Origin of the sequence: Mammaliicoccus stepanovicii (assembly GCF_002902525.1) — a bacterium.
In the GTDB taxonomy this organism is placed as follows: Bacteria; Bacillota; Bacilli; order Staphylococcales; family Staphylococcaceae; genus Mammaliicoccus; species Mammaliicoccus stepanovicii.
On the sequence record NZ_PPQZ01000017.1, the window covers coordinates 1 to 44,584 of the forward strand.

Annotated in this window: 47 protein-coding genes, 1 tRNA gene, 1 other RNA gene, 1 pseudogene and 1 riboswitch; of the genes and pseudogenes, 20 read left to right on the forward strand and 30 right to left on the reverse strand. The window is 33.3% G+C overall.

Features of this window, described 5'->3' with window-relative positions; genetic code table 11:
* Positions 1 to 279: 279 nt before the first annotated feature.
* The 9 genes from CD111_RS03435 to treP form a co-directional block, all read right to left on the reverse strand.
* Positions 280 to 1,128, reverse strand: a complete 849-nt coding sequence (locus CD111_RS03435; protein ID WP_095089880.1) for a patatin-like phospholipase family protein — start codon at positions 1,126 to 1,128, stop codon at positions 280 to 282.
* Positions 1,129 to 1,277: 149 nt separating this feature from the next.
* On the reverse strand, positions 1,278 to 1,874 hold the full coding sequence (recR, locus tag CD111_RS03440; protein ID WP_095090186.1) for a recombination mediator RecR: 597 nt from the start codon (positions 1,872 to 1,874) through the stop codon (positions 1,278 to 1,280).
* 2 nt (positions 1,875 to 1,876) lie between these two features.
* Positions 1,877 to 2,197 (reverse strand): YbaB/EbfC family nucleoid-associated protein, encoded by a 321-nt coding sequence (locus CD111_RS03445; RefSeq protein ID WP_095089881.1) that lies wholly within the window; start codon positions 2,195 to 2,197, stop codon positions 1,877 to 1,879.
* A 91-nt stretch (positions 2,198 to 2,288) separates the two neighbouring features.
* Positions 2,289 to 3,980, reverse strand: a complete 1,692-nt coding sequence (dnaX, locus tag CD111_RS03450; protein WP_095089882.1) for a DNA polymerase III subunit gamma/tau — start codon at positions 3,978 to 3,980, stop codon at positions 2,289 to 2,291.
* Between the two features lie 72 nt (positions 3,981 to 4,052).
* Positions 4,053 to 4,586, reverse strand: a complete 534-nt coding sequence (locus CD111_RS03455; RefSeq protein ID WP_095089884.1) for a GNAT family N-acetyltransferase — start codon at positions 4,584 to 4,586, stop codon at positions 4,053 to 4,055.
* Between the two features lie 93 nt (positions 4,587 to 4,679).
* Positions 4,680 to 4,948: signal recognition particle sRNA large type (ffs, locus tag CD111_RS03460), an RNA gene on the reverse strand.
* A gap of 55 nt (positions 4,949 to 5,003) precedes the next feature.
* Entirely contained in the window at positions 5,004 to 5,732 is a 729-nt protein-coding gene (gene treR, locus CD111_RS03465) for a trehalose operon repressor (protein ID WP_095089885.1), read from the reverse strand.
* 29 nt (positions 5,733 to 5,761) lie between these two features.
* Positions 5,762 to 7,405 (reverse strand): alpha,alpha-phosphotrehalase, encoded by a 1,644-nt coding sequence (locus CD111_RS03470; protein WP_095089887.1) that lies wholly within the window; start codon positions 7,403 to 7,405, stop codon positions 5,762 to 5,764.
* A 22-nt stretch (positions 7,406 to 7,427) separates the two neighbouring features.
* The gene (gene treP / locus CD111_RS03475) at positions 7,428 to 8,864 is read right to left on the reverse strand and encodes a PTS system trehalose-specific EIIBC component (protein ID WP_095089889.1); all 1,437 of its coding nucleotides are present in this window, start codon (positions 8,862 to 8,864) and stop codon (positions 7,428 to 7,430) included.
* Between the two features lie 118 nt (positions 8,865 to 8,982).
* On the opposite strand from treP, the gene CD111_RS03480 reads away from it, so the two are divergent.
* The gene (locus CD111_RS03480) at positions 8,983 to 9,729 is read left to right on the forward strand and encodes a serine hydrolase (RefSeq protein WP_095089891.1); all 747 of its coding nucleotides are present in this window, start codon (positions 8,983 to 8,985) and stop codon (positions 9,727 to 9,729) included.
* Here CD111_RS03480 and CD111_RS03485 read toward each other — a convergent pair.
* From CD111_RS03485 to gltB, 6 genes are all read right to left on the reverse strand, one after another.
* Entirely contained in the window at positions 9,718 to 10,629 is a 912-nt protein-coding gene (locus CD111_RS03485) for a C40 family peptidase (RefSeq protein WP_095089893.1), read from the reverse strand. The genes CD111_RS03480 and CD111_RS03485 overlap by 12 nt on opposite strands.
* Positions 10,626 to 11,726, reverse strand: a complete 1,101-nt coding sequence (locus tag CD111_RS03490; RefSeq protein ID WP_095089894.1) for a dipeptide epimerase — start codon at positions 11,724 to 11,726, stop codon at positions 10,626 to 10,628. The genes CD111_RS03485 and CD111_RS03490 overlap by 4 nt, the downstream gene beginning before the upstream one ends.
* A gap of 13 nt (positions 11,727 to 11,739) precedes the next feature.
* A complete protein-coding gene (locus tag CD111_RS03495; protein ID WP_095089895.1) occupies positions 11,740 to 12,663 on the reverse strand; it encodes a S66 peptidase family protein in 924 nt (307 codons plus the stop codon).
* A gap of 224 nt (positions 12,664 to 12,887) precedes the next feature.
* A tRNA-Ser gene (locus tag CD111_RS03500) sits at positions 12,888 to 12,980 on the reverse strand.
* Between the two features lie 60 nt (positions 12,981 to 13,040).
* The gene (locus CD111_RS03505; RefSeq protein ID WP_095089896.1) at positions 13,041 to 14,498 is read right to left on the reverse strand and encodes a glutamate synthase subunit beta; all 1,458 of its coding nucleotides are present in this window, start codon (positions 14,496 to 14,498) and stop codon (positions 13,041 to 13,043) included.
* A gap of 15 nt (positions 14,499 to 14,513) precedes the next feature.
* On the reverse strand, positions 14,514 to 19,007 hold the full coding sequence (gltB, locus tag CD111_RS03510; protein WP_095089898.1) for a glutamate synthase large subunit: 4,494 nt from the start codon (positions 19,005 to 19,007) through the stop codon (positions 14,514 to 14,516).
* Between the two features lie 142 nt (positions 19,008 to 19,149).
* Between gltB and gltC the strand changes: the two genes are divergently transcribed.
* The 4 genes from gltC (at position 19,150) to CD111_RS03530 (ending at position 22,629) form a co-directional block, all read left to right on the forward strand.
* Positions 19,150 to 20,037: a glutamate biosynthesis transcriptional regulator GltC gene (gene gltC, locus CD111_RS03515; RefSeq protein ID WP_095089899.1), complete on the forward strand. Its 888-nt coding sequence runs from the start codon at positions 19,150 to 19,152 to the stop codon at positions 20,035 to 20,037.
* A 16-nt stretch (positions 20,038 to 20,053) separates the two neighbouring features.
* A complete protein-coding gene (locus CD111_RS03520) occupies positions 20,054 to 20,665 on the forward strand; it encodes a DNA-3-methyladenine glycosylase (RefSeq protein ID WP_095089900.1) in 612 nt (203 codons plus the stop codon).
* A 69-nt stretch (positions 20,666 to 20,734) separates the two neighbouring features.
* Positions 20,735 to 21,853: a YibE/F family protein gene (locus tag CD111_RS03525; protein WP_095089901.1), complete on the forward strand. Its 1,119-nt coding sequence runs from the start codon at positions 20,735 to 20,737 to the stop codon at positions 21,851 to 21,853.
* Positions 21,850 to 22,629 (forward strand): YibE/F family protein, encoded by a 780-nt coding sequence (locus tag CD111_RS03530; protein WP_095089903.1) that lies wholly within the window; start codon positions 21,850 to 21,852, stop codon positions 22,627 to 22,629. Before CD111_RS03525 ends, CD111_RS03530 begins: the two co-directional genes overlap by 4 nt.
* A gap of 54 nt (positions 22,630 to 22,683) precedes the next feature.
* Here CD111_RS03530 and CD111_RS03535 read toward each other — a convergent pair whose 3' ends face one another.
* The 4 genes from CD111_RS03535 to rocD form a co-directional block, all read right to left on the reverse strand.
* On the reverse strand, positions 22,684 to 23,613 hold the full coding sequence (locus CD111_RS03535; protein ID WP_095089907.1) for a VOC family protein: 930 nt from the start codon (positions 23,611 to 23,613) through the stop codon (positions 22,684 to 22,686).
* 116 nt (positions 23,614 to 23,729) lie between these two features.
* The gene (locus CD111_RS03540) at positions 23,730 to 24,221 is read right to left on the reverse strand and encodes a hypothetical protein (protein WP_095089910.1); all 492 of its coding nucleotides are present in this window, start codon (positions 24,219 to 24,221) and stop codon (positions 23,730 to 23,732) included.
* A 156-nt stretch (positions 24,222 to 24,377) separates the two neighbouring features.
* Entirely contained in the window at positions 24,378 to 25,448 is a 1,071-nt protein-coding gene (locus CD111_RS03545; protein ID WP_095089912.1) for an NAD/NADP-dependent octopine/nopaline dehydrogenase family protein, read from the reverse strand.
* 100 nt (positions 25,449 to 25,548) lie between these two features.
* Positions 25,549 to 26,742, reverse strand: coding sequence for an ornithine--oxo-acid transaminase (rocD, locus tag CD111_RS03550; protein ID WP_095089914.1), 1,194 nt, complete (start codon positions 26,740 to 26,742; stop codon positions 25,549 to 25,551).
* A gap of 141 nt (positions 26,743 to 26,883) precedes the next feature.
* On the opposite strand from rocD, the gene CD111_RS03555 reads away from it, so the two are divergent.
* Entirely contained in the window at positions 26,884 to 27,336 is a 453-nt protein-coding gene (locus CD111_RS03555; RefSeq protein WP_095089916.1) for a GNAT family N-acetyltransferase, read from the forward strand.
* A gap of 16 nt (positions 27,337 to 27,352) precedes the next feature.
* Here the strand turns inward: CD111_RS03555 and CD111_RS03560 are convergent, their stop codons facing one another.
* The gene (locus CD111_RS03560) at positions 27,353 to 27,667 is read right to left on the reverse strand and encodes a DMT family transporter (protein WP_095089918.1); all 315 of its coding nucleotides are present in this window, start codon (positions 27,665 to 27,667) and stop codon (positions 27,353 to 27,355) included.
* Positions 27,667 to 27,990, reverse strand: coding sequence for a DMT family transporter (locus CD111_RS03565; protein ID WP_095089920.1), 324 nt, complete (start codon positions 27,988 to 27,990; stop codon positions 27,667 to 27,669). The genes CD111_RS03560 and CD111_RS03565 overlap by 1 nt, the downstream gene beginning before the upstream one ends.
* A gap of 45 nt (positions 27,991 to 28,035) precedes the next feature.
* Positions 28,036 to 28,135, reverse strand: a riboswitch (guanidine-I (ykkC/yxkD leader).
* Positions 28,136 to 28,273: 138 nt separating this feature from the next.
* Here CD111_RS03565 and CD111_RS03570 point away from each other — a divergent pair.
* Positions 28,274 to 28,609 (forward strand): helix-turn-helix domain-containing protein, encoded by a 336-nt coding sequence (locus CD111_RS03570; protein WP_095089922.1) that lies wholly within the window; start codon positions 28,274 to 28,276, stop codon positions 28,607 to 28,609.
* Between the two features lie 65 nt (positions 28,610 to 28,674).
* On the opposite strand, the gene CD111_RS03575 is transcribed toward CD111_RS03570, so the two are convergent.
* Genes CD111_RS03575 through CD111_RS03585 form a run of 3 tightly spaced genes read right to left on the reverse strand, consistent with a single transcriptional unit; the run spans position 28,675 to position 30,339 of the window.
* Positions 28,675 to 29,466, reverse strand: coding sequence for a DUF4097 family beta strand repeat-containing protein (locus CD111_RS03575; RefSeq protein ID WP_095089924.1), 792 nt, complete (start codon positions 29,464 to 29,466; stop codon positions 28,675 to 28,677).
* Positions 29,463 to 30,023, reverse strand: a complete 561-nt coding sequence (locus tag CD111_RS03580; protein ID WP_095089926.1) for an HAAS signaling domain-containing protein — start codon at positions 30,021 to 30,023, stop codon at positions 29,463 to 29,465. Before CD111_RS03580 ends, CD111_RS03575 begins: the two co-directional genes overlap by 4 nt.
* On the reverse strand, positions 30,016 to 30,339 hold the full coding sequence (locus CD111_RS03585) for a PadR family transcriptional regulator (protein WP_095089928.1): 324 nt from the start codon (positions 30,337 to 30,339) through the stop codon (positions 30,016 to 30,018). The genes CD111_RS03580 and CD111_RS03585 overlap by 8 nt, the downstream gene beginning before the upstream one ends.
* A gap of 171 nt (positions 30,340 to 30,510) precedes the next feature.
* Here CD111_RS03585 and CD111_RS03590 point away from each other — a divergent pair, with 171 nt between their 5' ends.
* The gene (locus tag CD111_RS03590) at positions 30,511 to 30,981 is read left to right on the forward strand and encodes an SRPBCC family protein (RefSeq protein WP_095089930.1); all 471 of its coding nucleotides are present in this window, start codon (positions 30,511 to 30,513) and stop codon (positions 30,979 to 30,981) included.
* Positions 30,982 to 31,067: 86 nt separating this feature from the next.
* Here the strand turns inward: CD111_RS03590 and CD111_RS03595 are convergent, their stop codons facing one another.
* Both CD111_RS03595 and CD111_RS03600 read right to left on the reverse strand, forming a co-directional pair.
* A complete protein-coding gene (locus tag CD111_RS03595) occupies positions 31,068 to 31,430 on the reverse strand; it encodes a hypothetical protein (RefSeq protein ID WP_095089932.1) in 363 nt (120 codons plus the stop codon).
* Positions 31,431 to 31,451: 21 nt separating this feature from the next.
* Positions 31,452 to 32,417 (reverse strand): VOC family protein, encoded by a 966-nt coding sequence (locus tag CD111_RS03600; RefSeq protein WP_095089934.1) that lies wholly within the window; start codon positions 32,415 to 32,417, stop codon positions 31,452 to 31,454.
* 39 nt (positions 32,418 to 32,456) lie between these two features.
* On the opposite strand from CD111_RS03600, the gene CD111_RS03605 reads away from it, so the two are divergent.
* Positions 32,457 to 33,041 (forward strand): alpha/beta hydrolase, encoded by a 585-nt coding sequence (locus CD111_RS03605; RefSeq protein WP_095089937.1) that lies wholly within the window; start codon positions 32,457 to 32,459, stop codon positions 33,039 to 33,041.
* A 90-nt stretch (positions 33,042 to 33,131) separates the two neighbouring features.
* Here CD111_RS03605 and CD111_RS03610 read toward each other — a convergent pair whose 3' ends face one another.
* Entirely contained in the window at positions 33,132 to 33,914 is a 783-nt protein-coding gene (locus CD111_RS03610; protein WP_169712003.1) for a hypothetical protein, read from the reverse strand.
* Positions 33,915 to 34,082: 168 nt separating this feature from the next.
* On the opposite strand from CD111_RS03610, the gene CD111_RS03615 reads away from it, so the two are divergent.
* The 3 genes from CD111_RS03615 to CD111_RS03625 are packed head-to-tail and all read left to right on the forward strand — an operon-like array spanning position 34,083 to position 35,471.
* The gene (locus tag CD111_RS03615) at positions 34,083 to 34,439 is read left to right on the forward strand and encodes a hypothetical protein (protein ID WP_229726525.1); all 357 of its coding nucleotides are present in this window, start codon (positions 34,083 to 34,085) and stop codon (positions 34,437 to 34,439) included.
* On the forward strand, positions 34,429 to 34,614 hold the full coding sequence (locus CD111_RS03620) for a helix-turn-helix transcriptional regulator (RefSeq protein WP_095089939.1): 186 nt from the start codon (positions 34,429 to 34,431) through the stop codon (positions 34,612 to 34,614). The genes CD111_RS03615 and CD111_RS03620 overlap by 11 nt, the downstream gene beginning before the upstream one ends.
* A gap of 32 nt (positions 34,615 to 34,646) precedes the next feature.
* Positions 34,647 to 35,471, forward strand: a complete 825-nt coding sequence (locus CD111_RS03625; protein WP_095089941.1) for an alpha/beta hydrolase — start codon at positions 34,647 to 34,649, stop codon at positions 35,469 to 35,471.
* A gap of 132 nt (positions 35,472 to 35,603) precedes the next feature.
* On the opposite strand, the gene CD111_RS03630 is transcribed toward CD111_RS03625, so the two are convergent.
* Positions 35,604 to 36,332, reverse strand: coding sequence for an alpha/beta hydrolase (locus tag CD111_RS03630; RefSeq protein ID WP_095089943.1), 729 nt, complete (start codon positions 36,330 to 36,332; stop codon positions 35,604 to 35,606).
* A 235-nt stretch (positions 36,333 to 36,567) separates the two neighbouring features.
* Here CD111_RS03630 and CD111_RS03635 point away from each other — a divergent pair, with 235 nt between their 5' ends.
* The 8 genes from CD111_RS03635 to ulaG all read left to right on the forward strand — a co-directional run bounded on the left by CD111_RS03635 (position 36,568) and on the right by ulaG (position 44,026).
* The gene (locus CD111_RS03635; protein WP_095089945.1) at positions 36,568 to 38,016 is read left to right on the forward strand and encodes a PTS ascorbate transporter subunit IIC; all 1,449 of its coding nucleotides are present in this window, start codon (positions 36,568 to 36,570) and stop codon (positions 38,014 to 38,016) included.
* Positions 38,017 to 38,047: 31 nt separating this feature from the next.
* Complete coding sequence (locus CD111_RS03640; RefSeq protein WP_095089947.1) at positions 38,048 to 38,338, forward strand: PTS sugar transporter subunit IIB; 291 nt, start codon at positions 38,048 to 38,050, stop codon at positions 38,336 to 38,338.
* A 12-nt stretch (positions 38,339 to 38,350) separates the two neighbouring features.
* Complete coding sequence (locus CD111_RS03645; RefSeq protein ID WP_095089949.1) at positions 38,351 to 38,836, forward strand: PTS sugar transporter subunit IIA; 486 nt, start codon at positions 38,351 to 38,353, stop codon at positions 38,834 to 38,836.
* A 58-nt stretch (positions 38,837 to 38,894) separates the two neighbouring features.
* Complete coding sequence (locus CD111_RS03650) at positions 38,895 to 39,560, forward strand: 3-keto-L-gulonate-6-phosphate decarboxylase UlaD (protein WP_095089951.1); 666 nt, start codon at positions 38,895 to 38,897, stop codon at positions 39,558 to 39,560.
* Between the two features lie 4 nt (positions 39,561 to 39,564).
* Positions 39,565 to 40,428, forward strand: a complete 864-nt coding sequence (locus CD111_RS03655; RefSeq protein WP_095089953.1) for an L-ribulose-5-phosphate 3-epimerase — start codon at positions 39,565 to 39,567, stop codon at positions 40,426 to 40,428.
* 2 nt (positions 40,429 to 40,430) lie between these two features.
* Positions 40,431 to 41,159 carry an L-ribulose-5-phosphate 4-epimerase gene (locus tag CD111_RS03660; protein WP_095089955.1) on the forward strand — a complete coding sequence of 243 codons (729 nt, stop codon included), beginning with the start codon at positions 40,431 to 40,433 and terminating at the stop codon, positions 41,157 to 41,159.
* Positions 41,160 to 41,234: 75 nt separating this feature from the next.
* The gene (locus CD111_RS03665) at positions 41,235 to 42,902 is read left to right on the forward strand and encodes a BglG family transcription antiterminator (RefSeq protein WP_229726523.1); all 1,668 of its coding nucleotides are present in this window, start codon (positions 41,235 to 41,237) and stop codon (positions 42,900 to 42,902) included.
* Between the two features lie 32 nt (positions 42,903 to 42,934).
* Positions 42,935 to 44,026: an L-ascorbate 6-phosphate lactonase gene (gene ulaG / locus CD111_RS03670; RefSeq protein WP_095089957.1), complete on the forward strand. Its 1,092-nt coding sequence runs from the start codon at positions 42,935 to 42,937 to the stop codon at positions 44,024 to 44,026.
* Positions 44,027 to 44,314: 288 nt separating this feature from the next.
* On the opposite strand, the gene CD111_RS12915 is transcribed toward ulaG, so the two are convergent.
* Both CD111_RS12915 and CD111_RS12920 read right to left on the reverse strand, forming a co-directional pair.
* On the reverse strand, positions 44,315 to 44,485 hold the full coding sequence (locus CD111_RS12915; RefSeq protein ID WP_095090191.1) for an LPXTG cell wall anchor domain-containing protein: 171 nt from the start codon (positions 44,483 to 44,485) through the stop codon (positions 44,315 to 44,317).
* A pseudogene (locus tag CD111_RS12920) lies at positions 44,486 to 44,584 on the reverse strand (E domain-containing protein); the annotation flags it as partial.

The window sequence follows — 44,584 nt, forward strand, 5'->3', positions numbered from 1 at the left end:
TTGATTGGTTAAGCCAATCACTCTTTGAAGTACTATTAGTACTCAAAATTATTGGAATTAACGTTGACATATTGTCATTCAGTTTTCAATGTTCATTTTGCATCACAAGAAACAACTATACAGTATAAAACATCTTGTGTCAACAACTTTTTGAAATTTAATTTATTAAGTGTTTTGATGTTTATTTATCTCTCGCTCACAAGATATAACTATACAGGGGAATCAACACTATCTCAAGCGTAAAATTTACACCAAAACACCCTTTGTTCTCAAATATGATTAATTCTCAACATATTCTATTAATTTTCCGTATAATCTTTCAGCATCCTTGTAGCCAGCATTGTATAAAGCATCTAATTTTCTAGGATCCTTCTCCACTCTATCGACTGCTAGTGTATCTGTCGGTCTTATTACAAACAAATTCCCTTTATCTTCTTCCTCTTCAATCCATTCTAAAGTCTGGTTATAATGCTTATATCTTATTGCCATTAAGTGATTAATCTTTGGATATGCCTTCAATTTGAAAATTCTTGAGAACTTGCCTTGCTTCTTACGATAACCTTTTGGTCTTGTTAATATAAGAACATTCTTCTTATATCCTTCATCTATAGCCTTCTGAAGTGGTATTGGATTGACTACACCACCATCAAGCAAAGTGTATCCTTTGTATTGAACAGGATTTGCCATCATTGGAAGTGAACTCGTTGCTTGGAGTGCTGTAAGTACGGTTCCTTTTGTTTCACTTTTATTGAAGTATACTGCTTCTCCAGTTTCACAATTTGTCGTGACAATGACAAACTCTTCTTCAGCCTGATCGAATTTTTCAAAATCAAAAGGCTCAAGATATGTTGGGATTTGATGATAAACAAAGTCCATGCCAAATAATTCTTTTCTCTTTATATAGTTAGAAAGTGATATATATCGTTTATCTGTAATATATTTTGCTGTTACTCGATGGTTTCGTCGGTATTGTCTTGATAAGTAACTGGCAGCCATTGAAGCACCAGCTGATACACCTATATTGTATTCGAAATATAAATCTTTCTTTATAAAGAAATCTAATACTCCCGCTGTGTACATACTTCTCATGCCGCCGCCCTCTAATATCAATCCTGTGTCTTTTATCATATTTACACTCTTTTCTTTGTTTATCTTAAATAAATACTATCATTTAATCAAAAAACAGACATCTCTTTTAAAAATCTTTTCGATTTTTCGAGATGTCTTGATATTTATTGGAAGTAAAAACGCATTCACTTTACTTCTTATCATGATTATTAAATTTCAGTTCGGCCAGTAATGGCTTTAGAAAGTGTAACTTCATCTGCATATTCTAAATCGCCGCCAACAGGTAAGCCGTGTGCTAACCTCGTTGTCTTTATTCCTATAGGCTTAACTAGTCTAGATATATACATCGCAGTGGATTCACCTTCAATGTTAGGATTCGTAGCCAATATAATTTCATTTACTTCATCAGATTTTAATCGTTCTAATAAAGTAGGAACATTTATATCTTCTGGACCAATTCCTTCCATTGGAGAGATAGCGCCATGTAAGACATGATACAAACCTTTATATTCACGCATTTTCTCCATTGCAATAACATCTTTAGAATCTTGAACAACACAGATGACTGAGCGGTCTCTTTGTTTATCCTGACAAATTTGGCATGGAGAAACGTCTGTAATATGACCACAAATCTCACAATAAGTTAACTCTCTTTTAACGTCTACAAGCGATTTAGCAAACAAGACAACATCGTCTTCCTTCATATCTAATACATGAAATGCTAATCGTTGTGCCGTCTTTGGACCTATACCTGGCAATTTCATAAAACTATCAATTAACTTAGATATCGGTTCAGGGTAAAACATCATTACATCATTCCAGGAATGTTAAGACCTTTTGTATGTTTACCTAAACGATCAGCAGTCACATCATCCGCTTTAGTTAAAGCATCATTTGTTGCTGCTAACACTAAATCTTGTAACATTTCTATATCTTCAGGGTCAACTACATCTTCTTTAATGATTACATCTAATATTTCTTTATGACCTGAAACGACAACAGTAACCATTCCGCCACCTGCTGTACCTTCAATTTTTTCTTCTTTTAGCTTTTCTTGTTCTTCAGCCATTTTCTTTTGCATTTTTTGCATTTGTTTCATCATTTGTTGCATATTTCCGCCACCGCGCATAAATTCGTCCTCCTAATATCAATTATATTAAATAATATAAATTCATTTTTGTCATATTTATTATACATACCTTTGAAGATGATGTCATGTATTACTCATCTGTAACATGAACAGTATCTTTACCAAATAGTTCTTGCGCTTTTTTTACAATATCGGTCTCTTCTGGTTTCTCTTCTTCTTTACCCGCTTCAGATCCCGATTGATTCGCTTTTTTCGATTGGATATATTGTTGTCTTACTTCTAACCATTGTGAGTTTGGCACACCAACCACTTTTACAGTTTTATCTACTATTTCACATACAATCGTTTCAATGTGATTTCTTTTTTCATCATCTTTATTCACAATTTCACAATGTATATCTTCATCAAATTTAACCAGCACGTGATCTTCACTAGCTGCTACTGGTTCTGAATTCAACAATAGACTGACTAATGCTCTTTGTTCTTTTTCTTTTACAGCTTCAATTACTGCTTTCCACTTTTCCTTTAGTAAATTCAAATCATCTCTATTAGCATGGTCAAGCACTCTCTCAATCTGTCTTATCGAGAAGACATGCTTAGATTGCTTTCTAGAAACACTATGTTTACTTTCAGTTGGTTTAGTTTTTTGCAGTTGACCACCTTGTGATAACTGGTTAATTTGTTCTTCTAGATGTTTAATTTTAGCTTCTACAGCACTTGATGTTGTATTTGAAACTTGTGCACTTTGATTATTGGTTGAACTACTACTCGAAACTAGCTCTGACAATTTTACAATCAATATTTCAATATGGACATTTTGGTTTATAGCAAACCTCATTGAAACAAGCGTATCATTTATGCAATCTATCATTTTATACATTGCATTTAAATCTATTTGATTTAAAGCATGCTCTTCATCGTTTTGTTCAATTGTTTTTGCGACTATGGCATCTCTTATGAAATAAATCATGTCATTAACTAACCGGTTCACTTCTTTACCACTCGCAATAAATTCATGATAGCGCGTAAATGCTCGTTTCACATCTTGCTCCACAATATCATTGAACAATGCATTTAAAGCTGCTTTATCAACACTACCCGTTACATTTAACGCATGTTCTAGAGATAAATGACCATCTCCAAAAGCAATTGCTTGATCCATGATACTGAGCGCATCACGCATACCACCTTCTGAAACATGTGCAATAAATGCTAACGCATCTTGTTCGTACTCAATTCCTTGTTCTATAGCAACATAGGCTAATCTTTCTTCTATTTCTCCAGTATTAATAGCTTTGAAATCAAACCTTTGGCAACGAGAAATAATAGTTGGTGGGATTTTGTGAGGTTCTGTCGTAGCTAAAATAAAAATAGCATGACTAGGTGGTTCTTCAAGGGTTTTCAATAGCGCATTAAACGCACCCGTTGTTAACATATGAACTTCATCAATGATATAAACTTTAAATTTAGATTCACTCGGTGCATATTTAACTTTATCTCTAATGTTTCTAATTTCATCAACACCATTATTACTTGCAGCATCTATTTCAATAACATCCGAATTTGTACCTTTCGTGATACCTGTACATATTGCACATTCATTACAAGGTTCACCGTCTGTATTTACTGTACAATTAATTGCTTTTGCAAAAATTTTAGCAATACTCGTCTTACCAGTTCCTCTTGGGCCATTAAATAAATAAGCGTGCGATTGCTTTTCTTTTTGAATTGCATTTCTTAATGTTTTTGTGACATGCTTTTGACCAACAACATCTGAAAATGCTTGTGGTCTGTACACTCTATACAAAGCCTGATAATTCAAAATGGCACCTCCAACGTTTCATTTACATACCTTACATTATATCATGAATTTTTTTATACTTCTTTAATTATACTATTGGAAAGCTTCAGGATAATGCACTGTACCTTTCACTTCTTTAGTAGGATGTTCAAATACATACTTGAACATAAAATTTTCATCCGGGACATCGAATGGAGGATATATATTAAATTCAGATGCTGGTTTATATCCTAACTTTTTATAATATTCTGCATGACCAAGAACTACGACACCAATATAGCCATTTTCATATGCTCTATATTCTAATGCTTCTATTAACGCTTTACCGATACCCCTATTTTGTACTTCAGGTAAAACTGAAACAGGTGCTAGTGCTAATACGACATTGTTTTCGTCATCAGAATCCACAGATACTTCTGACATCATAGCATGTCCTAAAATTTTCCCAGATTCTGTTTTAGCGACTACTTCTAATTCGGCATTATATGTTAATGACTTTCTAATTTTTCCTATTAACTCATGTTCCTTGCCGTCAGAGTGTTCTGCATTTTGAAAAGCCTTCTTAACAACATCTTTCGCTAATTCATATTCCGATTCTACAATTGTACCTATCAGTAATTGTGTCATGTAAAATTTCATCCCCTTGATATAACAAAAAGGGTGACCGCGGTCACCCTTTTCTCATTTATATTTATATGTTTATTAGTTTTAAATTAAATACCGTGCACCTTTGCTTTGAACAAACACCACAAGCGTAACCTCAGTCGTTAGCTAAACCTCGGCAACCCTACGGCACATACAATGATCCACTTAATGCTGCTTCCTTCCGGACCTGACATGATTCATGGGTTTGTATTGCATAGGACCGACGTCTTCAGACACCACGTGCTGAGGGCAGACCTCACAATAATATGTCCGCGGCAAAGGAATTCAGTCCTGCATAAGCGGATTTCAAGTACAGGGAACCGCTACCTCCCCACTTAGCACGGCAATATATATAGTACAACAAAACCTTAACATTTGGCAAGTAAAAACCATCTACAATTAAATTGTTTTGTTAATTACGCGTCGTGAAAAATCAACGAACTTGAATTCTCTCGCAATATGCCTTGAAATATTGTATTGAAATCGTTCTGCATTTTTCAAATAAACAATGCCTCTTACAGTCGCAGTATAAGGTGGATTCAATTGGCCAAAGTATTTTTCTTCTTTTTCAGTCATTTCTTCAAATGTAATAGATTTGTTTGAATAACTTATCTCGACATTCATTTCTTGTTCAATATATTGATAGATAGATCGAGCAACAATTTCTCTTGTTAGTTTAGGTACTTGCTTACATATAAAATAATCTTCATCCATAATATGAACTTTATTATCTTTTTTACGCGTTCTTATGACATGCCATAGCTTTTCGTCTTCATTTAAATCTAATGCATGTTTAACGATTGGTACTTCTTCAGCTTTAATGACTTCAAAGACTTCTACTGTCGTTTTATAATCGAGGCCTAATCTTTGATTAATTTCTTGAAAACTAATCATTTCAGAAATAGGGAATTGAATAATCCCTTCATATATAACAACCGATCCCTTACCACGTAATTTTTGTATATAGCCTTTTTCTTGTAGCAGGTTCAAAGCTTTCCTCACAGTTTCTCTTGAAGTTGAATATAACTTTGTTAATTCATTTTCAGAAGGTAGTTGCTGTAAATGAGCATACTCACCATTTATAATTTTTTCACAAATGGATTGATAAATTTTCATATACTTGTTCATGTTTTCACCTCTATACCTTCTATTAACCTTTAGACTTCACTCAATTTCACTACAAACGCATCGTATGCTTGTAATTGATTTCCTTGTAATTCACTGTTTGTTACCATGATTTCACCTTCAATATCTATTCCTTCAGGTAAAGGTACTAGATGGTTTGAGTAGTTTGCTACAACTAACCATTCTTCATCGTTGAAAACTCTTTTGTATACAAATAAATCTAGATGTTCCATATACAATGGTTCAACTTCACCATAAGTTACTATGTCATGTTCGTGTCGAATTTTAATGAGCTTTTGATACGTATAAAATACTGAATTTGGATCTTTCAATGCTTGTTCAACATTTATTGTTTTATAATTGTTAGGAATTCCAATCCACGGTGTTCCTGTCGTGAAACCTGCATTTTCATCATCATTCCATTGTATAGGTGTTCTTGAATTATCACGTGATTTTTGTCCAATAACTTTCATTATCATTTCCTCAGTATTGCCATTTGCTTTAAGTTTTTGATAAGCATTAAGCGATTCTACATCACGGTATTCATCAATCGATGTAAATCCAGGATCGGTCATGCCTATTTCTTCACCTTGATATACATAAGGCGTTCCTTGCAACATGTGCAGTGAAATTGCTAACATTTTTGCAGATTTTATTCTGTTTTCTTCCGTTTCATCATTACCAAAACGCGTTACAACTCTAGGTTGATCATGGTTACACCAAAAGATTGCGTTCCATCCATTACCTTTAGCAATATTTATTTGCCAATCCATTAAGATTCTTTTCAATTCAAGAAAATCTAATTTCATATCAGACCATTTTTCACCATTTTTATAATCTACTTTCAAATGATGAAAGTTAAACACGCTATTTAATTCTTTGCGTTTCGGATTCGTATATTTAATACTATTATCTATTGTAGTCGATGACATTTCCCCAACAGTCATGATATCTTTATCACCAAATGTATGTTTATTTAGCTCTTGTAAATATTCATGAACTTTTGGGCCATCCGTGTAAAATTCTTTTCCTATTGCTTCTGAATTTTGAAATTCACCTTTAGAAATTAAATTAATTACATCAAATCGGAAACCATCAACTCCGAAATCAATCCAATAATTTATCATGGCATAAATTTCTTTTTTTAACTCCGAATTTTCCCAATTTAAATCCGCTTGAGAAATATCAAACAATCTTAAATAATAGCTTTCAGTTTGTTCGTCATACGTCCAAGCATTACCACCAAATTTAGATTCCCAATTCGTTGGTGGCTCGTCTTTTGATCCTTCTTTCCAAATATAATAATCACGGTATGGATTATCTTTAGATTTCCGAGACTCAACAAACCAATGATGAGATGTTGACGTATGGTTTATTACAATATCTAGCATTACTTTTATACCTAGTTTGTGCGCTTCCTTCAATAATCTTTTGACATCAGCTTTCGTACCAAAATCTGGATTAATTTCATAGTAATCACTAATGTCATAACCATTATCGTTCATAGGAGATTGATATATCGGTGTAAGCCAAATATAATCAACGCCTAACGTTTCTAAATATGGTAATTTTTCTATAATCCCGTTTAAATCGCCTTGTCCATTTCCAGTTGTATCGTTAAAAGACTTTGGATATATTTGATAAACGACTGATTTTTTCCAATCTGATACAGCCATGTTGGTTAGACTCCTTTTTAATTTATTCTTTCACCATTTTTTTAACTTTTTCTTTAGCAAACCTTGAGAATATAACAGTTAAAATTGCTGGTAAGAAAATCGCAATACCTGTTGCCAAACCAAATACGCCCCAATATTCACGTTTAATTGAAATGATGGCTGGAATACCACCAACACCTACACTACCTAAAACAGTATTAGCACCAACAAAAGCTCCTAACAAGCATGATGTAATAATTGATGCGAAGAACGGATATTTCAACGGTAAGTTGACACCAAACATTGCTGGTTCTGTAACACCAAGAAATGCAGATATACCAGAAGTTACCGCTAAACCTTGTTCTTTAGCCATTTTACGTTGTCGATAAACTAACCAAGCTCCAAATGCTGCTGAACCTTGACAAATATTAGAAATCGCCACGATTGGCCATAAGTAAGTACCACCTAAGCTACTACCCATTAACTGAAAATCTACAGCCAAGAACATATGATGTAAACCTGTAATAACAAGTGGTGCGTAGAACAATCCATAAACTGCTCCACCTAACCATCCAGCACTTTCGAAGATTGATTGAATACCATTCGTAATTAAAGTACCGAGCTCTAATGCTAATGGACCTATTACAATAAACGATAAGAATCCAGTGATTAACAGTGCAACTGGACCTACTACTAACATTTTAATTGAATCATGAACACGTTTCACTAAAAATTTCTCGATTACTGACAATACCCATGTTGCTATTAATACTGGTAACACTTGACCTTGATAATTTAATTGTTTTATATCTAAACCAAATATATGCCACACAGGAATTTCACTTGACTTACCGCCACCTAAATCATATTGAGACGCAAGTTGCGGATGAAGTAAGATTAATCCTAATACTAACCCCAAAATCGGACTACCACCAAACACTCGCATCGCTGACCAACCAATTAATGCCGGCAAGAAGATAAATGCGGTACTCGCGATCACGTTTATAATATTAGCAAAGTCTGCTAACCAAACATATTGTTCGACTAGTGGTTTTGGACCAAATAAATCTTTAGCAGTTAATACATTATTTAAACCTAATAATAAACCAGCTGTCACAATCGCTGGCAAGATTGGAATAAACACATCTCCTAATAATTTAATTAACCTTTGAAACGGATTCATCTTTTGTTCTGATGCCTTCTTTACATCATCTTTCGAACTTTCTGATATACCTGTTTCTTCTTGAAACACTTTGTACGCCTCATCTACAGTTCCCGGTCCAATAACAATTTGAAATTGATTATTTGCTGAGAACGACCCTTTCACTAAATCAATTTCTTCAAGTTCAGCCTTGTCTATTAAACTTTCATCATTTAATACTAACCTTAATCGCGTTACACAGTGTGTTGCAGCGTTAACGTTGTCTTTCCCGCCGATTGCATGAATGATTTTCTTAACATCATCTCTTTTTACAGCCATCCCATTCACTCCCCTTTTTAAATTACTTGAATTATAACTTGTATATACAAGTGTGTAAAGGCTTTCAATTAATATTATATTTATAATGTAGTATGATGACTTAAAGGAGGTTTTGTATATGTCATTTCTTACACATGAATATATGGACCACGACAACATTTCAATCGAATTTGCAAACACGGATACAACAATTTTAACGAATCATCACAACGATAAAATATTTGAATCAGCAAGTATTATTAAGCTGCCAATTATGATTTATATTTATGAACATTTAGATCATGAAGCTAGACAAGAACAAATAGATATCACTAATAAAGTAGGAGGTAGTGGCGTCCTAAATCAATTAAATATCCAACAACTTAGCATTAACGACCTTATTTATTTAATGATTGTCGTCTCTGACAACTCTGCAACTAACACGTTAATCCAACATTTCGGCTTGCAACATATCAATTTATTTATTCACGAAACACTTGAATGTACAAATACAAACTTACAGCGTTTTATGATGGACCAAGCTGCAATCGATGAAGGTAAACAAAATACGACAACAGCTGAAGATATGATCAAAATACTCCGCTATATTACAGAACACGAATACCATAATGAAATGTTAGCCGTTATGAACAATCAACAAATACATGACAAAGTTTCTATTTATCACTCATTTTATGAAGATAAATTAACTTTTTATAGTAAAACAGGAGAATATGCGAATGTTATAAATGAAGTAGGTATTATTCAACACGAACATCAATTTTATTACTATTCTTTTTTATCAAACATAAAAAATCCCGAAAAAGTGATTAAATTCTCACACGATTTCGGGTATTATATAATAAATTCTATATTAGATCGTTGATAACCTTGCTGCTTTAACAAGTATTTTTTGATAATAACTTCCAGGAATTTTAACGATTTCTATACTTTTCGGTGTATGAGGTGCATGTATCATCATATCTTCACCCATATAGATTCCAACATGTGATAAGAAACCATCATCATCAGGTTTACTAAAGAAAAGTAAATCACCCATTTGCAATCCATCTAAATTGATTGGAAGTTCTGTCATCGCTTCAAATTGTTCGTCAGCGTCTCTTGGGATATGGAAGTTTTGACTTTTATACATTTGGAAACATAAACCTGAACAATCGTAGCCATAACTAGACATTCCTCCCCAAAAATACGGGAGATCTATAAATAATTTTGCATTTTGAATAACATCTTTCATTGTTCCTGTTTTAAAAGTTCCAAATTCATCACTCAATTCGATATCTTGAATATTAATCAGTCCATCATCAACTTCTGGTGTAGCCACTTCCACAAATCGTTCGCCTATTTTAACTACTGGTAACGTTGTATTAAATGATAATATTTGCTTAGTCGTAAAATCTTGATTAAAGAGCGTTGTTTTCGGAACTTTAACGCGCATATATTGACTTGATTTTTCTTGGTTCAAATCTCCTAGTTGACTAGAAGGGATGTAACCTGGATATCCTTTAGGGTGCTGCTTCGAAGGTTGTTCTAGGCAAATAACATGACTCCATCCATCATGTTCTTCTATTACTTCTACAGCTTCTCCATACAATATTTGTGTATCAATCCTGTTATCTTTTGTAAAAGACATTTTTTCATCTAAGTTAAGTTCTAACAACCAACGTTGAATATTAGCAGGATACATGATGCCATCTCTATCAATTTCTCTCGCCTTATCTTTGTTCTTCCAAATGGTACCAACATTTACTCTACAATATTTCTTCATGAACTCACCTTCTTATATAAATATGCTCTATCTATACCTAAACCATTTCCTTCTGACAGAAAAACTTTTGCTTTATCATATTGTATGCCGCCTTGAACTTCTCTTTGCAACACCATGAGTGGCGCATCAAAATCAACACGCTCAACTTGATCAGCAGCCAAACTAAAGTGTAACGCAGCTGTAACCGATACATGCGTTTCCATCATGCAACCGACCATACAACTAACATTATGCGATTTAGCGATAGCATGAATTTTTAAAGCCTGAAATATTCCACCAGACTTCATCAATTTGATATTCCACAATTTATCAGCACCTGTTTCAATCAATTGATTAGCATCATATGGAGAAAATAAACTTTCATCTGCCATAACTGGGATATGATAGCCACGAGCCAATTCACCAAGAAGTGAATATTCATATCTATTTACAGGCTGTTCAATACTTTCAATATTTAAGTTCGCTTCATCAAAATGCTTTAACGCATAATGTGCACTTTCTTCATCCCAGGCTTGATTAGCATCCGCGCTTAATATTACTTTTGTAGGTAATGCATTCCTCAAAGCTTTCAATCTGTTCAAATCAGTTTCTACATTATCTTTACCTACTTTAATTTTTAAGTGGTTATATCCTTCTCTTACATACCTCAATGCATCAGCAACCATTTCATCAGCTTCATTCAAGCTAACTGTATAACATGTTTCTAACGATTTATTTCCCGGGTTATGATTTAAATATTTATATAGAGGCAATTCTGCATCTTGAGCAAGCAAATCATATAACGCCATATCTATAGCTGCTTTCGCACTTGTATTACCAACTATGATTTCATGTATTTCTTGTAATAAATCTTTAGATAATGGTTTGTTAATCAATAAAGGCTTAAACACTTCTTCTATAGCTGCTTCAATTCCCCCTTTAGTATCACCTGTAATCACATAAGTAGGTACAGCTTCACCAACTCCAACAAATCCATCAACATTCGTTTCAATAAACACATATATGCTTTCAATCACTTCAACTGTTCTTAATGAAGTTTTAAAAGGTTTCTTCAAAGGTGTTCCATATCTATAATATTTTATATCTGTAATAAACATATGACACTCCCCTTTATCTAAAGTCTACACCGGATTCTATTTGTAGTAGTTTTTCATCAACATTTAAATATGCTTTCGTCCCAAATGGTATGGCGAAATGTGGCGTACAATGACCAATTTTCAAATTACGGACAGCCGGCTTATCTAATTTAGTAATGAAGAATTCAAGCACATCATCCATTGTTAATGATTTTTCTGGTTTATTAGGTTCACTATTTGTGAAGGGGCCAAATATAAATCCAATTGCATCATTTAGTTTTCCTGCAGACTTTAATTGTTGTAAGAAGCCATCAACTTTATAAGGTTCTTCTCCTATGTCTTCAATAAACAGAATTTTCCCGTTTGTATCAATTTCATATGGCGTACCCATACTCGACACTAATAAAGATAAACAGCCACCAACTATTTCTCCTTCTACACTTCCGTTCACTAATGAATCAAACGGTAATAAATGTGAAGGGTATGTTATATTTTGTCCATCGAACAATTGTTCAAAACTATGTATAGATATCTCGCTATCAGAATCACCTATATCAGAAGCGATCATAGGTCCTTGGAACGTTACAAGACCTGTTTGCTGTCTAATTGCATTATGCAAACATGTAATATCACTATATCCCCACAATATTTTCGGGTTATTCTTGATTAAATCATAATCAACTTCATCAACAATCCTTGGTGTACCATATCCACCACAAGCACAGATAATTCCTTTAACTTCATCATCCAAAAACATATCATGCAAACTTTGTAACCTTGCATCATCCGTTCCTGCTAAGTGACCATTTGTATCATAGATATTGTCAGCTAATCTGAAGTTTATGCCATAATACGTCGAAAGCCTATCGAGCCCTATTTTTAATTTTTCTTGATTAGGCGGACTCGCTAACGCTACAACACCAATTGTATCTCCCTTATTTAACCCTTTGGCTTTCATCACGCCACCCCTTTTTATCAGAATATTCTTATATTATACCAAACCTGTAAAGATAATGTGTAAAAGGAAAATATTCTCGTTTAGCCCTGACATTCTCTACATTTTAATGAGAATGTATACAAAAAAACACTTCAAAAATCATAATGATTTTTGAAGTGTTTTTACGAAGAGATGACAAATTGTCATAAGCTTCTTATATATAGTCTTGTTTAATTGAAAAATAATGGCGGAGGAAGAGGGATTCGAACCCCCGCGAGCCGTTAAGCCCCTGTCGGTTTTCAAGACCGATCCCTTCAGCCGGACTTGGGTATTCCTCCAAATAAGACAATATTTATCTTATAACATGGCCCCACTATTGTCAACAAAAAACAAGAAATTTAAATTGTAATTTTATTCTTTAAGGATTCATCTACAGCTTTTGCAACTGCACGACCCTCTTTTATTGCCCAAACTACTAAACTTTGGCCTTTTCTAGCATCTCCTGCAACAAATATCTTATCTTGATTCGTTCTGAAATCTTTATCATTTGCTACTATCTTATTTCTATTAGTATTTAAATTAAATGAATGAGGAACGAGATGTTCAGTACCTTCAAACCCTATTGATAACAATACAAGATCTGCTGGCCAATGACGTTCTGTTCCTTCCACAATAACCATACCATCTTCTGTTTCTTCCAATACTTGTGTATAAAGACCACGAATATCTCCATTTTGATCCACATCATATCGCATCGTTTGAATACCATAAGCTCTAGGTTCAAAACCAAACTTTTCTCTATATTCTTTATGTGCGTAATCTAATTTAAATATCGGCATCGGTAATGGCCATGAAGTATTCTGCTCCATCTTGTCAGTTAGTCTTACATATTTATTAAATTGTACAACAGATTTACAACCGTCTCTTAAAGCTGTCGCTACACAGTCTGCTCCTGTGTCACCCGCACCGATTACAATCACATTTTTATCTTTAGCCGTTATTATCGGCTCTTTAATTTCTCCCATTTGTAGCTGTGTTTGTTCTGTTAAATATTCCATGGCAAAGTGAATCCCAAAGCTCATTCTGCCTTCTAATGGTAGATCTCGTCCTTTTTGTGAGCCGGTACACACAATAATAGCATCGTATTGTTCTTCTAATTCTTTCTTAGTGATGTCTTTCCCCACGTTAACATCTGTCTTAAATACAATGCCTGCTTCTTCCATTAATTTAACACGTCTTTCAATGACTTCTTTATCCAACTTCATACTTGGTATCCCATACATGAGTAAACCACCAGGTCGGTGATTTCGCTCGTATACCGTTACGTTATAGCCAAGTAAATTTAATTCTTCAGCTGCAGTTAATCCGGCTGGACCACTTCCGATAATCGCTATTTTTTCTTCCAATCGATTTTCGGGAAGTTTTGGTTTAACGATGCCCATATCATAAGCTTCATCAATAATAGTTCGTTCAATCCCCTTTATTGCAACAGAATCATTATTGATAGCTAGCACACAAGATGATTCACATGGTGCCGGGCATACACGTCCAGTAAATTCCGGAAAGTTATTTGTTTCGGATAATCTTTCATATGCTTCTTTATAATCATTGCGATATACTAAATCATTCCATTCAGGTATATAATTTCCGATTGGACAACCAATTGTATCTTTGCCGAATGATGTACCTGTTTGACAAAAAGGAGTCCCACAATCCATACAACGTGCACCTTGTGTTGCAGCATCTTCAGTCGTGAAGCGTTGTTGAAAAGGTTCATAGCCTTCGATTCTATCTTTTAAAGGTAACTCATCAAGTTGCTTTTTAGAATATTTCATAAAACCTTTAAATTCACCCATATTATGCCCTCCTTTTTAGTAAACAGATGCCAATTCGCCTTCTCCGTCAATCGTTTTACGTTCATCGAAAAATGCATTTAATAACGCGTCTTCTTCATTTTCTATTTTATGTTGAGCAATTTTTTGCATCATGAGTTTGTAGTCTTTAGGAATTACTTTCACAAATTGCTCAGTCATCGTATCAAATGATGCTAAAACTGATTTTGCTTTTTTACTATTTGTGTATTTAACATGTTCTTCTAGCATATGCTTTAAGTTTAATATTTCGTTTTGATCAGTTAGTGTTTCAAACTCTAAACTATCTAATTGATTCGTATCTTTAAAAGCTTTTACATCTGTAGGTAGTGCATAACACACTCCGCCACTCATGCCTTGACCAAAGTTTCGACCTACATCACCAAGAATGACAACACGTCCACCTGTCATATACTCTAAACCGTGGTCTCCAATGCCTTCAACCACTACATTTACACCACTATTTCTTACACAGAATCTTTCTCCAGCACGCCCGTTGATATATGACGTACCGCTCGTTGCACCATAAAAACAAACGTTACCAACGATGATATTTTGTTCTCTATCTTTGTTTGGCGCTTTTAATATAAGCTTACCTCCAGACAAACCTTTACCGAAGTAATCATTCGCATCTCCAGTGTGATGTAACGTCATGCCTTTAGGAATGAACGCACCATAACTTTGTCCAGCATGTTTAAATGTTTTGATGTGAATTGTATCCTCTGGTAAACCAGGCTCGCCATGTACTTCTGTAATATAGCTACCGGTAATAACACCTACATCTCGTTCTGTATTTCCAATATTATAACTACCGACAAACTTTTCTCCTGCATCAATCGATGCTTTCGCGTCTTCATAGAGTTTAGTTAAATCAAAACCTTCATCAAGATGATGATTTTGATTAATTTGACGATGCCTCTCACCTTCATTAGTGAATAATAATGCTTCTATATCTAATTCTCTTGCTTTTGGATGCGTATAATATCGTTTAGAAACTTTCAACAAATCAGTTCTGCCAACTAATTCATCCATTTTCTTTAAACCGAGTGAAGCTAATATTTCTCTTATTTCCTCGGCAATAAAATACATAAAGTTGACTATGTGATCTGCTTTACCTGTAAATAATTTACGTAATTCTCCATTTTGTGTTGCGATACCTACCGGACAAGTATCTTTATGACATACGCGCATCATAATGCAACCCAGTACGACTAATGGAGCCGAGGCAAAAGCAAATTCTTCAGCACCTAATGCACAAGCTAACGCAACATCACGTCCAGTCATTAATTTACCATCTGTTTCTAACGTTACACGTGAGCGTAATCCATTCAGCATCAATGTTTGGTGTGTCTCAGACAATCCTATTTCCCACGGCAATCCAGCATGTTGAATACTCGTTTTAGGCGAAGCACCTGTGCCGCCATCATAGCCACTTATAACAATCTTATCTGCATAAGCTTTCGCTACACCTGCAGCGATTGTGCCTACTCCCGACTTTGAAACAAGTTTTACACTTATATCTGATTTGCGGTTTGCATTTTTTAAATCATGTATTAATTGTGCTAAATCTTCAATAGAATATATATCATGATGTGGGGGAGGAGATATCAATCCCACTCCCGGTGTGGATCCACGCACTTCCGCTACCCATGGGTATACTTTCGTTCCTGGTAACTGGCCACCTTCACCTGGTTTTGCACCTTGTGCCACCTTTATTTGGATTTCTTTAGCATGTTGCAAGTAATCACTCGTAACACCGAACCTCCCTGAGGCAACTTGTTTGATTGCACTCATATAATTCGTGCCATCTTCTTTTATGATAAATCTTTCAGGATTTTCTCCACCTTCACCACTATTACTTCGGCCACCAATTCGGTTCATTGCTTCAGCTAATGTTTGATGCGCTTCTTCAGAAATAGAACCGAAGCTCATTGCTCCTGTTTTAAACCGTTTAACAATTTCATCTGCTGATTCTACTTCTTTAAGACTCACCTTTCGATCACTATTAAAATCAAGTAGATTTCTCAAATGACTCATGCGTTCATTGTCGGCTGCCTCAGAATATTCTTTAAACATGTCAAAGTTATTCTCTCTACATGCATGTTGTAGTAAGTGAATTGTTTTAGGGTTAAATGCATGATGTTCACCTTGTTGTCGCCACTGAAATGTACTACCAGAATTCAAGTGATGTATTCTTTCAGATTGTCTCGCTTTATTTTCATTATCAATTGTCTCTATAGATATCCCTGATAATTTAGACGGTGTACCGGTAAAATATGCTTCAACAACATCTTTACTCAAACCGACCGCTTCAAATATTTGGGCTCCTTGATAACTTTGTACTGTTGAGATACCCATTTTGGCCATAACTTTTATTACACCTGCAGACAACGTTTGATTATATGTATCAACGTTCTCTTCCACAGTACCCTCTAGACGTCCTGAAGTAGTTAAATCTTCTACTGTATATTGAGCTAAGTAAGGTACGATAGCATTTGCACCATAGCCTAACAACGTTGCAACATGATGAACTTCTCTACATTCACCAGAATATGCAACTATACTTGTATCAAGTCTTTGTCCAGTTCTAATCAAATATTGATGAATATGACTGACCGCTAATAATATTGGCATTGCAAACAACCCATCATCTTTAGCAACTGTTTCATCTTCTAGAACAATAATTTCTGCACCATTATTAACCGCTTCAGATACTTTCTGTCCTAATTCCTCAAGCGCATCTTTAAGTATTCCTTTATAAGTCGTTGCAAATTTTGCAATCTGATAATGACTTTCTTCAATTGCACTAAGCTGAGCTTTTGATAAGATAGGGTGATTTAATTGAATACGCTTTGTATTATTTTCACTTGGTAACAGTAAGTTACCCTCTTTACCTAAATACGCTAATTCACTTGTGACAATCTTTTCTCTATAAGAGTCTATAGGCGGATTTGTAACTTGTGCAAAATGTTGTTTAAAGTAGTTAAATAGCGATTCTGGTCTTGAGCTCAATACTGCTACTGGTGTATCAAACCCCATTGCACCAAGGGGGTCTTTCTTCTCATTAACTAATTCTGACATATATTTATCAATTTCTTCTTTCGTGTAACCAAAACGACGTTGTAACTCGAACAATTGTTGTTTGTCTATGTTTGACGCTTTCGCATCTATTCCATTTACGTCTAAGTCTTTTTGACTAATCCATTCGTCATATGGGTATTCATTTGCAATCCTTTGCTTCAATCCATCATTTTCAATTACTTTATTTTGTTTAAAATCAACCAACAATAATTTCCCAGGGTTTAATTGTCCTTTATAGACTACATTTTCCTCATCAACATCTATCACACCAACTTCTGAAGAAAATATAATTTCATTTGTATCTGTTATTGTGTATCTACCTGGTCTCAAGCCATTACGGTCTGTTAATGCGCCTAATTTATCTCCATCACAGAAACTAATCATTGTAGGACCATCCCATGGTTCCATTAAATAACTATAATATTCATAAAACGCTCTAATTTTCGGGTCTTGTGTGTCGTTATAAAGCCACGGTTCAGGTATCAACAACATAGCTGCTTGTTCAGGCGGTATACTTAAACTTAAAAACTCCAAAGCATTATCTACAATAGAAGAATCACTACCTGATTCATCTAAGACGGTTCCAATCTTGTCTTTGACGTCACCAAATATCGTTTCTATTAGTTTATCTTGTCTTGCTCTCATCCAATTCACATTACCTTGAATAGTATTGATTTCACCATTGTGCATCAACAGTCTATTAGGGTGCGCTCTTTTCCAACTTGGAAATGTATTTGTACTAAATCTTGAATGTACTGAGCCAAATTTAGATTCATATGCATCATCTAATATATCTAAATACAGCCCTCTAATTTGATCAGATCGTAGCCACCCTTTATAAACAATTGTTCTTCTCGATAAACTAGAGAAATACAAATCTAAATCTTGCTCATCACTATATCGTTCAATTTGTTTACGCGCTATAAATAATGAACGATCAAAGTGTTCACTAGATTCACTTGCCACAAAAACTTGCTGAATATGTGGCATTGTTTCTGCAACATGATTCGCCAATACAGAAGTGTCTACAGGTACGTCTCTATAGTAGAGGACCTTTAGACCTTCCTCTTCAAAATAGGCGTTAAACTTTTCTTCATGAGTTGTGCCTTCTATTTTTTCATTTGAAAAGAACATGCCTACAGCATACTGTTCTTCTTCTGGTAATTTTAATTTTAATTTTTGTTTGAAATATCGGTGAGGGACTTCAGTCATGATACCGGCGCCATCGCCTGTAATACCATCTGCTCCAACTCCACCTCTATGATCTAATCTGCAAAGCATTTCAATTGATTTTAAAACAATATCATGTGATCTTTTGTTATCCATGTTGGCATAAAAACCAATTCCACAAGCATCATGCTCGTCTCTTGAATCATATAGGCCAAGTTGTTTTCTATCCTTCTTAAATGACATATAAACTCACCTCAACTATAAATTTCAGAATCTTCAATATTTTGTAGTCTATATCATACTTTACAACAACTCATCTTAACAATATATAAATTAGATGAAATATATCTAAAAATTAGATAGAATTAAATATGAGGTGGTCATAATGGAAATAAAACAATTAATTTACTTTAGAGAAGTTGCAGAACGCGAGCATATTTCAGAGGCAGCATTGGAATTAGAAATTGCACAATCAGCTGTAAGTAGACAAATTTCTAACTTAGAAAAGGAATTAAACACGACTTTATTTTTAAGAGAAGGAAGAAACGTTAAACTAACTGACAGTGGTGAATTGTTACTATCGCAAACGAATCAAATATTAAGTTTAATAGATGAAACAAAACAATTATTCCATAATCACGACGAAATGGATAAGCGCGCTATTAAGGTTGCATATACTGAAAGCTATGTTTCACAAGCACTACCAGCTATCATAAAATCTTACGAAAGAGACTTTTCCATTGAAATACGACCCGTTTTAATGTCACCTACTGAAATAGAGGAAGCATTACAAGCCCATCAAATAGATGTTGCTTTATCCGAATTAACACCTAAACTTGTAAACAATGGTAATACTGTTAAACATCCTTTGTTTGAAGAAACTTATAATTTATATGTACATAATCATAATGATCTTTCAATGAACCCTAAACCGCCATTGTCTCAATTAAGGGATCAATATATATATCATTACAACACGTTACCTAATCAAATTGCACAATTAATTCGAAAACATACATCTCAAAAAGTTTATCCTATTTCAAATCCGGCACTATTACGTCAAACGTTACTTTCGGAAAAAGGCGTACTTATTCTTCCAGATTATTTAAGTGATCAAGTAAAAAATGATAAATTAGTTAAAATACCCCTTACACATACCGAATTAAAAAGAACAATTAATATTATTTATCAAAAAAACAATCAAAATAAAAATTTAAACTCTTTCATTCAGCATGCTAGAACATTATTACAACGACAAGCTACTTATCATTAAGGAGGTATGTATTGTAATGGATTTTATAAATAGAACAACTGAAGAAATCGCGAAAGATTTACTTGGTGTCAAGATTATACATGAAACAGAGGAAGTCACTTATACAGGATATATTGTTGAAACAGAAGCATATATTGGCATTCATGACCGTGCCGCACATTCTTATAACGGCAAAAACACGCAAAGTATTCGTTCGTTATATAAAGAAGGTGGTATTATTTATGCACATTCCATGCATAAGCAGTTGCTTATAAATTTCGTGACACAAACTGAAGGTGAACCTCAAGGTGTCCTTATTCGAGCAATCGAACCTGAACAAGGTATTGAACAAATGAATATGAATCGAATGCACAAATCTGGGTATGAATTAACAAACGGTCCCGGAAAACTCACTCAAGCTATGAACATATCTAAGAAATTAGACGGTACACGCATAGGAGAAGGTTGTTTAAAGATAGACCTTAAAAACCGCAAGTACCCTAAAAATATCGATTCATCTCCTAGAATTGGCGTACCAAACAAAGGAGAATGGACAACAAAACATTTGAGATTCACAGTATCTGGACATCCTTATATTTCTAAAGCAAGAAAACGAGATACAATCCCAATAAATGAGACTTGGTTATAGTTTGAAGTTAGCAAACTAAATAAGTATACTATTGTTTATTCAAATCAATAAGCGATGAGGCATAGTTATATGAAACAACTACTACAATCCAAATTAAAGCGTCCTTTCACTATGATGATGATTACTTTTTGTATCATATTTATTGGCGCGCTCATATTTACACAACATAATGTTGCTTTCTACAAAACACCTATTGGTGAAATTACACAGATTTCAAATCAAAAAAGCACACAAACAATAGACCAAAACAAAAACAAAGATACAAAACATACAGAAAAACTAACGATTGAAATTTTAAATGGTAAATACAAAGGGGATAAATTAAACGTTCCCCATAAATATACAGATTCATTAACTTATGCTGAGAAATACAAACCAAATCAAAAATTACTCTTGTCTTACAATGGCGATGAAAACTCTGCCATTGTTAAAGGTTTAAAAAGAGACACTTCAGTTGTATTCTTAACCGGTTTATTTCTATTCATACTCCTTATAGTTGGAAAGAAATCTGGATTCAATTCAATCATATCGTTAATTATTAATGTAACGATGTTGTTCATCATGATTAATACTTTTACAAAGTATAATAATCAGCATTTCTTTATTTTGATGGCAATCACTGTTATATTTTCAACAATTATTTCTTTATTACTTGTTACAGGATTTAAACAAAAGACAATAGTAGCTATTATCTCCACACTGTTAGGTACATTTTTAAGTATAGGTATTTCACAGCTTGTTCTAATGTTAACCAACAGTAATGGCATTAAATATGAAACGATGAGTTTCTTAACTATTCAACCCACTCAAATATTTCTTGCTTCTGTCTTAATAGGTTCACTTGGCGCTGTTATGGATGTCGCTATTACATTAACTAGTTCGTTGTATGAAATTAAAGCGCAACACCCTGAAATTTCTTTACGTCGTTTAAGACAATCGGGAGTCAATATCGGTAAAGATATTATGGGAACGATGACAAATATATTGTTCTTTGCATATTTATCCGGAAGCATTCCAATGGTCATATTATATTTTAAAAATAGTAATACCGTGACATATACATTATCGATGAATTGGTCCCTTGAAATTGCAAGAGCGTTAATGGGAGGAATAGGAATTGTTATTACGATTCCTATCACAATATTTGTCGCAATGATATTTTTAAAGAGAGAGGAGGCTAACCGATGAATGCTACTTTCATTTTAGCCTTTATCTTATTAATACTTATGGTTATATTCGGCGGACAAAAAGGGTTCCGTTCTTTCGTTACACTTTTCTTAAATTTATTAACATTACTTATTGCGTTATTACTTATCATATATAAAGCCCCTATTTTCATTGTGTTATTTATATTTTGCATTTTAATCGCATGTATTAATTTATTCTATATCAATCAATACAATACAAAGACACAAGCAGCATTTATAGCAACGATTATAACGACACTTATTTTAATGGGGCTTATTTATTTCATTGTAGATATGTCTATGATTCAAGGATTCACTGAAGAAGAACAAGATGAAACGTATATTTTTTCTATGGATGTCGGCATTAATTATGCTCAACTTATGGTTTTCACAATAGTACTAGCAGTGATTGCTGCAGTGATTGATTTATCTATTTCCATCAGTTCACCGATGTATGAATTGTACGAAGCGCACCCAAACATCAACTTAAATCAACTTTATAAATCAGGCATTTCAATCGGTAGAGATATCCTTTCTACAACGACAAATACGATTTATTTTGCATTTATTGGTGGACAAATCACGTTGTTCTTCTGGTTTGGAAAACTGCATTATACATTTGGCGAAATTATTAATGCCAAAATATTTGCAGCAGAAATTATCACCATATTGTTAGGTGGTATTGCTGTATGTATTGCTATACCCATCACTTCATTTATCACGATCCATCTCATTAAGAGAAATCAAAGATCCCAAACTAAAGAGCCTAAGACATAAAAATAATTGTCTTAGGCTCTTGTTCTTTAATATAAACGCAATAATATCGATTCATTAAATTGGTTCTAAGTTATCCTCAATTTCTTGACGTCTAGGTTCTAAAAACTCAGGTAAGTCTAATTGTTGTCCTAATTGTTCAACATCATCATACGGCAATCCCGGTCCGTCTGTTGCGAACTCTATCAATATATGAGAATGTCTGTAATATAAGCTTTTAAAGAAATCTCTATCAACGATACCTGAATGTAAAACTTCCTTATTATCTAGTAATTCTTTAACTTTGTTAAGTTCCGCTTCATCTTTAACTGCTAAAGCTAGATGATGAATACTACCTTTACCAGGTCTTTCTTTTTGACCTTCTTCTTCTTTCAAAATAATATCACTATATAAACCTTCTTGATCAATCGTATAAACAAGCTCACTTTCAGAATCCACTAATTTGAAATTCAAATCATTTTCTAGAAAATTTTTCATACTCGTGATGTCATTTATTTTAAATTCAATTGGACCCATACCCATTATTTGGTGTTCTTCTGGAATATCCGTGTAACGGTTTTTCCTCCAATCAGCAGGTATTTTTCTATCATTATTAGGTATCAAGACCATTTCTAATCCCTCATGATCTCTAAATTTCAATGACATCATACCGTTATATATCCCTACATCATCATGATCTACATTTAAATACTCAAATCTATCCTTCCAATAGGATAGACTTGCTTCATCCGGCACTAATAATCCAATTCTAGAAATAGCATTCGTTCCTTTATGAGTCTGACCCATAGGTTTTAATTCGAAGAAAGTTAAAGATGTCCCATTAGATCCTACTTCATCTCCGTAAAAGAGATGATACATAGATGGATCATCTTGATTAACCGTTTTTAAGTATAGTCTTAAACCTAACTTCTCTACGAAAAACACTTTATTTAATTTAGCATCCTTAGTTAACATTGAGATGTGATGATGTCCTAAAATTTCTACCATAACGTACCTCCAATATTTTTAACTTTATTATAACGATTTCTGATTCATCTTGATAGAAATTACGCTTATCCCGTCCTTTAGACATCCCTCACAAAGAAGGTACTATGCCGGCATGGTTAAGTGTATTTTGTCAGTAAATATTGATACACATGTTCGAATCCTTTAACCCATGTATCTTCTACATAAGTCACGACTTCATCTCGATACAACTGCATAAATAATGATACTGCGTCTTTGTGTGTTTCAGAGTTATTCAGGTCATTAATTTGAATTAGAACGTCATAGATATCTATAGGCAAATGGTGTGCCGCTTTTTTACCTAGTATTGCTTTTTGTGGGTAATGTTTATGTAGCAGTACTATAATCATGTGATCAAGTGCTTTATCAATCATTTTTGATGTCCATAAAAACTGATTCCGCCCAACAATATGATCATATTGAAAAATAAACCAACAACTATCAAGTGCAGACTCATAAAACTGTTCAGTCGTTAATCCTAGGTCTTTCTTTTGATAATGAAGCATCAATTGATTGGGATCATATAGCACTTTAATTTCATCTGTGCTTGGATAATTATCTTCATATACGATATAGCAATCCACAGGCATTGCGTTATTATCCGTTATCTTGACGCTTATCGCTGTCTACGTTAGCCATTCATTATTTAAACAAGCTCAGCACGTTTAATATTTTATAACAAAAAATCGAACGCATAATAGGATCAGTCCTAATCATGTGTTCGATTTTTGATTTTAGTATATTTCTTATTCTAGCCCTAGTTTATCTAGTCCTAGTTCTTCTACTGTCAATCCTTCTTCAAAGAAATCTCTTTCTAAAATTGTAGACGCTATAACAATTATTGCATCAATATTAGGTGTTGCTACTCCAATAGCACGTCCTAAACTAGACCAAAGAACTAAACCATATGCAATATCCTCTGTGAGGTATCTATTCTCTACTTCATTTGGCCCTTTAATTTGTGAAAATACTGTACTTGTATTAAATAACTTGTTTAATGACATTTCTTCATCCTCTTCGGATAAATAACCTCTATCTATTCTGGCACCTTTTGCTGTATTTAATTCAAAACCTAGCTTTCTACCTAATGATAACCTTTCTAATTCAACAGCATGTAGCAATTTAACTGTATGAGGTGTTATACCTTCTTTATATAAAGCGAATTCATCAGCATAGTCTATTCTACCGACATTTAATAATGTTGGTCCAGGATGTACTTCTGGATTACCATTTTCTAAGTTTGTCTTCCACAAGCTTTCTTCTTTCACGATATAAGGATATAAATCTTTAATTAGATTAAAGCTTTCTGTTAAGTAACTTTTATCGTATGTTGAATAATGTACTTTTCGAACATTTAAAGATAAATTTACGACTGCTTGATCATAGTCGACACGTGTCCCATATGTCAGTGTATTGATTTCTGCAAATTTCGGCATAACTTCAGAATGACTTTGTTCTAATACATTAATAAATCGTATCGAACCCATTGCAGCTGCCATATTGAAGAGTATAAGTTGATCATCTTTTAAAAATCTAGCCATAATCTTAGCATAATGCTCTATAAATGATGACGGAATAATCACTTGTATAATTTCTGCATCTTGTAATACATATTCCATATCATCACTTATTTTTGTAAATTTAACAAAAGATTGTTCACCTTCATTATTAAAGTCAAATCCACCTCTTTCAAGTGCTTTATCGAATTTATGAATTGATTGATTTCGACAATACAATCGAACATCATGACCTTTACTTATCATATCTAATGCTGCGGTTACTGCACCATTCCCAGAACCTACAATTGCAATTTTCATGTTATAAATCTCCCTCCATTAATATATATGATCTCTTAATAACTATATACCCAGGAAATTTTAACATATTTATTAGCATTGTTAAGCATGTCTTTTAATTTTAAAGTGAATGACTTTCTATGCCTTGTTTAATAACTTCAATAATCTTGTCTATATCCTCTTCATCTATCACAAGCGGTGGTGCTAAACGTATAATATTTCCTTGTGTTTCTTTACATAAAACACCTTGCGCATTAATTTCCGAAACAATGTCCTGTGCTTCTTTGTTTAATTCAATACCGATAAACAAACCACGTCCCCTCACTTCTTTAATTATGTGACTATGTATTCCTTTTAACCCTTTCAGCAACTTATCTCCCAAAATTCGGGACTGCTCAGGAAGTTTCTCTTCTATAAGAACATCTAAAGCTGCTATAGAAACCGCACATGCGAGAGGATTACCACCAAAAGTTGACCCGTGTGTACCTGGCGTTAAGACTTGCATAATATCATCATTAGCAATGACTGCTGAAATAGGATACAAACCTCCCCCTAACGCTTTGCCTAATAAATATACATCCGGTTCAATATCTTCCCACTCCATAGCAAACAGCTTTCCAGTTCTACCTAAACCAACTTGTATTTCATCTGCGATTAACAAGATGTTATGTTCTTCACATAATGCCTTCACATTCTTGATAAAATTTTGGGGAGGTATATTAATACCACCTTCACCTTGAATAGGCTCCAATATAATTGCAGCAGTATTAGAGGTTATGTTAGATTTTAATGATTCTATATTACCAAATTCACTGTATTTTATATTTCCTGCTAGTTCGCCAAATCCTTCTTTATACTGGTCATTAGATGATAATGATAAAGAACCAATTGTTCTGCCATGAAAGTTCCCTTCCATCGCTATGATTTCTGCATTAAATGCATCTATCCCTTTAACGTCTTGCGCCCATTTTGTCGCAATTTTAATCGCCGTTTCCACTGCTTCAGTACCTGTGTTCATAGGTAACACTTTATCTTTATGAGCCAATTGACAAATCTTCTCTTCCCATACTCCTAAATTATCACTATACAACGCTCTTGAAGTCATCGTAATTTTTTGACTTTGTTCTAAGAAAGCTTGAATGATTTTCGGATGAGCATGTCCTTGGTTCAATACCGAAAACCCTGACACACAATCAATATAAATATTTCCCTCTGAATCTTTAACATGCGCACCTTTACCTTCAGTCAACACGATATTTAAAGGACTATAATTATTTGGACTGTATTTCTCTGCTAATTCAATATATTGGTTCATAGTACACCCTCCTAATTTAATATTTATGCTATATTTCGTATTAATATTCATTTATGATACAATTTTTCTTAAAATAAGTCAAAGTAACGTGGTATAGTAGACTCATCTTTATCATCATTTAATAATTTAAGGGGGTTTATTATGAATGTCAGACTTGCTACTTTAGAAGATATTCCTACTCTAGTAGAACTAAGAAAATCACAATTAATAGATGAAGGTTCAATACCCACACCTAACATTGATAAAGAATTGGAAACATTTTTTCTGGACATGTTAACAAATCAATCACTGTATCAGTTATTAGCAGTAGACAACGATTCCATCATTGCAAGTGGTGCGATTGTCTATTATCCATTTCCTCCTTCATTTTCTAATCCTTCGGGAGAAAGGGCTTATGTTACAAATATTTATACCCATCCAAACTATAGAAGAAGAGGCATTTCACAAGCTATTCTCAACCTACTTATTGAAAATGCAAAATCTCGAAATATCAAAAAGATATTTTTAGCGGCATCTACTTTAGGCAAGCCTGTTTATGAAAAAGTAGGTTTTGAAGAGGCACCTGAGTGGATGGAAATTAATTATGATGTATAAAAAATAGGACTAAAGCTTAACTTATGAGCTTTAGTCCTATTGTGCTTCCTAAAATTACAGCGATAAAAAACAGTCGTTTTAAATCTTTAGATTCTCCGTAAAACAGAATACCTAATACTGCACCTCCAACTGCTCCTATCCCTGTCCAAACAGCATAACTTGTACTCATTGGTATAATTTTCATCGCTATTGATAAACAAATGAAACTTAACCCAAAAAATATTACAAGTCCTAATAATGACAACATATTATTTCGTTTAGCATATATATTCATAAATAGAACGCCTAACATTTCAAATGATCCTGCAAAAATTAATATCACCCAAGACATTATGCTTCACCACTTTCTTTAGTCACTAATTTCAAACCGACCACACCAATAATTAAAGTCGTGATTAGAATTATTTTACCTAATACGACTGGTTCGCCGTATACGATAAAATCAACAATCGTCACGCCTGTTGCGCCTAAGCCTACATATACAGCATAAGAGGTCCCGACTGGTAGATATTTAGAAGCCGTAATCAACAAATAGAAACTAACAATGATAGATATTATGGTGAGTAACCATTCAAATGTATGATTTGCATGTGTTAAACCAACAACCCATCCTACTTCAAAAACTGCGCCAACGATTATTTTTATCCAATTCATTTTACTTCCTCCTTAAATAATAAAAGCCCGAGAGACTTCATATAAGTCTCCCAGGCTTTTATCCTTCCGTGTCACAAGTTCATACTTGTGGCTTTCTCTCGGTCCAGGCTAACAATATCGTTACGGAACCCTAGAAAGCTTTTATTTGATTAACTCGTATTTTAGCAAATTGTTATAATACGGTCAATAAAAGTATCAATCGTATCATAAATTAACAATTCACAACCAAAATCAGATATACTAGTATTAATAATATTGGATATAAAGTAATTGAGGTGAAAGTATGAATCATACAGGATATCGAATAAAACAAAGGCGTGAAGAACTTGGCTTTAGTACATACAAATTAGCAAAATTAATCAACGTTAATCAATCCACAATTTCGCGATATGAAACGGGTCAAACAACTAAATTAACACCACAAATAGTTGAAAAATTATCAATCGCACTTTCTACCACTCCTGCTTATATTATGGGATGGGTTAACGTTCCAGAAGCATATGAGGACGAGGAAGACTCCCGGCTCATTAATGAATCTATACAACTATTAAGAGTACTAAGCAAAGAGAAAAAACAGCAAGCTTATAAATACATCAACGAACTATCAAATAATAACTAATGTGATACTAAACGAGGTCCTTCATTTTGGAGGGACCTCGTTTTACTTATTTCTAATATAAACTACTAATCTATTTGAACTGAACCAACATCACTTTCGATTTTTACTAAGTTATCTCCAGAGCCTACTCGTTTATTTTTTAACGCATTAATATTAATTTGAGCCTTACCTGTATCCTGTTGTATATCTAACAAAGTATTTTTAGGAGAATGATTATATTTAATCTTAATAGAACCTGTATCCGTTTTAATATTTAAAGGTATGTCGGCTGGTGCATCATTTAACTTTACTGAGCTTGTGTCCGCTTCTATATTGCCATTTGTAAATTGCGTATGACTTGTTAGGATATTACCCGTATCAGCATTTATTTCAAGCTTTCCTAATTTTGAGTCAGTTAAATCAATAGAACCTGTATCTACGTGAAATGTTGTTTTCTTTGATTTTAAGTCTTTAACATTTATTTCCCCAGTATCAGTCATAACAAAAGTGCTATCCATCTCTTGTGGCACAGTTATTACTATTTTATTATATTTATTATTAAAAACATTTAAATTAATTATAGGATCTTGCATTTTCACGCCTATATTTAACGTATCTTTACGAACTTCAGATTTCACTTTAAAATCTGCATTAGATTTAATTGCTTTAACATTAAAATCCTTACCCTTTTTAATAGTGACTGCTGCATCTACAGCATTAACATTTATGTGTTTGATTTTATCTTGATACGTCTTGTTCAAAACCGTTTTTTTATGTGTATTTTCAGATATTTTTTGAACTTCTACAAATGTTAAAGCACCGAATACAATAAACAGAATAAGCCCTAAACTAAATAATATCCATAATAATTTTTTCATGCTTTAGCACTTCCTTTAATGATTGAAATATTCCATCGTAAATATTTTACAAACACTTTGAATGACCATTTTGTTAATAGATATGTCACTGTAAAAAACATTAAGCCTAATCCAAAACTCGCCACAACGATAAATATGTCTGCATGCAATATCGTGTTAAATCCGTTGTACACACCTTTGATAAGTAATGCTGTTGGCGTTAATAACAATGTTAACGTGATAGCCATAAAACTAAGTAAAATAGATACGATTGCGACAATTGGAATTAATATAACAAAGAAATTTAATATGCCTAGTCCCATAACTGAAATAATCGCATGCCACACGTTACTCATTTTATTATTGTTTTCAGCACGATCTATTGCTAACGTTGCATTAATTTCTTTTGCAATTTCTTTAGGTTTCCCTAATTCATCCGCAATCATTTCTTCTGACTGCCCATCTTCTTTACCACTTATAAAGTGTGTTTCATATTCTGCTATAATATCTGCACGATCTTCATCAGGTAAGTGTTTTAAATATTTATTTAATGTACTTAAGTACGTCTTCTTATTCATCAGTTTTACTCTCCTTTAAAAATAAATCTACTGCCGCAATAAAGTCCTTCCACTCATTAAGTAGACTATCTAATCTTTCACAACCTAAATCAGTAATTTTATAATATTTTCTTGCTGGACCTTCCGTTGATGCTTTGTAATAGGTCGTTAAATATTCTTCATTTACTAATCTTCTTAGCAACGGATAAACCGTACCTTCAGAAATTTTAATTCTTGGTGTAATTTTTTGAACAAGAGAATAACCGTATTGATCTTCACCTTTAATTATGAGTAATACGATAAATTCAAGTGCACCTTTCTTAAATTGTATATTCATATTTATTCCTCCACATATCACACTACTAAACAATGTATAATAGCTGTCAATCAAATATACCACGGGCTATTAAACATTACAAGGTACTGAACTATAAATAGTTGATATCATTTTAAGTATTACACCATTATTGTTATATTGAAGTTATGCATACAATAAGGGGGATTTACAATGAATGTACAATATAGAACAGATAACACACACGCACATCAAACGATTTCAATCGATATTACATCAAATACGAGTCATGTATTTAAACTGCTTGGTACAACAACAGGGATTAAACAATGGTTCCCAGAATTGTCATTTGAAGAGGAACGAGAAGGTAGTCGTTTAGTATTTGATTTAGGAAATGGGCAATATGAGTATTTTAATATAACTTCCTACGAACCAAATAACCATATCGCATTTACTTGGGCTGAAGGAAATGTGGACTTTATACTAGAAGATAAAGGTGACACTATCACGCTTACTTTCAAAGAATCATTACCTTACATGTTTCAGGCGATAGCAAAAGATTTCACAGGATGGTACTTCCAAATACAAAGTGTGAAAAAATTAGCCGAAACCGGTCAACCACTTTCTAAATCTGATTTTGATTTTGAATCTAAATCAAAAGAAGTAGAAGAATCTTTAAAGTAAATGTCTTTGACTAATTGATAAAACCTATCTACTATTTCAATATCTTAGTAGATAGGTTTATTCATAATTCTTGCAATCAGTGTACGTTATCGATTATATCTTTCGATTACTTTTTTATATTTTTTCTTCTTAGCTGGTGTCATATAAAATTCAAATTTACCATTTTCCTCTGTTACTTCATATTGGGTTAGTCCCGTTATTTCAAATAATTGTTCACGTGTTAAATGCTTTTCTTTGATTAACTGATTTAATTCTTTAGATAAACGTTCCGAGGAGACAAACATATTAAAGTTTATAAAAATGATGACTAGAAATATAATCATCGTCATTTGATTAAATGTATTTAATCTAAATACTATTAATAGTACACATAATATTAAAATAGAGACTATAACTTCTAATATAAATCGCTGTGGTCTTAATTTAATATTTTCTATTATTGTCTTCATCTTAATACCTCTTTATCATTCTTATTTCTTCTTTAACTTTCTTTCTATAAGTTCTCTTTTCCCTTCTAAATACTCAGGTAAATATAGCGGGATGTCTGCAAATTCTTTTTGTTCGAATTTCACTTCTTCCATATCAAGTTTCAAAGTTGCAACTTCAAACAATACTTGATTTGGATCTCTATAATAAATGGATTGAAAGAAACCTCTGTTCTTAATTGATGAATTTACTATGTTTAAATCGTTTAGTGATGATTCAACTTCTTCTAGTGACTCTATTGAATCAGCTGAGATAGCCACATGATGAATACCACCATGTCCTTGATTTTCTAAGTTGTTGGTTACATCATGTATGATGTGTATCTCATGATACATTTCTTCACTATTATTATGCAGGATGTCTACCGGTAACCCTGTATCAAAAAATGTTGATTGATTGTATGAATTCCATGCATATAATTGCTGAAATTGTTGTTTACTTGCTGCTGGATATCTAACACGCATATGAACAGAATCTATACTTAATATTTGATGTTCGTAAGGTATAACACTGTCTTCATCACGATTAAACTTATCTATATTCTCTAGTTCTGACATGACGATCAACCCGAGTGGCGTTTGATCTGGCCCTTCAAACCTTATCAGACTACGACCTGCATAATTTTCAACGCCATAATGGCAGACGTCTGACTCATTAAATCTCTGTTCCCAAAATTTTAACGCAGCTTCTGATGGCACTTTAAATAACATTCTATCAAAGGCATTTGTACCAAATTTGTTTTCTTTACCTTCCTTCATTTCAAACAAAGTGACTTCAGTCCCAGGACGTCCATACTTATCCGCAAAGAAAATATGATACATTTCATAATTTTCTTGATTGACTGTCTTCATTAATAAGTCTAGTCCTAGTACATTACGGTAAAAATTAAATGCTTGCTCTATATCATGATTTATAATGGATACATGGTGTATAATTGAATGGTGATTCAAGTAAAAACACCCCTTTCAAATTTTTATGGAGGAGATCTTATGGAACATTTTTTACAAAATAACCCAAATTCCGATACTTTAATTGTACTTTTTCATGGAACAGGTGGCAACCAGTATCAACTATTACCAATAGCTGGCGAACTGTTTCCTAATGAAAATACACTTAGTTTTCTTGGAGATGTTGGCCAAGGTAAAGAAAGAAGATTTTTCGCACCACTTGTTAATAATCAAATAGATCGAGATGACTTTAATAAACATACTCAATCTTTTATACAATACTGGAATCACTTCATTGAAGAAAATTCATTTAAAAAAGTTGTTTTCATGGGGTATTCAAATGGTGCTAACTTTATTTTAGGTTTATTAGAGCAATCCTTAACTCAAGTTGATCAAATCATATTACTTCATCCAGCTCAGCTAAACTATAACATCAACACTTTTTATAAAGATACATCAATCATCATAACAACAGGAGCTAATGATTATATGACTGTACCTGGCAAAGTCAAAGCCTTGGCAGAAGACCTTAAACCTCTATTTAAAAATGTTCACTTTGAGCTACTAGATAGTGGCCATGAATTAATCGACCCAGAAATAGATAAATTAAAAGAAATCATAAAATAAAGAAGAAGTAGGACAGAAATCATGATTTCTGTCCTACTTCCATTTTTATAGTTTCAATATATAGAATGAAATTTACTACATAAATTCTCTTTATTCTTGTATGTATTTATTCAAATACTCCCCATATAATCCTTTTCCTTCTTTGGATAAATGATGTTGATGTTCTGATAATACATGTCTATCCGTTTTCCAACCATGTTTTTTATAAAAATTTTCTCCTTCTTTGCTGGATTCAAATGCATTAAATGGATCATCTTTTGTTTGTACGCCGAAGTCATGTTCTCCAACTACCCATGTAAGTGGAAATGAGCCTTCAACTATATTCTCTTTATTTATTTCCCGAGAAATATCTTTTGATTTAGGTGGTCCACCTCCACCGAAGAAGATAGCACCACCAGACTTAACGTTCATTTCTGGTAACTTATCTAATAACCAATATGTAGACATTTCTGATCCCCCTGAAAAACTTCCAATCCAAAGATTTTCATGTTGATGAATTGATGAAATAAGTTCAACTAAATATTGACTGTTTTCCTTTCCTTTTTTCCACCATGTTTCATCCTGTCTTGGTGATTTGGGTACTATTAATGTTAAGTTTTTTTCTTTTGCAATTTGTTTAATTCCTACATCTCCACCTAAATATTCATATGACTTTGGATGTAAAAATTCATATGCACCATCACCATGTAACCAAACAAGTATACCTTTAGCATGTTTAGCTGGGTAAATTAAATACTCGCCTTTAGTACCATTTTCCGAAGTAAAGGATTGTAGTTTATCATTCGGATGTGGCTTAAAATAATTCATTATGAATAGTGCGACAACTAAACCAACAATAGAATACGTAATTAATCGAATCCACGACACCTTCATGATGGCACCCCCTTATAAAATATATAACAGTATATATTAATATAATTTTATAAAAAATGTACAAATTTTTCCATATTTTTTCTTAAAATATCACAACTTTTTGACAGTTCATTTTAAGTAAGTTACACTCGGAATGTAAAATTCTTTTGACATTATGGAGTGATGATTATGGTGCTAAAATTAATATTTTTCATAGCTATTATATTGTTTTCTATTATCTGGACAATTTCTACCAATAAATTTTTGCCAAGAGAAGTAATAGATAATAATCAATCTCATAATCAATATGATGAAAGACAAAGCAAAATCATTATAGAAGTATTGGCTAGATCTTTTGTTTGGATGGTACAGGCATGTTTATTGTTTTTAGTATTTCGAATTTTTGGGTTTTGGGATATGAAAAATAGTCTAATCAATTCGTATCCAGAAGTTATATTTCTAACCATTGCGTTGATACAACTCATATTTAATTACTTTTCAGTTTCTAAAAAATATTCTGTAAAAGGAATGTCTAATGAAAAATAAAATAAAACAATATCGTAAAACAAAACAAATTTCACAGTTAACTTTAAGTGAAAAAGTAAATGTTTCCAGACAAACGATTAATGCAATTGAAAACAATAAATATGATCCAACTTTATCTTTAGCATTCAAACTGGCTAAAATTTTAGACACCACAGTTGATGATTTATTTAGTTAATATATTGAATCTAATTTAAGGAGATGGTTAGCATGAATTTTATTAAGTACATTAAATCTAAAGACAACACAAAGCTCTATGCAAAGTTCAATGAGGTTCCAAATGCTATTGGTAACGTTGTAATTGCACATGGATTAGCAGAACATTTAGATAGATATGATGAAATTACAAATTACTTAAATGACAGTGGTTATAATGTTATTAGATATGATCAACGCGGACATGGTCGTTCAGAAGGTAAGGCTTTTTATTTTGAAAAAGTCGATGAAATTGTTGAAGATTTGTCAGCAGTTCTTAATTTTGCGAAAGAACGCTATACAGACAAAACATTTCTATTAGGCCATAGCATGGGAGGCTATACTGTTTCGTTGTTTGGTACAAAACATCCCGGACTAGTTGATGGCATTATTACAGTTGGTGCTTTAACACGTTATAATTTGAAACTATTTGGAGAGCCGGACCCTTCAACTCCATACGACACATATGTACCTAATGAATTAGGAGAAGGTGTATGCTCAGATAAAGAAGTTATGGAAAAATATACATTAGATGATTTAGTTGGCAAAGAAATTTCTATGGGTCTCGTATTTACATTATTAGAAGGTGTAAAATACTTGAAAGAAAATGCTGCTAAACTTACTGACAATATACTCATACTCCACGGTAGTGAAGATGGATTAGTTAGTTATAGAGATTCGTTACAATTATTTGATGAGATTGGCTCTAAACATAAATCATTACAGATTTATGATGGTTTAGAACACGAAATACTGAATGAATCTTCCTATAATCAAGTTATTTTCTCTGACATTGTTGCTTGGTTAGATCGAGAATCAGGTTTAACAGTTGGGGAATAACTTTTATCACAATAAGATTGAGACTGGAATATCAACATCTGCGAAATTAAAAAACAGTAGAAATTCAATTTAACATTGAGTTTCTACTGTTTTTTATTTAGATTTGGAGTTATTTCATTTATTGCTCTAATGTTATTTGTTCAAAAACTTTATAATATCTCGTTCAATTTTCTCTTTATCTTTACTCTGCGTCATCAAATGTGTAGCATTTTCATATGAAATAAGTGTTTTAATATTTGTAGTCAGTTGTTCAAATATATACTCAGCGCTTTCTTTATATGAAGGTTCGTCAAGTTCTCCATACATAATCAATACAGGTACTTGAATGTTTTTCAAATTGTCCATAATATCTTCAATCATTTCAGAAAAAACTTTAGATCCCTCATCATATTGTTCAATTAGAGATAATTGACGATTACTTTCCTCATATTCCAGTCCTTGAATTGCATTAATTCTTTCACCGTAACTATATAACCTTCGTTTAATATCTTTAGTCGTTCGCTTTTGAGGCGTAGACATAATAATACATTTGTTGATTCCATTCATTTCAGTAAGCTTTAACGACAATAGTCCCCCTAACGATACACCAAGAACACTTATCTTTTCAAAACCACTTTCTTTCAAGAAATCATAGCTTTCTTGTACATGCTGATACCAGTCATTTATATCATATTCAATTAAAGATTCTATACTCAACCCATGGCCTTTATATGCAGGTACATAGCATGTATACCCTTCATTATGCACCAAATTTGCTAATTTCTTCACATCTCTAACCGTTCCTGTAAATGAATGAAGTAGAATAACCGCTTCACTTCCACCCTTTAAATATATATCTTGGTTTTCTTTTAATTTCAACAATACAATCACTCCGAATTTAATATTTCTTTATCATTAACACTATGATAGCTTCAGCTTCATTTCTAGTATAATCAATTTCTCCATATTTATCACTTTCTTCACTTTAAATCCGCTTCTTGAGTCTACCTTTGTACACTTCTTTGTGTAGCAATTGTTCTGTTGTGAAAGCGCATTCTTTTGTAAACTGTTTTTAGAAATATGATTACCAAATTATTGAAATGGAGGTGGATTATGGATGGATATTCTATTAAATATACTTAATTGGTTTTCTCAAAACATTTTGCAAAAACCTGCTTTCTTCGTTGGGCTAATCGTATTAATTGGATACTCACTTTTGAAAAAGCCTTGGCATGACGTATTTGCAGGATTTGTAAAAGCAACTGTAGGTTATATGATTTTAGACGTAGCAGCCGGTGGACTTGTTTCTACTTTCCGTCCTATTCTAACAGCACTAAACTATAAATTTAACATTGGAGCAGCAGTTATTGATCCTTATTTCGGATTGACAGCTGCTAATGAAAAAATCGCTAGTGAATTCCCTGAGTTTATAGGTATCGCTACTTCTGCACTTTTAATTGGTTTCTTTGTTAATGTTTTATTGGTTGCTTTAAGAAAAATCACTAAAGTAAGGACATTGTTTATTACTGGACATATTATGGTTCAGCAAGCAGCGACTATCACATTGATGGTACTGTTGATTCCATCTGTCCAAAAAAGCCCACTAATGGCTACTCTTACGATTGGTGTATTATGCGGACTTTATTGGGCAGTTAGCTCTAACTTAACTGTCGAACCAACTCAACGTTTAACAAATAATGGTGGTTTTGCTATAGGACACCAACAACAATTTGCTATTTGGTTTACAGATAAAATTGCACCGAAACTCGGAAAAAAAGAACAAAATCTAGACAATATAAAATTACCAACATTTTTAAATATTTTTCACGATACTATCGTGGCATCTGCAACGTTAATGTTGATTTTCTTTGGTGTAATCTTGTTTATTCTTGGTCCTGATATTTTATCAAATTCAAAAGTAATTACATCTGGTAATTTATACATTCCTGCAAAACAATCATTCTTTATGTTTGTTATACAAACAGCGTTTACTTTCTCAGTATACCTGTTCATATTAATGCAGGGTGTAAGGATGTTCGTTAGTGAATTAACAAATGCATTTCAAGGTATTTCTAACAAGCTACTACCTGGTTCTTTCCCAGCAGTCGACGTAGCAGCTTCGTTTGGATTTGGTTCTCCAAATGCTGTTCTCTTCGGATTTGTGAGCGGATTGATTGGTCAATTAATTACAATTGTTTTATTAATCACGTTCAAAAGTCCGATACTAATCATTACTGGTTTTGTACCTGTATTCTTTGATAATGCAGCTATCGCCGTCTTTGCTGATAAACGTGGTGGTTGGAAAGCTGCACTTATATTGTCATTCATTTCAGGTATTATACAAGTTTCTGTAGGCGCAATTGCAGTAGGTTTACTGAGTTTATCTGGAGGATATCATGGCAATATTGACCTTGCTGTGCCATGGGTTCCATTTGCTTATATCTTTAAACACTTTGAAATCTTTGGATATATATTAGTTTGTTTATTATTCTTACTTATTCCGCAATTGCAATATAGAAGAGCAAAAAACAAAGAAGCTTACTATTTAGGAAATTCAAATAATTAATATTATTTATAAACATTAGGAGGAATACATTATGGTTAAAGTACTTACAGCATGTGGAAATGGAATGGGTTCATCAATGGTTATTAAGATGAAAGTTGAAAACGCACTACGACAACTGAACGTTACAAACTTTGAATCTGCTTCATGTTCAGTTGGAGAAGCAAAAGGCATTGCTTCTAATTATGATTTGGTTATCGCATCTAATCACTTAGTTCATGAATTAGATGGACGTACGACTGGCAAAGTTATTGGTCTTGATAATTTAATGGATGATAACGAAATTAAGTCGAAATTAGAAACCGCATTGAAAGACTTGAAATAAGGAGCGAGTTGAATGAATTTAAAAACAGCCTTAATTGAAAATAATTCGATTCGCCTTGGCCTATCCGCTGAAGATTGGAAAGATGCCGTTAAATTATCGGTAGATCCACTGATTGATAGTGGTGCAGTATTGCCTGAATATTACGATGCTATCATCGAATCAACTGAAAATTATGGTCCTTATTATATATTAATGCCTGGCATGGCAATGCCTCATGCTCGTCCTGAATCAGGTGTTAAACGTGATTCATTTTCACTAATCACACTTAAAGAACCTGTTCAATTCTCAGATGGGAAGAAAGTATCGGTTCTCTTAACACTGGCTGCAACAAGTTCAGAAATTCATACATCTGTAGCAATACCTCAGATTGTTGCACTATTTGAATTAAATGATTCTATATCTCGTTTACAATCTTGCAGCACACCAGAAGAAGTATTAAAGATGATTGATGAATCAAAGGATAGCCCTTACCTTGAAGGATTAGACCTTGAAAATTAATACCTTTAAACAATACAACAATATTTACTATAAATAAATTTGAAAGAAGGATAGTAAAATGACGAAGAATTTGCCCTATTTACAAGTAGCCCTTGACCATTCAACACTACCTGAAGCTATTAAAGCCGCTTCTTTAGTTGGTCATGATGTTGATATTATTGAAGCTGGAACTGTTTGTCTATTACAAGTTGGTAGTGAATTAGTAGAAATTTTACGCAAGCTTTATCCAAATAAAATTATCGTAGCTGATACTAAATGTGCTGATGCTGGAGGTACGGTTGCACACAACAATGCAATCCGTGGTGCTGATTGGATGACTTGTATATGTTCAGCAACTATTCCTACTATGCAGGCAGCTCTTAAATCAATTAAAAACATCCGTGAAGATAGAGGAGAAATCCAAGTTGAACTATACGGAGACTGGACTTATGAACAGGCACAACAATGGCTAGATATTGGTATTTCACAAGCTATTTACCATCAATCTCGTGATGCTCTATTAGCCGGGGAGTCTTGGGGAACTAAAGATCTTGAACGCGTAAAGAAACTAGTTGAAATGGGATTCCGCGTATCTGTTACGGGTGGTCTAAATGTAGAAACGTTAAAGCTTTTTGAAGGCATTGATGTATTCGCATTTATTGCCGGACGTGGTATTACAGAAGCAGAAAATCCTAGACAATCTGCCATTGAATTCAAACAAGAAATCAAACGTATTTGGGGGTGAGCTCTTGGGAAGACCGATTGGTATTTATGAAAAGGCAACCCCTAAACATTTAAGTTGGTTAGAAAGACTTAACTTTGCAAAAGAATTAGGATTTGATTTTGTCGAATTATCAATTGACGAAACAGATGAACGATTAGCGAGATTAGATTGGTCTAAAGAAGAAAGATTAAATCTTGTAGAGGCCATCTTTGAAACTGGTATACGTATTCCTACTATAACTTTTAGTGGGCATAGACGATTTCCAATGGGGTCTAACGATCCCGAAATCGAAAGAGAAGCGATGGAGATGATGCGAAAATGTATAACTTTCGCTCAAGATGTAGGTGTTCGGAACATACAATTAGCTGGCTATGATGTTTACTATGAAGAGAAATCTGACGTCACTCGTCAGCGCTTTATTAAAAATCTTCGTCAATCGTGTACGTGGGCTGAAGAAGCACAAGTAATTCTTTCAATAGAAACAATGGATGATCCATTTATTAATTCAATTGAAAAATATTTAGCTATTGAGAAAGAAATTAATTCTCCATTCCTGTTTGTTTATCCAGATACAGGAAATATCTCAGCTTGGCATAATGATATATGGAGTGAATTCTACAACGGTCAACGCTCTATCGCAGCAATACATTTAAAGGATACGTATGCGGTAACTGAAAATGATAAAGGACAATTCCGAGATGTACCATTTGGAGAAGGTTGTGTAAATTGGGAAGATGTCTTCGCTACTTTAAAGAAAATTAATTATAACGGACCATTCTTAATTGAAATGTGGTCTGAAAACTGTCATTCAATTGATGAAACACGAAAAGCAATAAGAAATGCACAAGATTTTCTATATCCATTGATTGAGAAAGCGGGGTTAAAATAGAAATGACGAATCAATTAACAGAAATACGCAAACGTGTCTATGAAGCAAATATCTCGCTCCAAGAACATAATCTCATCAAATTCACTTGGGGAAATGTATCTGAAATAGACCGTCAACTAGGTTTGATTGTCATCAAACCTTCTGGTGTAGCTTATGACAAATTAACACCAGAAAACATGGTAGTTGTAGATATTAACGGTAATGTCATAGAAGGTGATTTAAATCCCTCATCAGACTTACCAACTCATATCGAACTATACAAAGCATGGCCAGAAATTGGAGGTATCGTTCATACCCATTCAACAGAAGCAGTAGGATGGGCCCAAGCAGGTTATGATATTCCTTATTTAGGTACAACACACGCTGATTACTTCTATGGTTCTATCCCATGTACTCGCGCTTTAACTGAAGAAGAAGTGGAACATTCTTATGAAAAAGAAACAGGTACTGTTATCGTAGAAACGTTTGACGAACGCAACTTAAATCCTATGACCATTCCAGGTGTCGTTGTTAGAAACCATGGCCCTTTTACTTGGGGGAAAAACGCTAAACAAGCTATTTACCATGCAGTTGTACTTGAAGAAGTAGCCAAGATGAACCGTTTTACAAAGCAAATCAATCATAATGCTAAACTAGCACCTCAATATATAATGGACAAACATTACTTAAGAAAACATGGTGCAAATGCTTATTATGGGCAAAAAGAAAAAATTTGTAAAAACGATAAATAATCAGCCAATTAAAATTGTTTTTGATGGATGCTATTATAATTAAGAACTCATTTCGAAATATAGAAGGTGCTAATAATGATTATTTTAAATCAAACAAGTTACGCATTACTAGACTACTTAATAAAGTTACAACAACCCAAAACAATCACTGAAATTTCCAAAAAACTTTCACAGTCTAGGCGTAAAATTTATTATCACCTATCAAAAATAAACCAAGCATTGCCAGATAATGTCGAGAAAGTTATTAATTACCCACATATCGGGATTTTACTGAATTATAATCAAAAACTCGCTTGTATACATTTACTTAATGAACTAGATACAAATCACTATATTATGAATGCCAATGAACGTAAGTGGCTTATCATTTTATACGTCAGTATTTCTAATGAATATATAACGATTAAAAAACTGATGAATTTAACAGATGTTTCCCGTAATACAGTACTTAACGATTTGAATAATATTCGGGATCAATTAGAAGTGGAACAATATAAGATACAACTTCGCGTTACAAAAGCTCATGGATACTATATTGACTCACATCCGCTGTCTAAGATTCAATTTATTTGTAAAATACTACATCAAATTTATAAAGAAGCATCTGTTGCTTTTAGAACAGCTGTCTACGAAAAAATTTCATCACTCACAAATTTTGAAAGTTATTTTTCAAAAGAAAAACTTGATTATTTAAAGCTACTCATTAGCCAAGTACATTATGATTTAGGAAAAAGCCTCAATCAAAAAGATAGTGAATTTATGGTACAAATATTGCCTTATTTATTAATGAGTTACCATAATACAAAAGTAAAAACATATGATTTTGAAGATGTTAAGCAGGATTTTCTGCTCGTGCAAGAAAGAATTGAGTATAGTGTCGCAACAAAAATAGTGCATAGTTTAGAAGAAAAATTTGGAATCTCGTATGATGATATGGATAAATATATTATCGCCATACTTTTATTATCTTTTCGTAAAGATAAAGATACACATAACCATAGCCATGATTATGACGATATGCGAAATACTTTGGATTTATTCTTAACATTATTTGAAACTGAGACCCATATTACGTTTCAAGAACGTAACAAATTGTTGGATCAGCTATTAACACATTGCAAAGCATTAATTTATCGGAAAATTTATAACATCCCTTCAGATAGCCCTTTAACTGAAGATATTAAAGATAAATATAATCAGCTATTTAATACCGTCAAGAAATGTACGCCACTTCTAGAAGAAACATGGCTTATACACATGACAGATGATGATATTGCATATATTGCCGTTCATTTAGGTGGTGCGATTCATCATAAATATAACCAAGATACACACAGAAAAAAGATAACGCTTGTTTGTGACGAAGGAATCGGTATTCGTAAACTTTTTCTTAAACAATGTCAAAAATACATTTCAAAACCTCATATCGATACCGTATTTACCCTAGAGGAATTTCATAGTGTTAAAGAATTGTTGCTATCAGACATAGTCATATCTACAAGTGACGCAGTAGAAACAGAATTACCTTTAATTATAGTAAGTCCAATCTTAACAAATAAAGACATTATTAATTTGATTTCTATAGTCTATTCAACAAACACAGATCATACTTCAGATTTTTCACTCAAACTGGAACAAGTGCTTAAACATTATATTAACGATAAAAATGAACAATACACATTGCGAAATCAAATTGAAACTATATTTCTTAATGAATTATTACACTACTTCGATAACATATAACAATACATTTTAAAACTGAAGGAGACTTTAAAATGAAAAACATAAAAGATATAACGAGAGAATCATGGATATTATCTACTTTTCCAGAATGGGGAACATGGTTAAATGAAGAAATTGAAGAAGAAATTGTTGAAAAAGACAATTTTGCTATGTGGTGGTTAGGTAATTGTGGCGTTTGGATTAAAACACCACAAGGCGCTAACATTGTGATGGATTTATGGTCTAACAGAGGTAAGTCTACAAAGAAAGTTAAAGATATGGTTCGTGGGCATCAAATGGCCAATATGGCAGGTGTTCGCAAATTACAACCTAACTTACGTGTACAACCCATGGTCATCGATCCATTCGCAATTAACGAGTTAGACTATTACCTTGTATCACATTTTCACAGTGATCATATCGATATAAATACTGCAGCTGCCATAATCAACAATCCAAAGCTGGATCATGTTAAATTTGTAGGCCCATACGAATGTGCTCGAATTTGGAAAGGCTGGGGTGTCCCAGAAGAACGTATTATCACAATAAAACCAGGAGATAGCTTTGAATTTAAAGACGTTAAAGTGACAGCAGTAGAATCATTCGACCGAACATGCCTTGTAACGCTTCCAGTTGAAGGCGCAAAAGAGAATAATCATAATTTAAAAGACCTCCCTGTAACCGATGAAGAAATGGCGCGTAAAGCCGTTAATTACATCTTTGAAACACCAGGTGGAACGATTTATCATGGCGCGGACTCTCACTTCTCAAATTACTTTGCCAAACATGGCAAAGACTATAACATAGATGTTGCCTTAAACAACTATGGCGATAACCCAGTAGGCATTCAAGACAAGATGACATCCATTGACCTACTTCGTATGGCAGAAAGTCTACGCACTAACGTCATCATTCCAGTTCATTATGATATTTGGTCTAACTTTATGGCTTCAACTGATGAAATCTTAGAACTTTGGAAAATGAGAAAAGACCGATTACAATACCAATTCCACCCATTCATCTGGGAAGTTGGCGGTAAATATACGTATCCACAAGACAAAGATAAAATTCAGTATCATCACCCACGCGGCTTTGATGATGCCTTTGAACATGACTCAAATATCCAATTCAAAGCACTACTTTAATCCATAATGTTTATACATCAATAAACATTCAAACTTAAAAAGGCTAGAAACGCTTTTCAATAACGTTTCTAGCCTTAAGTATTTTATTATTTGGGAGCGATGAACTAGTACTTTGCACTATCTTAACAATCTTATTAGTAGAATAGTTTAACTAATAAGCTGAATACTTTTAATTTTAGTCATTAATATATTGCTTTTTTAAAAGTGCTGCTTTTTCAACATAAGAACAATCATTAGATAGAGAGCGCCCAAAACGCCCTCTAGTAAATCTATAACATTCCCTTACTATCAATCTTCTTGTTTCTTTCTACGGCCGAATAATAATAAGCCTAAACCAGTAAATAAAGATCCAAATAACATAGTATCATTATTTGTAGCTTCCCCAGTATCTGGTAATTTTTTATCAGATTTTTGTTTTATATTACTTTCATTTAATGGACCTTTATTATTTACTGCAATTTTAACCTCTGGTGTGCCTGTCTTTGGACCAACTTTTGTTACATCATCTACTGGTGGGACAACTACTTCACCTGTATCTGGATTCTTAACACCTGGCTT

Coding starts and splice junctions, on each gene's coding strand:
- CD111_RS03435 (WP_095089880.1), bottom strand. CDS start 1,128: ATGATAAAAGACACAGGATTGATATTAGAGGGCGGCGGCATGAGAAGT.
- recR (WP_095090186.1), bottom strand. CDS start 1,874: ATGTTTTACCCTGAACCGATATCTAAGTTAATTGATAGTTTTATGAAA.
- CD111_RS03445 (WP_095089881.1), bottom strand. CDS start 2,197: ATGCGCGGTGGCGGAAATATGCAACAAATGATGAAACAAATGCAAAAA.
- CD111_RS03455 (WP_095089884.1), bottom strand. CDS start 4,586: ATGACACAATTACTGATAGGTACAATTGTAGAATCGGAATATGAATTA.
- treR (WP_095089885.1), bottom strand. CDS start 5,732: ATGAACAAGTATATGAAAATTTATCAATCCATTTGTGAAAAAATTATA.
- CD111_RS03470 (WP_095089887.1), bottom strand. CDS start 7,405: ATGGCTGTATCAGATTGGAAAAAATCAGTCGTTTATCAAATATATCCA.
- treP (WP_095089889.1), bottom strand. CDS start 8,864: ATGGCTGTAAAAAGAGATGATGTTAAGAAAATCATTCATGCAATCGGC.
- CD111_RS03480 (WP_095089891.1), top strand. CDS start 8,983: ATGTCATTTCTTACACATGAATATATGGACCACGACAACATTTCAATC.
- CD111_RS03485 (WP_095089893.1), bottom strand. CDS start 10,629: ATGAAGAAATATTGTAGAGTAAATGTTGGTACCATTTGGAAGAACAAA.
- CD111_RS03490 (WP_095089894.1), bottom strand. CDS start 11,726: ATGTTTATTACAGATATAAAATATTATAGATATGGAACACCTTTGAAG.
- CD111_RS03495 (WP_095089895.1), bottom strand. CDS start 12,663: ATGAAAGCCAAAGGGTTAAATAAGGGAGATACAATTGGTGTTGTAGCG.
- CD111_RS03505 (WP_095089896.1), bottom strand. CDS start 14,498: ATGGGTGAATTTAAAGGTTTTATGAAATATTCTAAAAAGCAACTTGAT.
- gltB (WP_095089898.1), bottom strand. CDS start 19,007: ATGTCATTTAAGAAGGATAGAAAACAACTTGGCCTATATGATTCAAGA.
- gltC (WP_095089899.1), top strand. CDS start 19,150: ATGGAAATAAAACAATTAATTTACTTTAGAGAAGTTGCAGAACGCGAG.
- CD111_RS03520 (WP_095089900.1), top strand. CDS start 20,054: ATGGATTTTATAAATAGAACAACTGAAGAAATCGCGAAAGATTTACTT.
- CD111_RS03525 (WP_095089901.1), top strand. CDS start 20,735: ATGAAACAACTACTACAATCCAAATTAAAGCGTCCTTTCACTATGATG.
- CD111_RS03530 (WP_095089903.1), top strand. CDS start 21,850: ATGAATGCTACTTTCATTTTAGCCTTTATCTTATTAATACTTATGGTT.
- CD111_RS03535 (WP_095089907.1), bottom strand. CDS start 23,613: ATGGTAGAAATTTTAGGACATCATCACATCTCAATGTTAACTAAGGAT.
- CD111_RS03540 (WP_095089910.1), bottom strand. CDS start 24,221: ATGCCTGTGGATTGCTATATCGTATATGAAGATAATTATCCAAGCACA.
- CD111_RS03545 (WP_095089912.1), bottom strand. CDS start 25,448: ATGAAAATTGCAATTGTAGGTTCTGGGAATGGTGCAGTAACCGCAGCA.
- rocD (WP_095089914.1), bottom strand. CDS start 26,742: ATGAACCAATATATTGAATTAGCAGAGAAATACAGTCCAAATAATTAT.
- CD111_RS03555 (WP_095089916.1), top strand. CDS start 26,884: ATGAATGTCAGACTTGCTACTTTAGAAGATATTCCTACTCTAGTAGAA.
- CD111_RS03560 (WP_095089918.1), bottom strand. CDS start 27,667: ATGTCTTGGGTGATATTAATTTTTGCAGGATCATTTGAAATGTTAGGC.
- CD111_RS03565 (WP_095089920.1), bottom strand. CDS start 27,990: ATGAATTGGATAAAAATAATCGTTGGCGCAGTTTTTGAAGTAGGATGG.
- CD111_RS03570 (WP_095089922.1), top strand. CDS start 28,274: ATGAATCATACAGGATATCGAATAAAACAAAGGCGTGAAGAACTTGGC.
- CD111_RS03575 (WP_095089924.1), bottom strand. CDS start 29,466: ATGAAAAAATTATTATGGATATTATTTAGTTTAGGGCTTATTCTGTTT.
- CD111_RS03580 (WP_095089926.1), bottom strand. CDS start 30,023: ATGAATAAGAAGACGTACTTAAGTACATTAAATAAATATTTAAAACAC.
- CD111_RS03585 (WP_095089928.1), bottom strand. CDS start 30,339: ATGAATATACAATTTAAGAAAGGTGCACTTGAATTTATCGTATTACTC.
- CD111_RS03590 (WP_095089930.1), top strand. CDS start 30,511: ATGAATGTACAATATAGAACAGATAACACACACGCACATCAAACGATT.
- CD111_RS03595 (WP_095089932.1), bottom strand. CDS start 31,430: ATGAAGACAATAATAGAAAATATTAAATTAAGACCACAGCGATTTATA.
- CD111_RS03605 (WP_095089937.1), top strand. CDS start 32,457: ATGGAACATTTTTTACAAAATAACCCAAATTCCGATACTTTAATTGTA.
- CD111_RS03610 (WP_169712003.1), bottom strand. CDS start 33,914: ATGAAGGTGTCGTGGATTCGATTAATTACGTATTCTATTGTTGGTTTA.
- CD111_RS03615 (WP_229726525.1), top strand. CDS start 34,083: ATGGTGCTAAAATTAATATTTTTCATAGCTATTATATTGTTTTCTATT.
- CD111_RS03620 (WP_095089939.1), top strand. CDS start 34,429: ATGAAAAATAAAATAAAACAATATCGTAAAACAAAACAAATTTCACAG.
- CD111_RS03625 (WP_095089941.1), top strand. CDS start 34,647: ATGAATTTTATTAAGTACATTAAATCTAAAGACAACACAAAGCTCTAT.
- CD111_RS03635 (WP_095089945.1), top strand. CDS start 36,568: ATGGATATTCTATTAAATATACTTAATTGGTTTTCTCAAAACATTTTG.
- CD111_RS03640 (WP_095089947.1), top strand. CDS start 38,048: ATGGTTAAAGTACTTACAGCATGTGGAAATGGAATGGGTTCATCAATG.
- CD111_RS03645 (WP_095089949.1), top strand. CDS start 38,351: ATGAATTTAAAAACAGCCTTAATTGAAAATAATTCGATTCGCCTTGGC.
- CD111_RS03650 (WP_095089951.1), top strand. CDS start 38,895: ATGACGAAGAATTTGCCCTATTTACAAGTAGCCCTTGACCATTCAACA.
- CD111_RS03660 (WP_095089955.1), top strand. CDS start 40,431: ATGACGAATCAATTAACAGAAATACGCAAACGTGTCTATGAAGCAAAT.
- CD111_RS03665 (WP_229726523.1), top strand. CDS start 41,235: ATGATTATTTTAAATCAAACAAGTTACGCATTACTAGACTACTTAATA.
- ulaG (WP_095089957.1), top strand. CDS start 42,935: ATGAAAAACATAAAAGATATAACGAGAGAATCATGGATATTATCTACT.